Genomic DNA, 56,652 nt, shown 5'->3' on the forward strand with positions numbered 1-56,652 from the left:
GGGGCACGCGCTGATCGGGCGCGACCAGGAGCTGCGGCGGATCGGCGGCCTGCTCGACGACCTGCCCGCCGGGCGGCCGACCGTGCTGATGCTTCAGGGGCCGCCCGGCAGCGGCCGCACCCGGCTGCTCGACGAGACGGCGCGGCTCGCCCGCGCGCGCCGCATGACCGTCTTCGCCGAGCCGGAGTGGTCGGGCGCGGTCGGGTCGCGGCAGGTGCTGCGCTCCGCCGCCGACCATCCGGGGCCGCTGGTCTTCCTCGCCGACCACCCCCGGCGGATCGACCCGCGCGCGTGGACGGTGCTGGACCTGCTCGCCGGCAGCGCGCCCGTGCTGGCCGTGCTCACCGGCCCCGCGGACGGCGCGCTGCACCTGCCCTCCGCCGACGTCCATCGCGTACGGGTGGCGCCGCTGCCCGCGCAGGCCCAGGCGGAGCTCGTCCGGCGGACGCTCGGCGCCCGTCCCGACCCACTGCTGATGGACCTGTGCCGGGTCGCCGCCGGCCGCCCGGCCGCGCTGCGCGAGCTGCTCGCCGGGCTGGACGAGGACGGGTTGCTCACCGTGGAGGGCGGCTGGGCGTCGCTGCGCGCGTCGCGGCTGCCCCGCCGCACCGAGGCGGCCGTGCGCGGGCAGGTAGCCGCGGTGTCGGCTCCGGCGCGGCACCTGCTGCAGGCGGCCGCGACCGTCGGCGTGTCGTTCCCGTTGCTGCGCCTGGCGAACCTGCTGGGCGTCGGCCCGGTGACGATGCTGCCCGCGCTGGAGGAGGCGCTGGAGTCGGGGCTGCTCGGCGGCGACGGCGAGCTGCTCGCGTTCGGCCACGACCTGGTGCGCGCGGCCGTCGAGTCGACGCTGCCCCGCCCGGTCGCCGCGGCGCTGCGCGCGGAACCGGCGCGCCGGCAGCCCCGCCGTACGCCCGCGCCGGCCCCGCGCCGTCCCACCGGCGAGCCCGGCTGGGACGCGCTGAGCCCGCGCGAACGGGAGATCGCCGACCTGGTCGGGCAGGCGCTGACCAACCGGCAGATCGCCAGCCGCAGCGGGATCAGCACGCACACGGTCAACTACCACCTGCGGCAGATCTTCCAGAAGCTGGGGATCGGCTCGCGGGTGGAGCTGGTGGCGCTGTGGCACCGGCGAGCCCGGCGGTCGACGGAGTGACGGCACAGCGCCGGGCGGCCCAGTCGAGCGCGAGCCGATGGTCGTGCGGGGTGAAGTCGGCCGTCGCGTCGGCGACCAGGAAGGTCTGCAGGTCGTGGGCGTACGCGTCGGCGGCCGTGCACAGGCAGCCGACGGAGGCGAACACGCCGCAGACGATCAGCTGGTCGCGGCCCAGCGCGGCGAGGCGTTCGGCCAGGTCCGTCCGGAAGAAGGCGCTGTAGCGGTGCTTGACGACGATCTGGTCGAGCGGGCCGGGCGCCAGCTCGTCCACGATGTCCGCGGCGCCCGGGCCGGCGGCCGTCATGCCCGGCCCCCACAGGTCGTGCAGCAGGCCCCGCTCGGCACGCGTGACGGTCGGCGGCTGGACGCTGTAGAGCACCGGCATCCCCAGCGCCCGGATCCGCCGGATGTTGGCGATCAGCTCGGTCGTCGGAGAGCGGCCCGCGGGCAGCATGTCCACGAAGTAGCGCTGCATGTCGTGGACGAGCACGGCGGCCCGGCCGCGGTCGGGCCGCCACGACGCCACGGCCGGCGTCGGCGGCGACGGCATCGGATAGGGCTGGGTGCGCACGGGTCGCTCCTCTCAGACGTGCAGCGCGGCGCCGCCGTCGACGTAAAGGTCGTGCATGGTGATGTGCCGCGCCCGGTCGGAGGCCAGGAACGCGACCGCCTCGGCCACGTCGGCCGGGTCGGCGACGCGGCGCAGCGGGATGCCCACCCGGAACTGCGCGGGCGAGCCGAGCACGGGATCGCCGCCGAGGCCGCGCAGCATCGCGGTGTCGGTCGAGCCCGGCGACACCACGTTGCAGCGCACGCCGTGGCGGGCCAGCTCGAGCCCGAGGCAGCGGGTGAGGTGCGCGGCGGCGGCCTTCGAGGCGGCGTACGCGGCCAGGCCCGCCCGCGGCACCCCGGCCGCGTTGGAGCCGACCGTGACGATCGACCCGGCGCCGCGCCGGGCCATGCACGCGCCGACCGCCCGGCCGAGCCGGAACACGCCGGTCGCGTTGACGTCGAACACCTCCTGCCACTGCGCGTCGGTGGTCTCCAGGGCCGGCCCGGCGTGCAGCACGCCCGCCACGTTGACCAGCACCGCGATCGGCCCCACGGCGTGCTCGACGTGCCGGACCGCGCGGTCCACCGAGGCCGTGTCGCGCACGTCCAGCGCCAGGCCGGACGAGCGGTCACTGGCCACCACCCGCAGGCCGTCGCGCTCCAGCGCCCGCACCACGGCCGACCCGATCCCCCCGGCCGCGCCGGTCACCAGCGCGACGCGTCGCCCCGTCATGCCGCTGCCCGCCCGTAGAGCCAGTCGTGGCCGTCCGGGCCGGCCGCCGCGAGCCGATCGTCGCGGGCGCGCTGCGCGGGCCCGTCGGGCAGGTGCAGCTCGCGGATCCCGGCCGAGCCGGCCGCCGCCACCCGGTCGACGCGCGCGGCCCGCGCGGTCTGGTAGCCCTCGAGGCCCTCGGCGAGCGCCTCCGCGTCCTCCAGCGCCAGGCAGGCGCCCTGCGCCAGGAACGGCAGCACCGGGTGGGCGGCGTCGCCGAGCAGCACGATCCGCCCGCGCCGCCACGCGGGTCGCGGCCGGTCGAGCAGCGGGTGCCGCCCGAACCGCCCCACCGAGGTGAGCAGGTCGCGCACCGACCGGTGCCACCGCGGGAAGCCCGCGAGGACCTCGCCCGCCGGAACACCGCGCGCGGCGGGCGGCGCCGTCGGCTCCGGCACGACGGCGACCACGGCGGAGCCCGCGTCCCCGTCGAGCGGATAGCTGACCACGTGCCGTCCCGGCCCGAGCCGCACGACGACGCGGTCGCTGCGGGCCCGGACGGTGCCGCGGAAGGCGACGAAGCCGCTGGAGCGGGGCCGGTCGGCGAGCACGGCCCGGCGCACGACCGAGTGCAGGCCGTCGGCGCCGACCACCGCGTCGGCGGTGAGCCGGGTGCCGTCGCCGAGCAGCACGACGGCCTGGTCGCCGCGGTCGGTGACGCCGACGCACGGCGTGCCGAACCGCACCTCGGCGTGCCGCTGCGCCGCCTGCAGCAGCATCCGCGCGAGCGTTGCGCGGCGCAGCGCGTAGTAGGGGCTGCCGTGGCGGCGCACGGCCTCGGCGCCCAGCGGCACCGTCGCGATCGGACGGTCGTCGCGCCAGCGGCGCAGCTCGCGGGCGACCGGGCGGGCGGCCTCGCCCAGCGGGCCGGCGAGGCCCAGCCGGTGCAGCACGGCCGAGCCGTTGGGCGCGATCTGGATGCCGCCGCCTGCGGGCGACAGCACGGGGCTGCGCTCGACGACGAGACAGTGGACGCCGCGGCGGCCCAGGGCGGCGGCCGCGGCCAGCCCGCCGATGCCGGCGCCGACCACCACGATGTGCGCGCTCATCAGTAGTACTCCAAGGCCTTGTCCCAGTCCTCGTCCGCGCGGAACAGCCCGCGCGGCTTCACCACCTCGGGCTCGGCGGTCAGCAGCCGGTGCGGCACGAGGGTTCCGGCCGGCAGCGCCTCGACGACCGCCTCGATCCCGTACGCCTTCCCGAGCGCCTCCTCGAGGTCGCGCCCGGCGGCGGGGTCGTCCGCCTCGATCTGCACGAGCAGCCCGCTCCCGCTCCCGCGGGCGCGCCAGAACAGCACGCCGTACTCGGCGGGCAGCCCGAACACCAGGTCCTCCACGTCGCCCTGGGCGAGCTCGGCGTCCCCGGCGCGCACCGTCCACGCCGAGCGGCCCAGCACCCGTACGACCGGCAGCGCCCAGCCGCACGGGCAGTCCGGATAGGACACCTCCACCGCGTCCTCCAGGTCGTAGCGCAGCAGCGGCATCGCCTCCCGGTAGAGCGGCGTGACCACGAGCCGGCCGCGCCCCGCGGGGCTCAGCCGGCCGGTCGCCGGGTCGTGCACCTCGAAGACGGCCCGGTCGGCCCACAGGTGCAGCCGCCCGTGCGGGCACTCGCCTGCCAGGCTGCCGGTCTCGGTGGCGCCGTACTCCTCGACCACCGGCGCGTTCCAGACCTGCGCGATGCGCCGCTTCTTCGCCGGTCCCAGCGGGTCGCCGCCGACGAACAGCGCGCGCAGCGCCGGGAAGTCGCGGGCGGGTTCACGACCGGCGAGCCGGGCCGCGGCCGCCCACAGCAGCGTGTCGGTCGCCAGCGACCAGGTCAGCGTGACGCCGAGGTCGTGCAGCACCCGGACCACCTTCGCGTACGGCATGGCCAGCGACCGGTTGTCGGCGGGCACGACGGTCGCGCCGCGCGAGCGGGCGGCCGCGTGCGCCAGATGACCGGTGATCATCAAGGCGTACGGCGTGCGGACCAGGAACGTGTCGCCGGCCCGGATGCCGACGTGCTTGCGGGCGTACCGGTCGATCAGGTCCTGCCAGTCCGCGGGCGTGTAGTACGAGGAGGTGGGCGTGCCGCTGGTGCCGCTCGACTCGTGATAGGTGGCCAGCTCGGCGCGGTCGACGGCGAGCAGCCCGAACGGATAGGCGTCGCGCAGGTCCCGCTTGGTGGTCAGCGGGCAGCCGGCCAGGTCGTCCGGCACCCCGCGGCGGGCGTAGAACGGCGAGCGCCTCGCCGCCTCGAGCGTGCGGGGCAGCCGCTGTTCCTGCAGCCGCCGCAGCCCGGCGAAGTCGGTCCAGTCCCCCAGCCGGGGCAGGCTCGTCATGGTCGTGTCCCTTCCGCCGTTCGCAGCACCCGCCGCGCGTTGCCGCCCAGCACGGCGTCGCGGGCGGACGGGTCCAGGCCGAGCGACGCCACCTTGCACAACTCCACCTCCGGCTGCTGCAACGGGTACTCGGTGCCGAACAGCACTCGGCCGGGGCCGAGCCGGGCGACAGCGAGGCGCGCGGTGACGGTCAGGCAGCCGGAGAGCTCGGCGAGCACGGTGGGGCGGTCCGCGATCGCGGCCAGCCCCGCGAGGTCGAGCCCGGTGTGCCCGCAGTGCCCCCACACGAAGGTCACGCGCGGGAACCGGGCCGCCAGCGCGGCGAGATCGGCGGGCCGCGAGCCGGGCCGGGCGAGCGTGACCACGTACACCGGGTGCCCGGCGTCCCCGGCCGTGGCGACCAGCTCCGCCACCTCGGGCGCGTCGAGCCGTCCGCCGTGGACGGCCGGTGAGATCTCCAGGCCGCGGAAGTCGCCGGCGGTCTTCCGGTACGCCGCCCCGTCGCGCAGCGGGTCGGCGAAGAAGAACGGCAGGAGCCGGCCGCCCGAGCGCGCGCAGGCCCGCCGGACGCCCTCGTTGTCCGCGGCCACCTCGGCGCGCCCGCCCTCGTCGATCTGCCGCGCGAGCCGGTCGAGCGGCAGCAGCCCGCCCGCGCAGACCGCGGCCTGCCCGATGCCCGCCGCGTCCATCGCCGCCAGCAGCCGCGCCGGCTCGTCCGCGCCGGGGGTGAGCCGCGCGTGGAAGTCGAGGACCGTCATCGCTCGACGCACAGTTCGTCGATCGGGTAGCCCACGTGGCGTTCCCGGCCCGGCAGGTGGCCGAGGACCTCGTCGCCGCGGCGCAGCTCGGTCGTGTTGAGCACCGCGGCGCCCGGGCCCAGCACCCGTACGTGCCAGTCGTCCTGCACGATCAGGCTGACCGGCTCACCGTCCGGGGCGGTCGCGTCGATCGCGAGCAGCGGCCGGGTCTCGATCTTCACCCGGCCCACGGTGACCCGCCGCGTGCGCCCGTCCGCGCCGACCGCCAGCACGGTGTCGCCGGCGCCCAGCTCGCTGAGGTAACGGGTGTGCTCGGCGTCCGCCAGTGTGTACGACATGACCGCGCCCGCGTTGACCCGGAACGGGCGCGTCGGCATGTAGGGCAGCGGGTGCGTCTCGCTCACGCACAGCATCAGCGCCCTGGCCCACGAGCCCACCAGGATCCCCTCGTCCGGACCGAGCACCGAGCACGTGTCCACACAGGCCCGTTCCCCCGCGCCGACGTGCCGGATGCCCGTGACCGTGAGCGAAACCAGGTCGAGCCCGGGCGAGGACGCCCGCGTCAGCCCGGCGAGCCGGGTGGCGTCCCCGGGCGCGGGCGCGGTGAGCAGCACGCCGTCGGGTCCGTGCTCCAGCACGCTCAGCTGCACGAGCGCCTCGTCCACGCTCGCGGCCGCCGTGACGATGGTCCCGCCGCTGCGCGCCGCCGCGGCCAGCACGATCTCCATCGGGATGTTGGTGGCGTCGGCGAAGCTCAGCAACGTCACGCCGTCACGGCGCACCGCCGCGCACGCCCGCTCCAAACTCTCCCGGTCCACCACCTCGTGCCACTCACCGAACCGGACGCTGCGGCCCTCGCCCCCGTCCGCGGGCGGCGGCGGGCCCGCGGGGAGCAGCACCAGGTCGGCGGCGCCGAGGTCGCCGGCTGGCCGGTCGGCGGCGAGGGCCAGCACCCGCGTGACGGTCGGGGGCAGCCCCGCGAGGTCGGCCGGGTCGTCGGCGACGATCGCGTCGAAGCGCTGGTGCACGGCCTCCTCGCGCAGCGCCCGGCCGGCCTCCCCCGCGCCGCGGACGTCCAGCCAGCACAGCGTGCCGGTCACGACACACCCACCGGCGTGCGCGCCTCGTGCGCCAGCGCGGCCAGGCGACCGGCCACGGCGCCCGGGTCGTCGGCGGTGAACACGACCCGGCCCGCCGCGATCCCGGCCGCCCCGGCCCGCAGCGCCGACCCGAGGTGCGCGACCGCCGCCTCGCCGTCGCCCGCCGGGCCGCCCGCGGCGAGCACCGGCACGGGACACGCGGCCGTGATCCGGGCGACCGCGCCGGGATCGTCCGGCAGCGCGGTCTTGACCAGGTCGGCGCCCAGCTCGGCGGCCACGAGCAGCGCGTGCGCCACCAGGGCCGGATCGCGGCCGTCGGCGATCGCGGGACCCCGCACGTACATCATGGCCAGCAGCGGCACGCCCCAGCGGTCGCACAGCCCGGCGGTCGCGGCGAGGTGGGCGATCTGCCGGTCCTCGGTGCGCGAGCCGACGTTGACGTGCACGCTGACCGCCTCGGCGCCCAGCCGCAGCGCCTCGGCGACCGTCGCCACCGGGTACTTGTCGTCGGGGTCGGCGGCCAGCCCGGTGCCCGCGTTGAGGTGCAGGATCAGCGACATGTCGCGGAAGCGTTCCGGCCGCACCCGGCGCACCGCGCCCTTGTGCAGCACGACCGCGTCCACACCGGCGCCGGCGAGCCGGCCCAGCAGCCCGTCCAGCGTGCCGCGGTGGGCGAGCGGGCCGGCGCCGACCGCGTGGTCGAGCGGCACCACGAGCAGGCCGCCCGGGTGCCGCGAGAGCCGGCGCAGCCGCAGGCGCCGGCCGAAGGATCCGTTGCCGTGCACGATGGGTCACCTCGATTCGGCGGGGGTCGTTCCGTCCGTTCGCGACGCTAGCCACGGCGACGCGCGGCGGTCTCCTACTCGAACGGGTAGGCGGCGCGTTTCCGCAGCTCACCGACTCCTCCACCGATGTGGGTAGTTGCCGTTCCCGGCGCGGGCGCAGTGGGATCGGCCGATGACGTTCGACGATGTGCTCGCCTCGCCCGCGTTCGCGCTGCTGCACCGGCCGGACGCGGGCGACGGCCGGGTCGAGGTGCTCGCCGGCGAGGCGGAGACCGTGCCGGCGCTCGCCGGGCTGCCGCTGCCGGACGACGGGATCCTCGCCGTGGTGCCGTTCCGGCAGATCACCGGGAGCGGGCTGACCGCGGTCGACGACGGCACCCCGCTCGTGGCGATCCGGCCCCGGACCCGCTTCGCCGTGCCGCTCGCCGAGGCCCTGCGCGCACTTCCGCGTACGCCCGCAACCGGCGCCTCGAGCTTCGACGAGTCCGACGCCGCGTACGCCGACGCCGTGCGCACGGTTCTGCGGCGCAACATCGCGGGCGGCGACGGGCCGAACTTCGTGCTGCGCCGCACCTGCCGGGGCCGGCTCGCCGCCTGGTCGCCCCGCCACGCGCTGGCCGCGTACCGCCGGCTGCTGACGGCCGAGCGGGGCGCGTACTGGACGTTCCTCGTGCACTTCGACGGCCGCACGCTGCTGGGCGCCACCCCCGAGTGCCAGGTCCGGGTGCGCGGCGGCGTCGCCACGATGACGCCGATCAGCGGCACCTGGCGCTACCCGGCCGGCGGCCCGACCGCGGCGGGGCTGCGCCGGTTCCTCGCCGACCCCAAGGAGGCCGGCGAGCTGCTCATGGTGGTCGACGAGGAGCTCAAGACGATGGCCCGGGTCTGCCGGGGCGGCGGCCGCGTGCACGGCCCGCGGCTGCGGCTGATGTCCCGCCTCGCGCACACCGAGTACACCGTCGACGGACCCACCGACCTCGACGTCCGCGAGGTCCTGCGGCTCACGCTGCCGGCCCCGACCGTCACCGGCAGCCCGGTCGCGCGCGCCTGCCGGGTGATCGCCGGGCACGAGCGCACCGGCCGCGGCTACTACGGCGGCGCGCTGGCCCTCGCCGCCCCCGGCGACCTCGACTCGGCGCTGCTCATCCGCACCGCCGACATCGACGCGGAGGGCCGGTTCACGGTGGCCGCCGGCGCGACGCTGGTGCGCGGCTCCGACCCGGACGCCGAGGCCCGCGAGACCCGGGCGAAGGCCTCCGCGCTGCTCGGCGCCCTGCTCGGCGCTCCCCCGCCGCAACCACCCCGGCCCGTACGCCGGGTGCCCGTCCGCGCCGACCACGGGCTGTCCACCTTCTGGTGCGGCCCGCGGGCGCCCGCGCCGGAGCCGGCCGTGCGGCTGACGATCGTGGCGGCCGGGGACGACTTCACCGGCATGCTGGCGCACATGGCGGAGTCGCTCGGCGTCGCCGTACGGGTCGTGCCGTGGCACCGGGCCGGGGACCTCGACGGTGACGTGGTGCTGCTCGGCCCCGGCCCCGGCGACCCGCGCGACCGCACCGACCCCCGCGTCGGCGCGCTGCATCGGCTGGCCGGCGAGCTGCTCGCGCGGCGCCGGCCGCTGCTCGCGGTCTGCCTCGGCCACCAGGTGCTCGCCGCGCTCCTCGGCCTGCATGTCACCCGTCTGGGTGAACCCGCGCAGGGCGTACGCCGTCGGATCGTCCTGGATGGACGGTCCCGGCTGGTCGGCTTCTACAACTCGTTCGCCGCGCTGAGCTGCGAAGATCAACTGATGTCGCCGTACGTCCGGGGGCCGGTCCGGGTGACCCGCGACGCCCGCGACGGGGTCGTGCACGCGCTGGCCGCGCCGGGCATCCGATCCGTCCAGTTCCATGTCGAGTCGCTGCTCACCGAGGACGGGCCGGAGATCCTCGGCGGGATGCTCGCCGCCGTGACCTCACCATCCGATGATCGATTGGATTCGGGCGGCCCGGTACGGCAGGGTGCCTCTCGACACGTTCGATGCTGACCGGTCACCCGGTCGCCGGCCCCCACCCGCTCGGTGGGTCGGCGGGGTGCACAGCGGGTACTAACGTGGTCACCCTCCGGCGGGCTCGGAGGGCAGGGAGGTCGGATTGCTCGACGAGGGGCAGCGTCGATGACCGAGCGCATCGTCGGCCGCGACCGTGAGCTGGCGACGCTGCACCGGGCGCTGGACGACACGGCGGCCGGCGCCGGCGGCTGGCACGTCATCCTGGGGGCGCCCGGCATCGGCAAGTCCAAGCTGCTGCGGGCCGCCGGCGACTACGCGTTCGACCGCGACATCGCGGTGGCCGCGCGCGAGGCGTTCCGGCACGACCTGGCGGCGCCGCTGGTCACGCTCGCCGGTGCGCTGCAGGCCTGCAGCCCGCCCAGCGACGACTTCGCCTGGATGTCGGCCGCGGAGCACGAGACCGGCAACTACGCCCGGATCTACCGGCTGCGCGACTCGCTGGAGCAGTACGCCGCCCGCCGCCCGCTGCTCGTGGTGATCGACGACGCCCACTGGATGGACGAGCTCAGCGCGCTGGCGCTGCGCGAGCTGGTGCCGGCGCTCGCCTCCTCGCCGGTGCGCTGGCTGCTGGCCGGCCGCTCGCAGCAGACCGGCGCGCCCGGACGGCAGACGCTGGACTGGCTGGCCGAGCGGGGCACCGCGATCCGCCTCGACGTGTTCGACGACGACGCGTGCGAGCGGCTGTGCCGGGAGGTGGTCGGCGCCCGGGTCGACAACACCGTACTGGCGCTCGTGGCCGGCTGCGGCGGCAACCCGCTGCGGATCGAGCAGCTGCTCTCCGCGCTGCTGCGGACCGGCCAGATCGTGATCGCGGACGGGACCGCCACGGTGGTGGGCGACGACCTGCCGTCGAGCTTCGTGGCGACCGTACGGGAGATCATGGGGGTGCTGTCGCCGCCGGCCCAGTGGCTGCTGCGCGCGACGTCCGTGCTCGACCGGCCGTTCGACATCGAGACCGCGGCGCGCCTGGCGGGCGCCGAGCCGGCCGGGCTGTTCGACCTGATCGACGAGGTGCTCGACTCCGGGATCCTGGTCGACGACGCGGACGGCATGACGTTCCGGCACGACCTGGTGCACCAGGCCGTGCACAGCACGCTCGGCGCCGCGCGGGCGCAGCACCTGCACGCCCAGGCCGCCGCGCTGGCCCGCGAGCAGGGCCGGCCCACCGCCGAGGTCGCTGGGCACCTGCTGCGCAGCGGCCGCAGCGGCACCGGCGCCGCGGTCGGCATGCTGCGCGAGCGGGCCGCCGAGATGGCCACGAGCGCGCCCGGCGCCGCGGCCGACCTGATGCTGCAGGCGTTGCAGGCCCTGGGCGACGGCGACCCGGCGCGGCCCGAGGTGACCGCCGAGGTGGTGGGGCTGCTCGCGAAGGCCGGGCGCACGGCGCAGGCGCAGCAGCTGGGCGAGACCGCGCTGCGGGCCGGGCTGGCGCCGCACGTCAAGGCGTCGCTGCTGCTCGGGCTCGCGGAGGCGTCCAAGCACGCCGGGCAGAACCGCCGGGCCGCCGAGTACGCCGAGGACGGCCTGAGCCAGCCCGGCATCCCCGCGGCCGTACGCGCGCAGCTGCACGCGGTGCTCGCCCACGCCACCTTCTACCGCGACGACTACGCCGACGCCGACGCGGCGGGCGCGGAGGCCGACCGGATCGGCCGCGAGCACGACCCCGGCGCGGCCGTGTTCGGGCTGACCGCGCGCAGCCTGGTGGCGCAGGCCGAGGGCCGCCTCGACGACGCGCACGCGCACGCGGCCACCGCCACCGACCTGGCCGACAGCAGCGGTGGGGCGGCCCTGCACCGCCAGCCGCGCCTCTGGCTGGCGAACGCGCTGACCCTGCTCGACCGCTTCGACGAGGCCGACAAGGCGCTGCGCCGCGGGCGGCAGGAGGCCGACGCGCTGGGCGCCGCGTGGGCGCAGCCGCTGCTGCACTACTACACCGCCGCGCTGCTGAGCGCGCGCGGCGACCTCGAGGACGCGACGGCCGAGGCGGACGCCGGGGTCGCCCTGGCCGAGCAGCTCACCGCGTACCAGCTGACGGTTCCGCTGCTCGGCACGCTGATCAAGCTGGCCGTGCTGCGCGGCGAGCTCGACCAGGCGCGCGGCTTCCAGGCCCGGATGCGGGAGCGCCTCGACGCCGGGATCGGCGCGCCGCCCGAGGACGTCCGGTGGCCCGTCGCGACGCTGCTGGCCGCCGAGGGCGCCGTCGACCGGGCCGTCGCGCTGATCGCGGACGTCTACGACAACCTCGCCGCGCGCCCGGCCGTGATCGCCCAGGACGCCGGCGCCGGGCCGGCGCTGGTGCGGATCGCGCTCGCGGCCGGCGACCGCGGCCGCGCGACCGCGGCGCTCGACGTGACCTCGCGGCTCGCCGCGGCGAACCCCAAGTCGCACTCGCTGGCCGGCGCGGCGGCGCACGCCGCGGGGCTGATGCACCGCTCCACCCAGGACCTGCGCCGGGCGATCGAGGAGTTCCGGCGCACGCCGCGCCCCCTCGCGCTGGCCGCCGCGCTGCACGACGCCGCCCTGCTCGCCCGTGGCACCGACCGCAGCGCCGCGCGGGCCTGGTACGACGAGGCCGACGAGCTGCTCACCGCCGCCCGCGCGGCCGGCGCGCGGCGGCGGCTGGTGGCCGACCTCGGCAAGTGGCGCGGCGTGGCGCCCGCGCCGGCCGACCGGCCGCCGGAGTCGTGCCTGCCGCAGCTGTCCACCGCCGAACGCGAGGTCGCGCTGCTGATCGCCGGGGGGATGACGAACATCGCCGCCGCGCGCCGGCTGCACCTCTCGCCGCACACCGTGGACAGCCACCTGCGCAAGATCTTCCAGAAGCTCGACCTGCACAGCCGGGTGGAGCTGGCCACCGTGGTCGCCCGGGAGTGCCGGCAGTAATCCCGGACTTACGTGATGGCGGGCCGGGCCGGGCGACCTCAGCATGGCGGTAGGTGGACGCTTCCACCGCCAACGGGGACACCGGGAGCCGATCGTCATGTCCGCAACGCGTACGCCCGTGCTCGTCGTCGGGGCCGGCCCGGCCGGCTGTGTGCTCGCCCTGGAGCTGGCCCACCACGGGGTGCGCAGCACGGTCGTCGAACGCGCGCTGCGCCCGCCCGCGGATCCCGGGCTCACACTGGTCAGCGGCCGCGGCATGGAGCTGCTGCGCCGCCTGGGACTGGCCGAGCGGATCCGCTGCGAGGCCGTCGACCCGGACAGCCCGTCGGCGGTCGTGTGGAGCCAGGCGGTCGGCGAGCCCCCCGTGCTGATCACACCGGTGCCCTCGGCCAACGACCTGCGCCGCCGGTACGCGCGCCGGGCCGACGGCAGCGCGCCGGTGGAGCCGTACGCCCTGGTCGCCGGCACGGACCTGGCCGCGTGCCTGCGCGACGCGGTGCGCGCCCACCCGCTGGTCGACCTGCGCGAGGGCTGGACCTTCACCGACCTGCGCCTGGAGCCCGCGCGCACGTCGGCGACGGTGCTCGACGGCGCCACCCGTACCCGGCACGTCATCGAGGCCGAGCACCTGGCCGGCTGCGACGGGGCCCGGAGCACCGTACGCCGGTGTCTCGGGGTGCCGCTGGACGACGCCATGGCGCCCGCGCACCACTGCACCGTGTACTTCCGCAGCAGCAGCCTGCCGCACCCCTTCCCCGGGCCGTCGACGATCATCGCGGACGGCATGGCGCTGACCCGCCGCTCCGGCGACGACCTATGGATCGGGCACGTGCCGCTCGGCCCCGACGACGCGGCGGTCACCGACCCGCTCGCGCTGCTGCAGCGGTTCGGTGTGGACGCCTCCGAGGTGGTCGGCTTCGACCAGTGGCAGGAAGCGCTGGGCATCGCCCGCACCTACCGCCGGGGCACCGCCTATCTGGTCGGCGAGTCCGCGCACCGGTTCCACCCGCCCAGCGCCACCGTGGACACCTGCCTGGCCGACGCGGTCGACCTCGGCTGGAAGCTGGCCGCCGCGATCGGCCGGTGGGGCGGGCCGGGGCTGCTCGGCAGCTACGAGGACGAGCGCCGGCAGCAGGCCGTGCTGGAACGCGAGATGCTGTTCCGGTCGCTGGAGACCCGGCAGCGGTTCGGGCGGCTGGCCGCGGCCGGCGCCTCGCACGACTACCTGGCCGGGGTGCTGCGCGCCGAGCCACCGCAGCTGGACCCGGCCGGCACCTCGCCGGGCAGCGACCACGCCACGTCGGCGGTGGTGTGGCGCGACGGCACCGGGCCGGCCGCCACCACCCGCCCGGGCACCCGGCTGCCGGCCGTGCGCCTCGGCGGCGGCGAGCAGCTGTTCGACCTGCTCGGGCCGCAGCTCACCCTGATCGACCTGACCGCTGACGGCAGCGGCGCGCCGCTCGTGGACACCGCCGTCACACGCGGCATCCCGATGGCGTACCTGCGGATCGACGACCGGGTGCTGCGCGCGAGCTGGCGCAGCCGGCTGGTGCTCGTGCGCCCCGACCACTACGTCGCGTGGCGCGCGGCCGCTCCGCCGTCGCGGTGGGAGCTCGTGCTCGACGTCGTGACCGGCCACTCGCTGCAGGCCGAGGCGCAGGACCCCGTGAACGCGTGATGCGGCGGGCGCCGCCGCCCGGGGAGGCTCGGAGGGCGCAGGAACCTCCCCGCCTGTGCTGGGATCGCGACGAAACAGAGGACCGAGGGCGATGACGACGGCACCCGCGGCACCGCAGACCTTCGACCGCTTCGACCACACCGTGGTGGGCCGCTGGGTGGGCCGCCTCTCCGGCAGCACCTCCCCGCGCCGCAACCACTGGCGGACGAAATCCATCTACTACCGGGCCGCCACGCTGCTGCTCGAGGCCGAGCCGCGCCCCCCGCTCACCTGGAAGACCATCGTGGCGGCGGCCGAGGGCGGCTGCCGCAGCACGTTCTACGAGGTGGCCGGCGCCCACGCCCGCCACCGCATGGTCGACGACCTGATCAGCGACGGCGGCTGCGACTCGATCCAGATCGCGCTGCGCTACCTGCGCACCGACCCCGTCGAGCAGCTCATCGACGAGGCCAAGGTGTGGTCGTTCTGGACCGACCGCCAGCAGCTGCTGCCCACGCTGGCCACCGGCATGTCGCCCGAGGTGCTCGAGAGCGAGCTGACCGGCGCGCTGATCGCCTGGGCGGGCCGCCACCCCGCGCTCGCCGCCGCCGTCGACTGCACCCCGCCCGCCTGCGCCGTCGAGGACCTCACCGTGATCCACCGGGGACGGTTGTCCGGCACCCAGGCGGCCAACCGCCTCACCGACGTGCTCCGCGCGGCCCTGGACAGCTTCTGAGCCGCCGGTCGATCAGGTCAGGCCGTCGAATCGGGCGGGGTCGGACCAGCCCGGGTCGCTCGTGTCGACCGGGCAGCCGACGACGCGCAGGCGCTGCGCGAGCTGCTGACCGAAGACCGTACGGGCCTCCGCGGAGCCGTCCCGCAGGCACACGGCCTCGCGGCCGTCCAGGTCGGGCACCCGGCCGACGTCGCCGATCTCCACCAGGATCGTCCGGTCGGGCCTGAGCGCGAGCGCCCGGTCGGCGCGCAGCAGCACCTCGGTGCGGCCCTGCACGTCCGGCGGGGTGAGCACCACGACGGTGCCCGGGCCCGCCTCGAGCCCCGCGCCGACGACCTCGTCGCGCCGGGGCGAGGGCTTGCCGGTGCGGGCCACCGCGTCGGCCCAGCCGAGCGGGCGCAACCCGAGACCGCGCAGCAGCCCGAGAACGGCCTCACCGGCCCGGTTGCCGGGGCCGTGGATGACGAAGACCTCGCGGCCGGGCGCCGGGTGCGGCGCCGCGGCGGGCCGGGACGGGGTGGCGCCGCCGGTCCACAGCCAGGCCGCGCCCTGGAACGTCTTGACCTCGACGTCGGCCGGCGTGAACCGGTCGGCGGACAACCCGGGATAGCCCTCGCCGACCACGTCCTGATAGATGCGGTCGGAGACGATCGCGACCAGGTCGGCGTCCGGGTGGTCGCGGACCGCCTGCCGCACCGGGCCGCTGTCGAGCAGCCGCCCGATGCCGATGATGGTGGTGCCGGTGAACCCCAGCGACGCGGCGGTGAACGGGCCCAGCCCGGCAGACAGCCGCAGCCGGATGCGGTCGTGCGGGTGGGCGGCGTTGTCGGCCGCGAGCTGGGCGCGCCAGCCGTTGAGCAGCTGCGGCAGGGCCTGCGCGGCCGGCACGCGCGCCGGCAGCACGACCATGAGGCCGTCGCCGGCGGGCTGCCGGTCGGTCTCGGCCGGGTCCACGCCGAGCCCCGCGAGGACCCGGCCGGTCAGGGCGGCGACCCGGGACTGCACCTGCCGCTGCTGCGGCGTCGTGCGGGAGCTGTACGCGACCACGTCCACGCCGAAGCCGACGCGGTACTCGATGCGGGTGCCCGGCGGCGCCTCGGGCGCGGGGGCACGCTCGGGGCCGCCGATCACTGCGGACACCCGCTCGACCTGGTCGCGGGTCGCCTCGAGATAGGCGGTGTCGTCGCCGAGCTGGTCGGTGAGCCAGCCGGCGAGCTCGGCGTCGGCGGGCAGCGGCTCGGGCAGGGCCCTGGCCATGTTGGCGCGGGCGATCTCGACCGTACGGCGCATGCGGGTCAGCGCGGCCAGCGCGCCGGCCAGCTCGACGCGATCGGCGGCGATGTCCGCCGCGGCGCCGCTGCCGAGGTGCTCGACGGCCCGCTGCTGCAGCCGGGCGAGGTCGTGCCCGTCGCCGCGCACCCGTGCCTGGTAGCGCAGTTTCGCGGCGTGCAGCAGGTAGCGTCCGAGCGGCGGCAGCGCCGTGCCGCCGTCGCTCCAGGCGAACCGGCTCAGCTCCTCGTCCTCGCCCAGCCCCGCCAGCAGCACGATCCGGCGGGCGGCGTACGGCCCTGCCGCCGTGGTCTCCCACGCCGCGAAGCCGCCCACCTCGAAGCGCCGCTCCCACCAGCGGTCGGCGTCGTCCGCCCGGTCGGGCAGCTCGGCGCGCACCTCGGCCGCGCCGGCGTCGCCGGTCCTGCCGAGGTGGACGATCGCCGTGCCGAGCAGCCCCGCTCCCCCGCCCAGCGCCTCCCATCACCGCGTGAACTCCCGCCAGCCCGGCGCGACCGAAGCGCCGGGGCCCGGCAGGGCGTGCGGCGCCGCCATCGCCAGCGACACGTTGAGCACGTCGTGCTCGCGCCGGGCGATCGCCTGGAAGTCCGACCGTACGTCCTGCAGCGCCGCGACCGGGCCCTCGGCCGGGCCGTCGGGCAGCACCGTGGACAGTCCGGTCTCGCGGATCGGCTGCACCATGCCGAGCTGGTCCCGGCAGGCGGCCCACAGCCGCCGGACGCCGGCCAGCGCCGTGTCCGCGTCGGGCCCGTCGAGCGGCGCGAACAGGTGGACGACCAGCTCCGGCTCAACGAGGCTGCCGGCCACGCTCGTCCTCGGCCGTACGCGCGGTTGTCAGGGCGTGCACCAGCGCGTTGCGCCGGTCCAGCGTCCGCGGCGGGATTCCCGTCGTCGTGCGCGTGCCGATGCGCAGGATCCGCACCGGCCCGCTGACCTCCAGCTCGGCGACCGCCTCCCGCAGCTCGGCGGCGTCGCCGTCCGCCAGTGCCCGCTCGATCCGGTGCAGGGTCGCCTCGACGTGCTCCCACCGCTGCGCCGACATCTCCCACAGCACCAGGTCCTGCAACACGTCGACGGCGTCCCGGACGGTCTCGTCGTCCCAAGCCATGCCGGGACTCTAGCCACCACCTCCCGCGGCCGCTCTCCCCCGATCCTCCGACCCGTTCCGGCTGAACCGCCGTGCCGCTACCGCGGCCTGCACCTGCGCAACGCTGTCGTGCGCGGCCGCCTCGACCTGGCCGGCATGACGGTGGAGTTCCCGCTGCGCTCGCCGGCTCGGTGCGCTTCCGCAGCGCCACCGTGCGGGCGGACGGCGCGACCTTCGACCATCCCGGGGGCCCGGTCCTCTCCCTGCACCAGTGCACGATCGGCGGCTCGTGCGCCTCGTCGACGGCTTCTCCTGCACCGACCAGACCGCACCCGTCGGCGCGACGTCTGCGGCGAGGGCCGGGTCCGGTGCTTCGCCCGGCGCTGTATGCGGTCGAAACGATGGTGCCGCTCGTCCCGCTGGGGCAGCGGACCACCTGGTACGCCAACGCGCGAGCGCCCACGGCACGCTGGTCGACTGGTGGCTGGCCGTCGCCACGCCGGCGGGCTGGGTGCCGTCCACGGTGTTCGTGGTGTCGTTCGCCAGGCGGACCCGGCCTACGTGAAGTCCGAGGGGCGCAGGCGGGCGACCCGGCGGCGGTACTCGGCGGCCGAGCCGGGCCAGTTGGTGACGATCCGGCCGGCGGCGTTGCGGTACCAGCTGCGGCAGCCGGTCCAGACGCTGTGGGACAGGCGCTGCTGGATCTCGGTGTCGAAGGCGGCCGCGACCCGGCGGCGTACCTCCAGGGGACCCGACCCGGCTGCCAGCCGCCGGACGGCCTGGACCAGGTAGGCGGCCTGGCGCTCGTGGAAGTAGAGCACCGACGTGTTGCCGGTGTTGGTGTTGGGCCCGTACATCAGGAACATGTTGGGGAAGCCGGGCACCGTCATGCCGAGGTGGGCGTACGCGCCGGTCGCCCACTCCCGGGTGAGCGGGCGGCCGCCGGCGCCGGTGACGTCGATGCCGGCCAGGAAGTCGGTGGCGGCGAAACCGGTGGCGTAGACCAGCAGGTCGCAGTCGTGCGTCGCGCCGTCGGAGGTGCGTACGCCGGTCGGGGTCAGCTCGAGGACCTTCTCGGTGACCAGCGTGACGTCGGGGCGGGCGAGGGCGGGCAGCCAGTCGTTGGTGTAGAGCACCCGCTTGCAGCCCATCGGCTCGTCGGGCGTGACCCGGGCGCGCAGGGCCGGATCGCGCACCTGCAGGCGGCGCTGCGCGCGCGAGGCGGTCCGCACCAGGGGGCCGGCCACCCGGCCGCCGAGCAGGGCCCGGCCGGCGACGAGCGTGAGCAGCCAGACGCCGGCGCGCGGCAGCAGCATGAGGAAGGGCGCTTTCCCGTACGCGTGCCGGCGGCCCGCGCCGTAGCGGGTGTCGGGGCGGGGCAGCGTCCAGGGGGCGCTGCGCTGAAAGACGGTGACGTGCGCGGCCCGGCCGGCGATCGCGGGGACCAGCTGGATGGCGCTGGCGCCGGTGCCGATCACGCCGACGCGGGCGCCCTCGACGGGCAGGTCGTCGCTCCAGCGGGCGGTGTGGACGGCCGGACCGGCGAACGTGCCGGGGATGGGCGGCAGGACGGGGTTGCCGAGCTGGCCGACGGCGGGAACCAGCACGTCCGCCTCGAAGTCGCGGCCGTCGGCGGTGCGGACCGTCCAGTGGTCCCCGGTCCAGGTCGCCGACGTCACGGCCGCGCCGAGGACGACCCGCCGGGTCACGCCGAGCGCGTCGGCGGTCCGGCGCAGATAGGCCAGGATCTCCTCGCGGGCGGGGTAGCGGCGCGTCCAGCCGGGATTCGGGGCGAAGGAGTACGAGTACAGCGGCGCGGGGACGTCGCAGGCACAGCCGGGGTACGCGTTGTCGCGCCACACGCCGCCGATCGAGTCGGCCCGTTCGAGCAGCACCACGTCGTCGAAGCCCGCCTTCAGCAACGCGGCGGCCGCGGCGACCCCACCGAAGCCGGCGCCGACGATCAGGACGCGCGGCCTCACCGCGGGTCAACCACTGTGGACGAGCTCACGGCCGACCGCCTTTGCCTGGACGACACGACGTAGGCCCGAACGTAGCAGCCTGTTGACACAGTGCCAACAGGCTCAGCCCGCTTCGAGCAGCAGCCGCGCGCACGTCGCGGGGTCGTCCGAGAAGGGCAGATGACCGCAGCCGTCCAGCCGTACGTGCCGGGCCGTGGGCAGCAGCCGCCGGGCGCGCGCGGCCTGGCGGTACGGCAGCACGAGGTCGCGCGTGCCCCACGCGATCGTCACCGGCACGCCGCCCGCGCCCGCGAACCGCCAGTCCGCCACCGCCCTCCAGGCGCTCGCGAACCCGGGCGCGGCCACCAGCGCCTGCGCGTCGGCGATGCAGTCGTCCGGGTCGAGCCGGCCCGGGCGCGCGTAGAAGATCCCGCACACCGCCGCCCGTCCACCCGCCGTCCGCAGCAGCCTGGGCAGCAACGGACCCATCGCCGCTCCCCCGGCCCGGGCCGCGCCGACGACGCCCTGGCACCATCGCGCCCCGGCCCGGCCGAAGAAGCCGATGGGCGCGAACGCCGTCACCGACCGCGCGACCCCGCGCCGCCCGAGCTCCAGCGCCACCGCGCCGCCGAGCGAGCTGCCGCCCACCGCCGGCCGGGTCACGCCGAGCGTCGCGAGGAACGCGGCGAGGCGGTCCGCCAGGTGCGCGACGTCGCCCGGCCCGCCATCGGGCGGCGTGGCGCCGAACCCGGGCAGGTCGACCGCGATCACCTCGAACCGGCGGGTGAGGGCCGGCAGGATCGGCCTCCACACCTGCCGGCGGCTGCCGAGCCCGTGCACGAGAACGAGCGGGCTCCCGCTGCCCTCCCGGTGGTGGTTCACGACGACGCCTCCTTGTTGACACATCGCCAACAGCGGTGTCACCGTACGCCATGGCGTACGACTACGACGTCCTCGTCGTCGGGTCCGGCTTCGGCGGCAGCGTCAGCGCGCTGCGGCTGACCGAGAAGGGCTATCGGGTCGGCGTGCTCGAGGCGGGGCGCCGCTTCGCCGACGACCAGTTCCCCCGCACGTCCTGGCGGCTGCGCAGCTATCTCTACGCGCCCGCGCTGCGCTGCTTCGGCATCCTGCGGCTGACCCTGCTGGACAACGTGATGGTCATGTCGGGCGCGGGCGTCGGCGGGGGCTCGCTCGGCTACGCCAACACGCTCTACGAGCCGCCCGCCGGCTTCTACGCCGATCCGCGCTGGGCCGGGATCACCGACTGGAACGCCGAGCTCGCGGCCGCCTACGACCAGGCCAGGCGCATGCTCGGCGTCACGGAGAACCCGCTGGAGACGCCGGCCGACCGGGCGCTGCGCGACGTGGCTGCGCAGCTCGGGGTCGCCGGGACGTTCCGGCGTACGCCCGTGGGTGTCCATTTCGGTCCCACCGGCGGCACGGATCCTTACTTCGGTGGCGCCGGGCCTGCCCGGCAGCCGTGCACCTTCTGCGGCTCGTGCCTGACGGGCTGCCGGGTCGGGGCCAAGAACACGCTCGTCAAGAACTACCTGCACCTGGCGGAGCGCGCGGGCGCAGCCGTCCTGCCGATGACGACCGTGGATGCCGTACGCCCCCTGCCCGGCGGCGGTCACGCCGTGCGCACCCACCGCACCGGCGGGGTCCGCCGTCGCACGCTCACCGCCGAGCACGTCGTCCTCGCCGCCGGCGCGCTCGGCACCCAGCGCCTGCTGCACCGGATGCCCGGCGTGTCGCCGCGGCTCGGCGAGCTGAGCCGCACCAACTCCGAGTCCATCCTGGGCGCCCGCACCCGCCGCCGCGACGCCGACTACAGCCGCGGCGTCGCCATCACCTCGTCGGTCCACCTCGACTCCGACACGCAGATCGAGCCGGTCCGCTACGGCCGGGGCAGCAACCTGCTCGCGCTGCTGTCCACCGTGCTGGTCGACGACGCCGGCGGCCGCTCGCGCCTGCTGGCGGGTCTGCGCCGGCTGATCCGCGACCCCCGCAACCTGCGCCTGCACGCCTCGCCGCGCCGCTGGTCGGAGCAGACTGTCGTGCTGCTGGCCATGCAGTCGCTCGACAACTCCGTCACCGTCTACCGCCGTCGCGGACGGCTGCGCACCCGCCAGGGAGCCGGCGCCCCGAACCCCGAATGGGTGCCCGCCGCCCACGACGCGGCCCGCCGCCTGGCGCACGAGATCGACGGCGTCCCGCTCGGCGCGCTCACCGAGCTGACCGGCCGCCCCGTGACCGGCCACTTCTCCGGCGGCTGCGCCATCGGCACGACTCCCGCCGACGGCGTGATCGACCCGTACCACCGCCTGTTCGGCCATCCGGGGCTGCACGTCGTGGACGGCTCCGCGGTCGCCGCGAACCTGGGCGTCAACCCGTCGCTGACCATCACTGCGATGGCCGAGCGGGCGCTGTCGTTCTGGCCCAACGCCGGTGATCCCGACCCGCGACCGCCGCTGGGAGCGCCGTACCGCCGCCTGTCCGCTGTCGCCCCACGCCACCCGGTCGTGCCGGTCGGCGCGCCCGGCGAACTGCGCCTGTAGGCGGGTTCCGGCCGGACCGGGCACGATGTCTCCATGGTCGACACCGCCGCCCTCCTGGCCGCCTACGACGCGCAGATGCGCATGCCGCCCGGAGCCGTCCCGTCCGGGGTGACGTACGAGCACGACGGCCCGATCCTGCGGGTCGTCGGCGCGCACATGGGCCGGATCCGGGCGCCCCGCGACGTCGGCGTCACCGGCGCCGAGCTCGACCGTCTGATCGCGCGTCAGCGGGACTACTTCGCGGCCCGCGGCGAGGGCGTCGAGTGGAAGGTGCGGGGCCACGACCTGCCCGTGGACCTTCCCGACCGGTTGCGCGCGGCCGGCTTCGAGCCGCAGGACCCGTCGGCGGTGCTGCTGGGGCTCGCCGCCGAGGTGGCAGCCGAGCCGGTCGTGCCCGACGGCATCGTGCTGCGGCAGGTCACCGAGCCCGGCGACCTGCGCCGGATCGCCGACCAGCAGACCGAGGTGTGGGGCTTCGACTGCTCCTGGGTCGCGGACGACCTGGCCGGCCGGGTGTCGGCCGATCCCGGCCACATCACCGTGCTGGTCGCCGAGGCGGGCGAGCGGGTGGCCTGCTCCGCCTGGGCGGTGTACCACCCGGGCTCCGAGTTCGTGGCGCTGCTCGGCGGCACGACCGTGCCCGGCTGGCGCGGACGCGGCCTCTATCGCGCCATGGTCGCCGCCCGGGCCCGCGAGGCCGCCGCCCGCGGCTTCCGGCTGCTGCACGTCGACGCGTCCCCGGCCAGCGCGCCCATCCTGCGCCGGCTCGGCTTCCACCAGATCACCACCTCGACGCATTACCAGTGGCTGCCCCGGTGAGCTGGTCCCTGCTCGCCCAGGCGGCGGGCATGTTCGCGGTGACCAACATCGACGACCTGGTCGTGCTCGCGGTGTTCTTCGGCCGGGCGGGCGCCGACCGGGCCCGCGCCTGGCGGATCGTCGCCGGCCAGTACCTGGGCTTTCTGGGGATCCTCGCCGCGTCGGTGCTGGGCGCCCTGGGAGCCGGCCTGCTGCCCGATCCGGTGATTCCGTATCTGGGTCTGCTGCCGCTGGCGCTGGGTGTCAAGGCCGCGCTCGCCGCGTGGCGGCACCGCGACGACGACGATCCCGGCGACGCGAGGGCCGCTCCGGGCGCGTTGCAGGTGGCCACCGTGACGTTCGCCAACGGTGGCGACAACATCGGCGTCTACGTGCCCGTGCTGGCCGTCGCCGGGGCCGGCGCGATGAGCGTCTACGTCACCGTGTTCCTGATCGGCGTGGCGGTGTGGTGCGCGGCGGGCTGGTTGCTGGCCACCCGGGCGCCGGTCGCGGAGGCGCTGTCGCGGTGGGGACACGTCGTCCTGCCGGTCGTGCTGATCGGGCTCGGCGTGGCGATCCTCGTCGAGGGTGGCGCCTTCGGGCTCTGACCCGGCCGGGACGGGCTCAGGCGCGGCCGCTCCGGTCGGCCGGGGTGGCGCGCGGACCGAACTCGGGGTCGAGGCCCAGCCGCGACAGCGTGACCCGGACGGCCTCGTGCGCCGGGCCGACGGTCAGGGCGCAGCCGGCGGCGGCCGCGGAGGCGTGCAGCTCGTAGAGGGTGCGCACGCCGGCGACGTCGATGAAGTGCAGGCTGCTCAGGTCGAGCGTCAGCGTGGCCGGGTGCCGGCTGGTGACCGTGTCGGCGACCCACGCGCGCAGCCAGTTGCTGTTGCCCGCGTCCAGCTCCCCGGTCACGGTGACGCCCACGGCGGCCGGCCCCTCCTCGGTGGTGTGCAGGTGCAGCAGCGACGGGCAGGTGTGATCGACGGTCATGCCCGCAATGGTCGTCGCGTGGCAAGTAATCCGAATCGGTCACCTGACCGATATCCGCGCGGCGACCCAGGCCGCGATCTGGGTACGGGCCGAAAAGTCCAGTTTGGTCAGGATGTGCTCGAGGTGGGTGTTGGCGGTGCGCCGGCTGATGACCAGGCGGTCGGCGATCTGCTGGTTGGTCAGCCCGCCCGCCACCAGCTCGGCCACCTCACGCTCGCGCCTGGTCAGCGGCGCCCACTCGGGGGCGGTGCCGGGCTGCGCCGGACGTACGGGCCGCTCGTCCAGGGCGTACGCCACCCCGGCGTCGAACTCGAACCCGGCGCCCTCGGCCAGGGCCGCCTCGAACCGCCGGTCGCCGAGCGCGTCGCGGGCCTGCTTCTCGGCGAGCACACGGCTCGCGCTCAGATCCGGCGAGCCCATCTGCGGCAGCCCCACCGCCTCCCACAGCCGGTGCGCGACGCCGATCAGCCTGGCGGCCCGCTCCGCGTCCCCGATCGCCGCGGTGGCCGCCGCCAGCGCGTCCATCGCCATGGCGCTGCCCCCGTGGTCGCTGAGCTGCCGCTTGATGCGCAGCGCGGCACGGGCGTGCACGATCGCGGCGCCGGGCTCGCCGCGGGCCAGTTCGGCCACCGAGCGGACATATTCGCCGTACGAGCGTGCCCACCGCTCGCCGCGCTGCTCGCACAGCCGCAGGTTCTCCACGTTGACCGCCACGGCGCGGTCGGTCTCGCCGAGGAAGGCGAGCGTGACGCACTGGGCGGCCAGCGCCATGAACAGGCCGATGCCCGAGTCGCCCCCGTCGGCGTGCAGACGCACGGCCTGTTCGACCGAGGCCAGCGCCCGGCTGGCGTCGCCGCTCAGCGTGGCGGCGATCCCGCTGATGTACGCCAGCCAGCCGGCCGCGGCGACGCTTCCCTGCTGCTGGGCGTGGGGCCGGCATTCGTCCACGTACGCGGCCACGGCCTCCATGTCGCCCTGGAGCACGCAGATCCACGCGCACGTCCCCAGCGCCCGGGTCAGCACCGGGCCCGGCTCGGGGCCGAGCGCGAAGACCCGTTCGAAGTAGTGCCGGCCCTCGCGCGGGTGCCCGCACGCGAACCAGAAGAACCGCAGCGCCGTGACCAGCTCGAGGGCGCCCTGCCGCTCGCGCGGGTCGGCGAGGCTGAAGTCGATCGCCGTACGCAGGTTGGGGTGCTCGAGGGTCAGGCGCTCGCACCACGCGGCCTGGTCCGGGCCGCACCACTGCGCGTCGAACCGCAGCGCCAGCCGCAGGTAGTAGTCGCGGTGCCGGCGCCGCACCTCCGGCTCCTCCCCCGCGGCGCGCAGCATCTCCAGCCCGTACTCCCGGATGGTGTCGAGCATCCGGTAGCGCACCCGGGTCCCCGCGCCCTCGCGCAGCAGGATGGACTTGTCGACGAGCCCGGCCACCAGCCCGAGCGACTCGCCGCACACCTCCTGCACCGCCTCGAGGTCGAAGCCGTCGGCGAAGACGGACGCCCGCGCCCACACCATGCGCTCGCCCGCGGTGCACAGCTCGTAGCTGCCGTCGATCGCCTTGCGCAGCGACGAGTGCCGCCCGCCGCCGGCCCGGCTGAGCAGGCCCGCCTCGTCGGTGTACCACTGGTCGACCAGCTCGGCGATCCGCTCGACCGGCAGGGCCCGGGTGCGCACGGCCGCCAGCTCGATGCCCAGCGGGATCCCGTCGAGACGGCGGCACAGCCGGGCCACGGCGTCCTGGTTGGCGGGCGTGAGCGTGAAGCCGGGCGCGGCCGCGGCGGCCCGCTCGGCGAACAGCATCACCGCGCCGTCCACCTCGCGGTCCGCGGGCGACGCGGCCGGGTCCGGCACGGGCAGCGGCGGCAGCAGGAACACGTGCTCACCGTCCACACCGAGCGGCTGGCGGCTCGTGGTGAGCACCTGCAGGCCCGGAGCGGCCCGCAGCAGCGTCTCCACCAGCGCCGAACACTCGTGGACCAGGTGCTCGCAGGTGTCGAGCAGCAGCAGGAGCCGCCGGGACCGCAGGTACGTGGCCACGCAGAGCGGCTGCGGGCGGGCCGTCTGGTCGTGGACGCCCAGCGCCTGACCGACGGCCTCGGCGATCAGCCCCGGCTCCGAGATCGCCGAGAGGTCCACGAGCCACACCCCGTCGGGGAAGGCGCGCTGCACCTCGGCCGCCACGCGGATCGCCGTCCGGGTCTTGCCCACGCCGCCGATCCCGGTGATCGTGACCAGCCGCGAGGAGGCCAGCAGCCGTTTGAGCTCGGCGCGCTCGCGGGTGCGGTCCACGAAGCTCGACAGCTCGGCCGGCAGGTTGCCCCGGCGCCGGCGCGTCTCGGGTTGCTCCGTGTTGTGTTTCACCGGCTCGAACGTAATCGCCCGCCGCCCCGCACGCCCGCGCCGTCAGCAGATCGGGTGATGCCCGGCGCTTGTTCGTGCCCGGTGCGCACGCGCCGAAAATGTCAGGGGGTCGCTGTAGGTTCTCGGCGTGTTCGAAACGCTGGATGACGTGTCCTGGCCGGATCTCACTCATGCCTACGGCTCGGCCGCGGACGTGCCCGCCCACCTGCGGGCGCTGCTGTCGGCCGACGCCGAGGCGCGCACCAAAGCCCTCTCCCGTCTGGACGGCAGCATCGTCCACCAGGGAACGCGTTACGATTCGAGCGCGCCCGCGGCGACGTTCCTGCTCGAGGCGATGGCCGAGCCGGCGACGCCCGGGCGGGCCGAGCTGCTGACGTTGCTCGTCGCGCTGGCGATCGGCTCCGACGACGCCTACCTGCCCGACGGCGACCCCCGCCGCCTGCAGGCCGATGTCGAGCTGCGCGCCTATGCCGCGGTGGCGGCGGGTGTGCCGCTGTTCATCGAGCTGCTCGGCTCCCCGGTCAAAAAGACGGCCGCGTACGCGCTGGGGTGGTTCCCCGCGCAGGCCGAGCTCAGCGTTCCCGCGCTCGAGCCGCTGCTGGCCGACGCCGACCCGGCGGTGGCGGCGACCGCCGCGCTGTCGCTGGGCCTGCTCGGAGCGGCCGACGCCCGCCCGCTGGTCCGGGCCTTCGACGACGCCCGCCCGCTGGCCCGGGCCTTCGATGACGCCCGGCCGTTGGTGCGGGGCGCGGCGGCTGTCGCCCTCGCCCGGCAGCACGGCCGCGGCGTGCCCCGGCCCGTGGTCGACGAGCTGCTGCGCTGGTCCGGCCACGGCGAGCCCGCCGACGTGCCCCACCTGGGCGGCGACCTGCCCGGGCTGGCCGCCCTGTCCCTGCGCCTCGTGATGCCTGACGAGTCCGCCGAGGCCTTCGACCTGCTCCTCCGGCGCCTGGCCTCGGTGACCGGCCCGCAGGCCCTGCCGGTGACCCGAGAGCTCCTGCGCCGCGCTTTCCCCACCGGCCCGGTGCCCTCCGACGCGTTCACCGACCGCCAGCACCACGTCGTCCGAGCCTTGGCCGCCGCCGTCCCGACGTGGCACCTGGCCGGCCCCTCCTTCGGCGATTTCGTCTGGCTGGCCGGCAGCTACGGCCTCCCCTGGGACGCCGACGACCTCCACACCCTCGCCCGCACCACCCATCCCGGCGGCACCCCATCGCCGACCTCCGGCTCGGACTCCCCTCCTCCCGCGCCGCCCCTCCCGCGCACGACCCCCTCAGACACCACTCCGGCGACGGCCCCTCCGCACGCAACCTCCTCGGGCGCCGCAACGAACACCACTCCGACCGCGGTCCCTCCGCACGCCAGCCCCCCGGGCAGGACAACGAACACCACTCCCACCGCGGTCCCTCCGCACGCCAGCCCCTCGGGCAGGACAACGAACACCACTCCCACCGCGGTCCCTCCAACCGCGGTCCCTCCGCACGCCAGTCCTTCGGGCAGGGCAACGAACACCACTCCGACCGCGGTCCCTCCAACCGCGGTCCCTCCGACCGCCAGTCCCTCGGGCAGGGCAACGAACACCACTCCCACCGCGGTCCCTCCGCAGGCCGGCCCCTCGGGCACGGCGCCGGGGACCGCTCCGGCAACAGCCCTTCCGGGCGCGATCCCCTCGGGTCCTGCGCCGGATGCGACTCCGCCTGCGACGGCCCTTCCCAGCGGGACTCCCTCAGTCGCGGCAGCGCACTCCGCTCCGCCGGCCACCTCCCCTCCGAGCGCAACCTCCTGGGGCCCCGCGCCGAATCCGACTCCGCCCGCGACACCCCTCCCCAGCAGGAGCCCGTCCGGCACGGCAGCGGACTCCGCTCCGCCGGCCACCTCCCCTCCGAGCGCAAGCCCCTCGGGCCCCGCGCCGAATCCGACTCCGCCTGCGACAGCCCTCCCCAGCGGGAGCCCGTCCGGCACGGCAGCGGACTGCACTCCGCCGGCCGCTTCCCCTCCGAGCGCAACCCCCTCGGGCCCCGCGCCGGATCCGACTCCGCCGGCGACACCCCTCCCCAGCAGGAGCCCGTCCGGCACGGCAGCGGACTCCGCTCCGCCGGCCACCTCCCCTCCGAGCGCAAGCCCCTCGGGCCCCGCGCCGGATCCGACTCCGCCGGGGGTGGCTAAGCCGGGAGCGTGAAGATGCCGTAACCGAAACCGGCCAGCCGCAGCTCGGTCGGCGTGACGTCGACGCCCTCGGCGAGCATCTGCGTCGGCGGGGCTTGAACGGGCAGCGTGGCGGGCTCGCGGCGCGGGTTCACCACGACCAGGTGGGAGTCGCCGCGGACGTACGCCAGGGGGTAGCCCTCCGACACGACGCGGGTCGGCGCGCGGGTGCCGAGCGCCGGGGTGGCGCGGCGCAGGGCGATCAGCCTGCGGACGAAATTGAGCGTCGACGAAGGGTCGTTCTCCTGCGCGGCGACGGTCGGGCGTTCGGGGTCGGGGTCGATGGGCAGGTAGAGCTTCGCCGCGTCGGCGGTGGAGAAGCCGGCGTTGGGCCCGTCGTCCCACTGCATCGGCGTGCGGCAGCCCGCGCGGTTGTAGCCGGGGTTGCAGATCGAGCCCTCGACGTCCGGCAGCCCGGGCAGGTACCGCATGCCGATCTCGTCGCCGTAGTACAGGCACGGCACGCTGCCCCAGGTGAAGAGGAACACCAGGGCCGCGCCGAGCTGCTCGGCCGTGCGCGGGCCGCAGCAGAGCCGGTCGAAGTCGTGGTCGGCGGTGGCCAGGATGATCGGCCGGTCGGGGTGGCCGTCGCGCGCGCCGGCCCAGGCGTCCAGGAACGGCTTCGTGCTGCCCCTGCCCTCGGCGTCGAAGAACGGTTCGCGCGGCGCCTGGAACGGCAGCCGGCCCGCGTAATGGTTGTTGAACAGGCTCGCGTGCGCGTCGTGGATGACCAGGAAGAAGTCGGCGTCGAAGGCGAGCGGCCCACCCGTGCGCGGCTCCGCGCCCTCCGGGATGAGAACCGCGTCCGGGTACGCCTGCTCGAGCCATTCGCGCAGCTCCCGCCACAGGGCGACCGTCTCGGCGTACCCCTGGGTGAGCTCCTCGTCCTTGACCAGCGAGAACGCCATGTCGACGCGGAAGCCGGCCACGCCCAGGTCGAGCCAGTGGGCGATGATGTCCCGGAGCGCCTGCCGGTTGCGCCGCGGCCCGGGCGCGTCGATCGCGTCCCGCCACGGCTCGTTCTGCGGGCGCGCCACCCACCCGAAGTTGAGCGCGGGCTGCTCGTCGTAGAAGTTCTTGAGGTAATAGCCCTTGCGCGGCCCCGGCGAGCGCACCCAGGCGGGCGTGCCGGGCATGTCCCGCGTCCACGACCGTTGCGGCAGCTGCTCGCACCAGATGTAGCGGTCGCCCCCGGGGTCGGGCCCGTCGGCCGCCAGCTCCCGCTGGAACCACGGGTGCTCGATCGACGTGTGCCCCGCCACCAGGTCGAGCAGCACCCGGATGCCCCGCTCGCGGGCCTTCGCGACCAGCTCGGCCATGTCCTCGTTGGTGCCGTACCGCGGCGCGATCGTGAGGTAGTCGGACACGTCGTAGCCGGCGTCCACGAACGGCGACGCGAAGCACGGGTTGAACCAGATGACGTCGATCCCCAGCGACGCGATGTGGTCGAGCCGCTCGATGACCCCGCGCAGGTCGCCGACGCCGTCACCGTCGGAGTCGGCGAACGACTGGGGATAGATCTCGTACATCACCGCGTCGGCCAGCCACTCGCGCCCCATGGTCGACATGCTATCGGCGGCCGCGCGGCCCTTTCGGGCCTTCATCCGGCCGCCACGGCCACACCCGCCCGTCGGCAGGCGCGGCCGCATCCGGCCGGCGAGGTGTGTCAGCGGCCGGCGAGCAGGCCCTCGAGCACCGAGCGGACGGTCGTCGTCGGGCGGCCGATCAGCTTCTCCAGCGCGGGGCCGGTCACGGCGAACTCGCCGCGGCGGGAGGCCCGGAACATGCCCAGCGTGAAGTCGGCGGCCGGGGCCGGCATGCCGGCGGCGACGGCGGCGGACTTCCACTCGTCGTCGCCGACCACGACCCGGGTGATCGTGCGGCCCGTGAGGTCGCTGACGACGGCGGCCACGGCCTCGAAGTCGAGCGTCTCGGCGGCGGTCAGCGGCGGGGTCACGCCGTCGAGCACGCCGTCGTCGGCCAGCGCCACGGCGGCGGCCTCGGCCAGGTCGTCGTGGGCGGTCCACGAGACCGGGCCGTCCGCGGGCAGCGCGAACCGGCCCGTCTCGAGCGCCGCGCCCAGGTAGTAGCCGATCGTGCCGGCGTAGAAGCCGTTGCGCAGGGCGGTGAACGGCACGCCCGACTCGGCGAGGTACTCCTCGGTGACGGCGTGCGTGAGCTGCGGCGCGAACAGCGAGTCTCGGGACGACGCCTGGTGGCTGGTGTAGAGGATGCGCTGGACGCCGGCCGCGCGGGCGGCGTCGATGGCTGCCTTGTTGGCGTCGACGGCCGCGGCCCCGCGGATGGACGCGGAGATCACGAGCACGCGGTCGGCCCCGTCGAAGGCGTCGGCCAGCGTGCCGGGCTCGGTGAAGTCGCCGCGGCGCACCCGAACCCCGCGGGCTGCCAGGGACGAGGCCTTGGCGACGTCGCGGACGCTGACGCCGACGGTCTCGGCGGGCACCCGGTCGAGTAGGCGGTCGACGATGCGGGATCCGAGCTGGCCGGTGGCACCGGTGACAACGATCATGGCGGGACTCCTTGTTTCCGTTGGTATGCCACTCACGTTATCACCGCTAATCCACTTGCTAACAAGTGACTGTTATCATCGCTACATGCTTCCGACGCGCGACGACGCTCGCTCCAGGATCGTTGAGGCCGCCACGCTGCTCCTGCGCGAGCAGGGCGCGCGGGCGGTGACCACCCGAGCGGTGTCGCAGGCCGCGGGCGTGCAAGCCCCGACGATCTACCGGCTGTTCGGCGACAAGGACGGGCTCATCGACGCGGTCGCCGAGCACGTCATGGCGACGTACGTGGCCGCCAAGACCGAGCAGGCGGCGGCCGAGCGCGACGACCCGGTCGCCGACCTGCGCGCCGCCTGGCACGCGCACGTCGACTTCGGGCTGGCCAACCCCGGCCTGTACGCGCTGCTCACCAACCCCGAACGCGAACACTCCCCCGCCACCGCGACGGGCATCGAGGTGCTGCGGGCACGCGTACGCCGGGTGGCCGCCGCGGGCGCGCTCCGCGTCGACGAGGACCGGGCCGTGTCGATGATCCACGCCGCGGGCACGGGGACCGTACTGGCGCTGCTCGGCATGCCCGCGGACGCCCGGGACAGTGGCCTGGCCGACGCGATGTTCGACGCCGTGGCCGCCGGCATCCTCACCACCGCCCCGGCTCGGAACGACCCCGGGCCCGTCGCCGCCGCGGTCACGTTCGGCACCGTGCTCGCCGACTTGCCCGCGCTCACCGACGCCGAGCGCGCGCTCCTGGCCGAGTGGCTCACCCGCTCGCTCACCCACCTGCGAGCCGGGTCGGCGCCGGCTACCGCACCAGATAGCGCAGGTGCGTGACCGCGTCGCCCGGGACGATCTCCACCGGACCCTCCAGCCGCACCGGGCCACCGGCCAGCCCGTCGAAGAACGGCGTGCCGGCGCCCAGCAGCACCGGCACCAGATCCACGTGGATCTCGTCGAGCAGACCGGCGTCGAGGCACTGCCGCGCCATCTGACCACCGTTCACGCCCACGTCCAGGTCGCCCGCGATCTCTTTGGCCCGGGCCACCGCCGCCTCGATCCCCTCGGTCACGAACACGAAGTTCTCGTCAGCCAGGGGCCGGTCCTCCGGCGGGCGGTGCGTGAGCACGACCGTGGTCACGTCCATCGGGTGCCGGCCGCCCCACGCGTTCGTGAAGTCGTAAAGGTGCCGGCCGACCAGCAGCGCGCCCGTCCGCTCGAACAGCCGCTTGAGATGCCCGGCGCTGACCGCCGACGTGCGCATCGTCAGCCCCGGCATGGCCGTGGGCACCTCCACGTCGCCGTTGTTGTACCACTGGAACAGCAGGTCGAAGCCGCTCTCCCCGGGCCCGGCGATGTACCCGTCGATCGACATCGAAGCGCCCGTCGTGACCTTACCCATGGCCGATCTCCTCTCGTGTCCCGCTCTTTCCTCTCAGGGTCGGAGCAGCCGTCGCCGTCTCGACATCCTGACGGATTTTCTTCTCCGGCGGGCCGCCCTGTGGACGCCCCGAGGACCGACCATGCGCCTGTGGACGATCCGAGAACCGGCCGCACGCCCTGTCGACGAACCGCGCATCCTGTGGACGATTTTCAAGACCGCCGCACGCCCCGTGGACGAGCCAACGACGTCGGCGCGCCCGCTGGCCGACCCCGCGCCCTGTGGACGAGCCAAGGACGAGCCGCGCGTCCCGTGGACGAAAAGAGAACCGACAGTGCGCCCTGTGGACGACGTGAAGACCGACCCCGCGCCCTGTGGACGACCCGAGCCGACAGCGGCCGCGGCGGCGTAGGGTCGCTCCCCTGCCCTTGGGTGGGCGGGGGAGGCGGTGGCCAACCGGATGATCGACATTTTGGGGCGGGCCGTCTTTGGTGCGTCGTTGCAGGTAGTCGCGGGTGCGGAGGTTTCAGCGCAGGCGAGAGCACGACGGTGTGGAGGACGGCGTTGGCTTGCCGGTCTCCGCCGCAGTCGAGGCGGTGCCGGCGCATTCTGTCGGAGGAACTTGCCGGTCGCCGCCGCGGTTGCGGCGGTGCCGGCGGGTTCCGCCGGAGGAAGCGGGGAGTGGGGCGATGCCGCAGAGCAGGGCAACGCTGTTCCGGCCGCGCCGTTGTGGCTGCCGCATGGCGTCGATCGTGTCCGACTTGCCGTGCAGGGGGCCGGGTTCTGCGGCTGAGGCCGGCCGATGTGGATGACGTCGAGGTGTTCGGCGAGCAGGTGGCGGGCAAGTCCAGCGCCGTAGGCGGTTCCTTTGATTCCCCGCGTAGCGCGGGGCCGGAGCCAGTGGCGTCGGCAGGAAGATCCTGTGCCAGGACCCTGCCGACCGGGTCGATCACCTCTGCGTTGTGGGTCTCGACGCCACAGGTGACCTGCAACGGCCCGGTGTGATGCAAGCCATCGTCGTCCTGTCGTTGCGCGCTGTCCGGGCAGGCGGCACGCGCCAGCCGGCAACGGTGACAAGACGGAGAGGGGGGGCCTCTGGCCCGGCTCCTCTGAAGTCACAACAGAATCAGGTGAGGGAGCGGCGTGTTCGAGGGTTTCGTGGACGAGCGGATCGACGTCGGTGAGGTGGCGCTGCGGGTGCGGCACGGCGGGGACGGGCCGCCGGTCCTGCTCGTGCACGGCCACCCGCGTACGGGATCGACGTGGCACCGGGTCGCGCCGCGGCTGGTCGAGGCGGGGTTCACGGTGGTGTGCCCGGACATGCGCGGCTACGGCCGGTCAGGCAAGGCGGCGATCCGGCCCGACCACTCCCAGCAGTCCAAGCGGGCGGTCGCGGGAGACCTCGTACGCCTGATGCGGCATCTCGGCCACGCCGAGTTCGCGGCGGCGGGGCACGACCGGGGCTGCTACGTGGCGATGCGGCTGGCCCTGGACCACCCCGCGGCCGTACGCAGGGTGGTTCTGATGGACGGGGTGCCGATCAGCGAGGCCCTGGCCCGGTGCGACGCGCGCTTCGCCGAGGCGTGGTGGCACTGGTTCTTCTACGCCCAGCCCGGCAAGCCGGAACGGGCCATCCTCGCCGACCCGGACGCCTGGTACACGGGCAGCCCGGAGCGGATGGGCGCCGCGAACCACGACGAGTTCCGGGCGGCCACGCGCGACCCGGAGACGGTCCGGGCGATGCTGGAGGACTACCGCGCGGGGCTGGGTGTCGACCGGCAGCACGAGCTCGACGACCGGGCGCACGGGCGCACGATCGCCTGTCCGGCGCTGTTCCTGTGGTCCACGGGGGACGACATGGAGGAGCTGTACGGCGACCCGCTCGCGATCTGGCGCGAGTGGGCCGCCGACATCCGCGGCGTGCCGATCGAGTCGGGCCACCACATGGCCGAGGAGAACCCGGCGGCGGTGGCCGAGGCGATCAGCGACTTGCTCCGGCGCGGCGCTTGGTCCACACGTCGAACGCCACCGCGGCCAGCAGCACCGCGCCCTTGACGAGCATGACCTGCTCGCTGGGGGCACCGATCAGGCTCATGCCGTTGTTGATGACGCCCATGATCAGGCCGCCGGTGATGGCGCCGACGACCTTGCCGACGCCGCCCTGCACGGCCGCGCCGCCGATGAAGGCTGCGGCGATCGCGTCGAGCTCGAACTGGTCGCCGCCGGTCGGGTTGGCCTGGTTGAGCCGGCCCGCGAAGATGATGCCGGCCAGCGCGGACAGCACGCCCATGTTCACGAAGATCCAGAACACGACCGACTTGACCTTGACGCCGGAGAGCGTCGCGGCCTGCAGGTTGCCGCCGACCGCGTAGATCTGACGGCCGAACACCGCCCGGTTGGTCAGCAGCGAGTAGCCGAGCACGAGCGCGGCCAGCAGCACCAGCACCCACGGCAGGTTGCGGAACCGGGCGAGCTGGATGATCACGAACATGATCACGACCGCCGCCACCGCGATCTTCGCGACGAACAGCGGGAACGGCTCGACGACCTGCCCGTACTTGATCCGGGCGGCCCGCGAGCGCCACTGCGTGACGACGATGCCGGCCACCGCCGCGATGCCGATCAGCAGGCTGAACAGGTCGGCCCCGCCGAGCGCGCCGAGCCCGACGTTGCCCAGGTAGCCGTCGGTGAAGCCGTTGCTCAGCGTGCGCACCTCGTCGGGGAACGGCCCGATGCCGCGGTTGCCGAGGATGTTGTAAGTGACCGCGCGGAACAGCAGCATGCCGGCGAGCGTGACGATGAACGCCGGGATGCCGAAGTACGCCACCCAGTAGCCCTGCCACGCGCCGATCGCCGCCCCCACGAGCAGTGTGATCAGCACCGCGAGGGGCCAGGGCACGTCATGGTTGACCATGAGCACGGCCGACACCGCGCCGGTCGCCGCGACGATCGAGCCCACCGACAGGTCGATGTGCCCGGCGATGATCACCAGGATCATGCCGATCGCGAGGATCAGGATGTACGAGTTCTGGACGATGATGTTGCTGATGTTCTGCGGGGCGAGCATGTCGCCGCCGGTCAGGATCGTGAACAGCAGCACGATCGCGGCGAACGCGATGTAGATGCCGCTCTGCCGCAGGTTGATCGAGCGGCGCCGGCCGGTCCCGCGGTCGTCGGGAACGGCGGGGCCGCTGTCGCCGAGGGCGAGGTCGGCGTTGGTCGGGGCGACGCTCACCGGCGTACCTCCTGTCCGGCGGTCATGAGGGTCATGAGCCCTTCCTGGGTGGCCTCGGCGCGCAGCACCTCACCGGTGATCCGCCCGGCCGAGAGGGTGTAGATGCGGTCGCAGAGCCCGAGCAGCTCGGGCAGCTCGCTGGAGATCAGCAGGATCGCCTTGCCCTCCTCGGCGAGCCGGTTGACGATCGTGTAGATCTCGTACTTGGCGCCGACGTCGATGCCGCGGGTGGGCTCGTCGAGGATCAGCACGTCCGGGTCCGTGAAGATCCACTTGGACAGGACTACCTTCTGCTGGTTGCCGCCGGACAGCTTGCCCGTGACGCTCGAGACGCCGGGCGCCTTGATGTTCAGACTGCGGCGGTACGACTCGGCGACCCGGTACTCCTCGTTGTCGTCGACCCAGCCCCGCCGGGCGAGCTTGCCCAGCGCCGCGGCGGAGACGTTGCGCTTGATGTCCTCGATGAGGTTCAGCCCGTACCGCTTGCGGTCCTCGGTGGCGTACGCGATGCCGTGCTCGATGGCCTCCCGCACCGACCGCAACCGGATCTCCTTGCCGTCCTTGAAGATCCGCCCGCTGATCCCGGTGCCGTACGCGCGCCCAAAGATGCTCATCGCCAGCTCGGTGCGCCCGGCGCCCATCAGCCCGGCCAGCCCGACGATCTCGCCGCGTCGCAGCGTGAGGCTCGCGTCCGCGACCAGCAGCCGGCCGTGCTGGGTGGGGCTGTGCACGGTCCAGTTCTCGACCCGGAACACCTCCTCGCCGATCTTGGGCTCGCGCGGCGGGAACCGGTGGTCGAGGTCGCGGCCCACCATGCCGCTGATGATCCGGTCCTCGGTGAGCCCGTCGGCCTCGAGCGTGGTGATCGTCCGGCCGTCGCGCAGGATCGTCACCCGGTCGGCGATGTCGAGCACCTCGTTGAGCTTGTGCGAGATGATCACGCAGGTGATGCCCTCGTCGCGCAGCCCGCGCAGCAGGTCGAGCAGGTGCGCCGAGTCCTCGTCGTTGAGCGCCGCGGTGGGCTCGTCGAGGATCAGCAGCTTGACCTGCTTGGACAGCGCCTTGGCGATCTCGACGAGCTGCTGCTTGCCGACGCCGAGGTCGAGCACCGGGGTGACCGGGTTCTCGCGCAGGCCGACCCGGCGCATCAGCTCGGCGGCTGCCGCGTTCGTCCGGTTCCAGTCGATCAGCCCGCGTCTCGCCTGCTCGTTGCCGAGGAAGATGTTCTCGGCGATCGACAGGTTCGGTGCGAGCGCGAGCTCCTGGTGGATGATGACGATGCCGCGGTGCTCGCTGTCGCGGATGCCGGCGAACCGGCACTCCTCGCCCTCGAACGTGATCTCACCCTGGTAGCTGCCGTGCGGGTAGACGCCGGAGAGCACCTTCATGAGCGTGCTCTTGCCGGCGCCGTTCTCCCCGCAGATCGCGTGGATCTCGCCGCGGAGCACCTCCAGGTTGACGTCGTCGAGCGCGCGGACGCCCGGGAACGTCTTGGAGATGCCCCGCATGCGGAGGATGACGTCGTCCATTACTTCAGCTGGGCCTCGGTGTAGTAGCCGGTGTCGACGAGCTCCTTCTTGTAGTTCGTCTTGTCGACGATCACCGACTCGAGCAGCATCGAGGGCACGACCTTCACGCCGTTGTCGTAGTCCTTGGTGTTGTTGGTCTCGGGCGTCTGACCCTTGAGCACGGCGTCGGCCATCGCGACGGTCGTCTTGGCGAGCTCGCGCGTGTCCTTGTAGATCGTGGAGTACTGCTCGTTACGGATGATCGACTTGACCGAGGCCTGCTCCGCGTCCTGCCCGGTGACGATCGGGTAGGGCTGCGCGGCGGTGCCGTAGCCGTTGCTCTTGAGCGCCGACAGGATGCCGATCGAGAGCCCGTCGTACGGCGAGAGGACCCCGTCGACCTTGGCGCCGCCGCGGTAGGTGGAGGTCAGCAGGTTCTCCATGCGGTCCTGCGCGGTCTTGGCCTGCCAGCGCAGGATCGCGACCGTCTTGAAGTCGGTCTGCTTGCTCTTCACGACCAGCGTGCCGTCGTCGATCTTCGGCTTGAGCACGCTCATGGCGCCGTTGAAGAAGAACGTGGCGTTGTTGTCGTCCGGCGAGCCCGCGAACAGCTCGATGTTGAAGGGGCCCTTGGCGTCGCCCGCGGAGCCGTCCGGCTTGAGCACCTTGAGCCCGGTGAGCAGCGAGGTCGCCTGCTGCACGCCGACCTTGAAGTTGTCGAAGGTGGCGTAGTAGTCCACGTTGGGGCTGTTGCGGATCAGCCGGTCGTACGCGATGACCGGGATGTTGTTGGCCTTGGCGTTCTCGAGCTGGGTGGTGATCGCGGTGCCGTCGATCGACGCGATGATCAGCAGCTTGGCGCCCTTGGTGATCTGGTTGTCGAGCTGCTGCGTCTGCGTCGGGATCTTGTCCTCGGCGTACTGGAGGTCGACCTTGTAGCCGAGCGCCTCGAGCTGCTTCTTGAGGTTATCGCCGTCGCTGATCCAGCGCTCGGACGAGCGGGTCGGCATCGTGACGCCGATCAGCGCGCCCGCGTTGTCGGCGCCGGCGCCGGCCTGTTTGTCGACGGTCTTCTCGCTGGAACCACAGGCGGCCAGGGAGGCGGCGAGCACGGCGGCAGAGACCACCGCACCCATCCTGGACAGTCTCATGCGCGGAACTCCTTGGGTCCGTCGGAGCGGGGTGCGACGAGTGTGAACGGTCACACGAACGGGTGTCAACCGTTCCCCGCAACGTTGCCGACATTTGGCGGCAATGTTGTTATCGATAACAGCGAGATCTCGTCCGCTCCCACGAGCATCGATGGGCCAGGCGCGCCGGTCAGGGGGCCAACGGGGCGGTGGAGCCGTCGGCGAGGGCCTGGGTGATCTTCTCGGCGCCGGTGCGGACGAGCGCGCCGTACTGGTCGTCGGGCAGGGCGTCCAGGTCGGTGAGGGCGGCCGCCAGGTGGTGGCGGGCCTCGGCGACGTTGCCGCAGCGGCGGTGCGCGTCGGCCACGCTGAGGTGCAGCGACGGCAGGAAGCTGCGCACCTGCCACGAACTGTCGTACTGCCGGGCTCGCTCGTCGGTCAGGTGGCCGGCGGCGGCGAGCGCGCGCTCGTCCCATGCCAGCTCGTCGGCCACCGACTCCTGCAGGTCGGCCAGGAAGTGCGCGACCGTGCACCGGTGCAGGGCGTCGTCGCCCACCGACTCCCACATCGCTTCCAGCGCGCGCCGCGCCCCCGCCCGGTCGCCGGCCCGGCCCCGCTCCACGGCAGCACTGATCTCGGCGATGACAGCGTCGTTTCCCGGCATCTCGCGGCCCTCCTCGGCAGACAGCCGCTGAAGATTGAGCCCTCGACCGGCTCGAGAGTCAAGGGCTGCCAGACTGATCGCCATGGGGGACACGGATTGGACCGAACCGCCGGACCTGCACGACGCGGCGATGTTCGGCGCGCCGCCGGAGGCCGTACGGCAGCTCATCGGGGAAGCGGCGGACGTCGACGAGCTGTACTGGGGGCGGACCGCGCTGTTCGAGGCGGTCATGAACCGGGAGTGGGAGGTCGCGCGGGAACTGGCCGCGGCGGGCGCCGACCCGTGGCGGGCGCAGATCGCGGGCTGGTCGCCCGGGCGCCTCGCCCTCGCCGCCTCCGAGCCCGAGCTGTTCGGGCCCGCGCGAGCACCCGGGCTCACCGAGGACGAGCGGGCAGCCGTCGCCCGCGCCGCACGCGTGACCGAGGTGCTGCGCGACGCCTACCTGGAGGGCATGAGCGTCGCCTGCGTCGCGGGCATCGACGCGGCCGAGGCGGTCCGGCGGCTCGGCGCCACCCCGACCGAGGTCGGCGACTTCGACCGATGGCGCGAGAGTCTGTGGGACGGCGACGGCGAGGGCGACGAGATCGTCGGCGTCACCGACGTGCCGGGTGGCTGTGTCGTGACGCAGTGGGACAAGTACGTCGCGTCGACCCCGGGCGTGCTCGCCCTGCTCACCCCGGGGACCTTCGCCTACGGCATGTACGCGAACCCGAAGAGCGGCAACCAGGGCGACATCGCCCGCGACGGTGTCGTCGTCGCCTGGGACCTGCACCCCGGCGGCGGCCAGGTAGCGCCGGACGCCCCGGCCGACGAGGTGCTGCGCGCCTTCCTCCACAAGCACCAGCCGCTCGCCTACTGCGCCGACTTCGCCGGGCTCGAGCCTGGTGACGCGCGCGCCTTCACCGGGCCGCCCGACCGTCTTGTGCTGCTGCCCGCCATCGAGTTCTGGCCGCACCCCGCGGACTGACAGGGACGCCGGAGGTGAGGCAGACTCGCGGGCATGTCCGTGATGGCCCGCAACGTCGACGACCTTGCCACGTACGCGCAGAGCAACCGCGTCAAGTATCTGTTCTTCTGGGGACACCGGCCCGAACGGGACGGCAGCGCCGGGGCGGGCTGCCTGAGCCAGTGGTGGCCGTGCCGGTTCACCGTGGACGGCCGGGAGTTCCCCTCCGCCGAGCACTACATGATGTGGCGCAAGGCCGAGCTGTTCGGCGACGACGCGATGGCCGCGCGGATCCTCGCGGCGCCGCACCCGCAGGTCGCCAAGACGCTGGGCGGGCGGGTGAGCGGGTTCCGGCAGGACGTGTGGGACGAGCACCGCTACGGCATCGTCGTGGCCGGCAACCTGGCGAAGTTCGGGCAGGACGACGAGCTGCGCGAGTACCTGCTGACCACCGGCGACCGCGTGCTGGTCGAGGCCAGCCCGCTCGACCGCATCTGGGGCATCGGGCTGGGCCGCGACGACCCGGCCGCGGGCGACCCGCGCCGGTGGCGGGGCACGAACCTGCTCGGGTTCGCGCTGATGGACGTCCGCGAGGGCCTGCGGCGGGGCTGAGCGGCGTCAGTCGTCGCCGGGGTAGCCGGCGGTGACGACCAGCCCGGGGATGTCGCCGGCGCCGTGGAAGTCGAGCAGCCGCAGAAGCACGGGTGAGCATCCGACCACGTGCAGCGGGCCGAGGCGGGCGGCCGCGGTGAGCAGGATGCGCGCCGCGGCGGTGTCGGCGAACCGCAGCGCGGTCACGTCGAGCGTCACGACCGCGTTGCCGTCGCGTACGGCGTACGCCTCCTCGGTCATCGCCTCGAGCGCGCGCCGGTTGGACATGTCCGCCTCGCCCGAGAGCCACAGCCCGTACGGCTGCTCGGTCCGGCGGATCCGCAGCGAGGTGTCCGGGTCGAAGGGCAGCAGCGGACCGGCCGCCCCGGGGTGCGCGAGCGCGAGGCGCCGCAGCAGCAGCGGGTCGAAGAGCCTGCGGTCGTACGCGCAGACGCCCATCACGAAGCCGTCGGTGAAGATCGCGTTGACGCGGGCCTCGTACCCCTCGAGGGTCTCCGCGCCGGGAACGCGCCGCCGCGCCCAGCTCATGTCGCCGACCACGCGCAGGCCGCGGTAGCCCTCGGCGCGGGCGCGCGCCTTCTCGACGTGCCAGTGCGCGAGCGTGCCCTCGGCGTCGAACACGCCGCCGGCCAGATAGCTGCCCTCGGCCGTCCCGGCGCGCAGCTGACCCGAGTCGAGCGCGTCGCGCACCTCGCTCCCCCGGCGCGCCAGCCGGTCGAGCACCGCGCCGGGGTCGTCGCCGCAGTAGATCAGCTTGTGCCGTTCGCGCAGCCCGTCGTGCAGGACACCGGCGATCTCGGTGAGCCGCAGCGCGTCGTCGTCCACGGTCCAGCACACGTGGTCGCCCAGCTCCAGGCGATCGAGAAGCGCCTGCCCCGCCACGGTCATCCCCCCTCGTGCGGTCCGCCTCCGCAGAGTGCGGTTCACCGTACGCTTCGAACCGCTTCCGATGCGTTACCTCGTACGGGTGAGGCCACCGACCGCCCTTTCACATGAGCGCTTCGTGTCGGCGACGCCTGCGCTTAACCGGGCGGTCTCCGGGCGTCCCTATCGTCCGGCCCAGCCCCTACCGCGCGAGCCCGAGCAGGAGTCCATGGACGTCAGCGTCGTCATCCCGACGTGCAACCGCCCCGAGCTGGCCACCCGCGCGGTGCGCAGTGCCCTGGCGCAGACGCACCGCGACCTCGAGGTGATCGTCGTGGTCGACGGCCCGGACGACGCGACCGTCGCCGCGCTCGCGCAGGTCGGCGACGACCGGCTGCGGGTGGTCGTGCTGCCCGAGCGCGGCAAGGCGCCCAACGCGCGCAACCAGGGCGTGCGGCACGCCGAGGGCCGGTGGGTCGCGCTGCTCGACGACGACGACGAGTGGCTGCCCGGCAAGATCGAGGCGCAGCTGGCGCTCGCCACGACCGCGACCAAGGCGTCGCCCATCGTCGCGACGCGCATGGTCAGCCGCACGCCCCGCTCCGACACGGTCATGCCGCGGCGGCTGCCCGAGCCGGGCGAGCCGCTCAGCGAGTACCTGACCGTGCGCCGCGGCCTGTTCTACGGCGACGGGTTCATCCAGACCTCCACGATCATGGCGCCGGCCGAGCTGCTGCGCCGCGTGCCGTTCACCGTCGGGCTGCGCCGCCAGCAGGAGCTCGACTGGACGCTGCGGGCGCTGCAGCACGACGACGTGGAGCTGCTGTACGCCCCGGAGCCGCTCGTGCTGTGGCACCAGGACGAGAACCGCGAGCGGATCAGCCTGCAGAACCCGTGGGCGGAACAGCTCGCGTGGCTGCGCTCCAGCCGTCACCTGTTCACGCCCCGCGCGTACGCCGCCGTGACGATGAGCGTGATCAGCTCGATGGCCGCACCCACCCGCAGCCTCACGGTCGCGCGCGAGCTGCTGTCCGAGGCGCGCGCCCACGGCCGTCCGGGCGCGCTCGACTACGTCACGTTCGCGCAGATCTGGGCGCTGCCGCCGGACGTCCGCCACCGCGTACGGGACCTGGTCGTCGGCCGTCGCCCCGCCCCGCAGGCCGCCGATGCCTGAGCGCCGGGTGGTGGTCTGGCGCAGCGCGATGATCTCGGCGTCGGAGACGTTCATCCGCAACCAGGCCGACGCGCTGACCCGCTGGCGGCCCGTCTATGTGGGCGCCACCAGAACCGAGTCCGTGCTGGCGCGCGACACCGACCTGATCGCCTTCGCGGACCCGCGCTCGTTCATGCGGCTGCGCCTCACGGGTGAGTCGCCGCACCTGCGCCGCCTGATCCAGGGCGTACGCCCCCGGCTCGTGCACGCGCACTTCGGCGGCGACGGCTGGCTCGTCAGCGGCGCAGCCGCCGGCCTCCCGCTCGTGGTCACGCTGCACGGGCACGACGTGACCCGCCAGCCCGCCACCCCCGGGCTCAAGGGCGTGCGCTACCGCCGCAACCTGCGCACCGTCTTCGGGCGCGCGCGGCTGCTCATCGCCGTCTCCGAGGAGATCCGCCGGCACGCGATCCGCTGGGGCGCCGACCCGGACCGGATCCGCGTGCACCACACCGGCGTCCCCATCCCCGCCCTGCCGGCCGTCCCGAAACAGTGGGACGTCGCGTTCGTGGGCCGTTTCGTCGAGAAGAAGGGCGCCGACGACCTGATCGCCGCGCTCGCCGCCGTGCCGGCCCGGTCGGTGTTCGTCGGCGACGGGCCGCTGTTCGCCAGGATGCAGGCGTACGCCCGCGAGCTGCGCATCGACGCGACGTTCCTCGGCGCCCGTCCCGCCGACGAGGTCTACCGCGTGCTCGCCGGGTCCCGGCTGCTCGCGGCCCCCTCCCGGACGGCCGCCGACGGCGACAGCGAAGGCCTGCCCACAACGGTCGTCGAGGCGATGGCGTTGGGCCTGCCGGTGGTGTCCACCAGGCACAGCGGCATCCCCGAGGCGGTCGCGGACGGGGTGACCGGGCTGCTCGGCGCCGAGGGCGACCGCGAGGCGCTCGCCGCCCACCTGCGCAAACTGCTCGACGACCCCGGCCTGCAGGCCTCGATGGGCGCCGCCGGCCGGGCGCGGGCCGAGGCGGAGTTCGACGTCACCCGGCAGAGCCGCCGGCTCGAGGACCTCTACGACGAGCTCACGGGACAGCGCGAATAGACCCGTCGATGTACGGTCCCCCGCGTGGATCTTCAGCAACGCCCGGCGAAGGTGTGGAACGGCAAGACCAACGGCTTCTCGATCGCCGCGCTGACGCTGTCGCTGTTCGGCTGCGTGGGCCTGATCAGCATCGTGTTCGGCGTCATCGGGCTGACCCAGAGCCGCCGCAACGGTGACCGGCGCGGCAAGATCTTCGCCATCGTCGCGCTGAGCATCTGCGGACTGTGGATCACGGCGATCGCCGCGTTCGTCACCGTGGGCATCTTCCGCGACGCCGCCGACGGACCCGACCGCGACGCCGCCGGCGTGCTGCGCGGCGAACGGTCGATCGCCCTGCGCGACCTGCGGGCCGGCGACTGCGTCAAGGACCTCGAGGACCAGACCGGCGCCTCGATCGACGTACTGCCCTGCTCGAGCGCGCACACCAGCGAGGTCTACGCCGTCTGGAAGCCGCCGTCACCGGACGGCACCGAGGAGGCGGCCGAGGCCGGGTGCGAGCAGCGCTTCCCGGCGTACGCCGGCCGGAAGCTCCCCGACGACGCGGACTACTTCCTGTTCACCGCCCGCATGTCGGAGCTCGGCTCCTCCAGCGACCCGAGCGTGTTGTGCTTCGCCCACCAGCGCACCGGCACCGTGACGGGCTCCCTCAAGGACTGATGCCCGTGCCCGTCAGCCCCAGGCGCCGCCAGCCAGCAATGGGCACGGCCAGCTAGCCGCCGGCCGCGGCCCACCCACTAAAGGCGCGGCCACTCAGCCGCCGGACGCGACCCACCCCCAACGGCGCGGCCACTCAGCCGCCGGACGCGGCCCATCCCCAACGGCGACCCCTCAGCCGCCGGACGCGGCCCACCCCAAAGGGGCGGCCACTCAGCCGCGGGCACGGTCACTCAGCCACCGGCCGCCAGCCAGTCACCGGCGTCTCCAATAAGTCACGAGCGCGAGCAATCCGCCTGCGGCGCGGTCGGCCGGCCGCGGGCGCCGTTAGTCAGCCACGGGCGCGGCGGACGACGGCGCGCACCGCGCGCTTGCCGGCCCGGAGGCCGCCCACCAGGCGGGTGGCGGCCTTGCCCGGAACGGTGGCGGAGAGCAGCGCGTTCATCTGCCGGACCCGCTTCAGCTCGGCCTCGCGGTGCAGCAGCATCTTCTCGTACCACTCGTGCTTGGCCCGGGCCTCGGCCAGCTCGCGGGTGAGCCGCTCCCGCGCGGCGAGCAGGTCCCCGACGGCGTGGGCGACGGGACGGCTCGCGGGCGGGACCTCGGACGGCTCGACCTCGCGGCCGGTCATGCCGGCCAGCACGGCGGTCAGCTCGGCCTCGTCGGCGGGGATCGGCCAGAGGTGGGCGTAGCCGCCGGCGATCGCCGCCGCGGCGAACGCGCGGAGAGCCTCGAGCGGATCCCCGGCCGGCGCCAAGGATACGAGCCTGCCCCCGGTGGCCGGTTCGGCGGGAGAGGCGGCGGGGGCCGTGGCCGTCGTCGGCTCGCCGAACGAGGCGGCGCGGGCTGCGGCCGTCGCCGGCTCGTCGGAAGAAGCGGCGGGGACCGCGGCCGTCGTCGGCTCGGCGAGGGAGACGACGATCTGGGCTGCGGGAACTCCGGCGGCGGGTCCCGACTGCCAGGCGGTGAGCATTTGGCGCATGGCGGGCAGGTCACGCCGTTGCGCGGCGGCCAGGAGATGATCCTCCAGTGTGCGGCCGCGCGGCAGGTCGGCTGCGGGCAGCCGGACCTCGCGGATGCCGATCACGGCGTCGGGCAGCCCGTCGGCTGCCGGAGCGGCCCGCAGCGCGTCGGTCGCCGCGGCGGCGGGAGAGCTGTCCAGATCGGTGGCAGCAACAGCATCAGAGACGGGGGCCGGCGCGGCATCCGAAACGGCAACCGGAGGGCTGACCGATCCGGCGGTCCGGCGCCGCACTGACCCGGCGACCGCACGGCTGACCGACGCGGCGGCCGGAAAGTCGTCCAACCCGGGGGCCGCTACAGGATCCGACCCGGCGGGCGGTGCGGGAAGTCGTTCGGCCAGCACGAACCAGGCGGGGGCCAGCTCCGCGGCGAGGTTGTTGCGCAGGGCGGCGGTGGCCAGCCGAACAGGGTCGGTCAGGGCGTCGGCCGCGGGCTGGACGGCGGTGGTCAGCGTGGCGGACACGAAGCCGGTGAGGCCGGGATCGGCGAGGATGGCGGGGCCGAGCAGCACGCTGGGCGACGACAGTGACGGGTACGCGGCGTAGTCGCGCACGATCCGCAGCCCGGCGGCGGTGAGGTGGGTGAGCAACCGGGCGTGGCCGGCGGGGCGGTGCGGGTCGCGGTCGTCGGGGACCACCCAGTCGCTGTCGGCGGGGGGCGCGGGGAGAGCTGCCAGACGGTCGACGCCGAAGAGGTTGGGCACGCCGAGCAGCAGGCGGCCGCCGGGCCTCAGCTGGGCCAGCAGCAGGGCGAGCGTCTCGTCCCACGAGTGCGGCGCGGCCTCGGCGGACAGCAGGCGGTCGAGGCCGTCGAGGGCGACCACGGTGTCGTACGAGCCCGGCGCGGCGAGCTTCTCGAGGCTGCCGCAGAGGACCTCGTGGCCCGGATAGGCGTCGGCGTCGGTGGCGCCGCGGACGAGGACGGTCACGGAGGGCAGGCCGGTGAGCAGTTCCGGGGCGTGCGGGCCGGCCACGAGCGTACGCCCGGAAACGACGGAGAGCAGCGTGCGCAGGGTGGCGCCGCCGGCGGGGGCGGGACCGTGCGTGCCGTCGAGGTCGGACCAGAGCAGCATCTCGCCGCCGATCGGCGTCGTCATCGGGTGATCACTCCGGTCAGCTCGACGTCGGCCCGGGAACGCGGGGCCGGCCACCCGAACAGGCGGCGCAGCTCGGCGGGCGGCAGCAGCCGGTCGGCGCCCAGCTCGGCGACGGCGATCTCGCGCGCGACCGCGGGGTCGATCTCGGCGCCGTGCATCGCGGGCCACTCCCGCACGATGCGCGCCTGCCCGCCGTACGCGGACCTCTCCCCCTCGAGCTGCATCGGGTCGCCGTACACGGCGGGCGCGCACCCGGCGAGCGTGCCGTACATGATGGCGCTGCACAGACGGTTGGACGCCACGCGGGAATGTCTGCGCTGCTCAGCGAGTTGACGGTACAGGAACCCGGGGTCGAGGTCCTTCCACCAGCCACCGCGGTAGCCGTGGCAGATCACCCGGAAACCGGCCCGCTCGTAGCGCGCCCGCACCCGCTTGTCGCGGAACTCCTGCCAGTACAGGCACACGGTCACCGGCCCGGTCTCGGTCTCTCGGATCTCGCGGATCAGCCCGTCGTGGTCGCCGACGATGTGCTGACCCTCCCAGCCGTGGAACGGGTACCAGATCGTGCCCTCGCGCTTCGCGGCGCCGGGCGCGTCCGGCAGGGGGGACAGGGTCAGCAGGTACGCCCACGGGGAGCCCACCACGTACACCTCGCGGCGGCCCAGCGACCACGCCCGGCGGCGCACCCGCTCGCTCCACACGAACTTCGCGATGCCGGGCACGTACTCGTGATCGGGGGCCATGCCGTCGCCGATGTTCCAGCCGTGCTGCAGGTAGCCGTGGATCCGCGGCGGCTCGGCGTCGTCGAGGCCGCAGTAGCGCGCCAGGACGTGCGAGTGCCCGTAGTAGTGGTTGGCGTGGTGCACGCCGCATTCCACACCGCGCAGGAGGCCGTACGGGAAACACCCGGTGTCCGAAGCGTGCCGGTGCTATGACTTCCGGCGGGGCAGTGCTACCTTGACCCCAGTCGCCTCCGGATGCGGCACCAGTCGTGGTAGCCCCCGGGAGCCTCTCCGGCCGAGTTGTTCCGGCCGTTTCCTTCCACCGCCGCCCGTCGGCGTTTTCTCTCCGCCCGCGCACCGCGGGCTTTCGAGGAGTACCCCCATGACAGTTCCTGCTACCCGCAATCCCGTCGAGGTGCGAGTCGACTCGCTGCTCGACATCGTCGACGACCGCGCCTGGCTGCGCGCCGACGGCTACCTGCCCGGCCCGCGCGACATCCCGGTCGCCCTGAGCGAGGTGCGCCGGCTCGGCCTGCGCCGCGGCGACCGGGTCACCGGCACCGCCACCACCAACGGCCGCCGGCCCGCGACCCTGCGGCTCGACCGGCCGACGGGCCGCCGGCGCGACTTCTACGACCTCACCGCACTGCATCCGCGGGAACGGCTGCGGCTCGAGACCGACCCGCGGCTGCTCACCACCCGCGTCATCGACCTGGCCATGCCGATCGGCAAGGGTCAACGGGCGCTGATCGTGGCGCCGCCCAAGGCCGGCAAGACCACGATCCTCAAGCAGATCGCGACCGCGATCGCGCACAACAACCCCGAGTGCCATCTGATGGTGGTGCTCGTCGACGAACGGCCCGAGGAGGTGACGGACTTCTCCCGTACGGTCGGGGGCGAGGTCGTCGCCGCCACGTTCGACCGGCCGCCGCACGAGCACGTCGCGCTCGCCGAGCTGGCGATCGAGCGGGCCAAGCGGCTCGTCGAGCAGGGACGCGACGTCGTCGTGCTGCTCGACTCGATCACCCGGCTGGCTCGCGCGTACAACCTTGCCGCGCCCGGCCGGGGGCGTACGCTCTCCGGCGGTCTCGACTCCACTGCCCTGCACCCGCCCAAGCGGTTCCTGGGCGCGGCCCGCGCCATCGAGGGCGGCGGCTCGCTGACCATCATCGCCACCGCGCTGGTCGAGAACGGCTCGGCGATGGACACGCTGATCTTCGAGGAGTTCAAGAGCACCGGCAACGCCGAGCTCAAGCTGGACCGGGCGCTGGCCGAGGCGCGCGTCTTCCCGGCGATCGACCTGTCGTCGACCGGCACCCGCCACGACGAGACCCTGCTCTCCCCCGCCGAGCTGGCCATCATCACGCAGGTGCGGCGGGCGCTGCGCAGCCCGGAGGACCTGCGCCGCCTGCTCGAGCAGCTGCGCGGCACCCCGTCGAACACCGACTTCCTGCGCCGGGTGGCACACTCGCTGGCCGCCTGACCGCGCGCGCAACCATGGCGCCGCTCAGCGCGCCGCCTCGCCGTCCAGAATCTCGCCCTCGATCGCGCCCGCCGCGGTGCGAGTCGGGGTCCGGGGATCGACAGCGTCGTCGGCAGGAGTGGCCCGGCCACCCCGTCGCCCGGCCCGGCCGGCACGCACGCGGCGCGGGCCGAACAGGTCGGCGGCGGAGATGTCGTCCTGCTCCTCGACCGACCGCTCCACGGCCCGCCGGATCAGCATGCGGCTGGGCGGCAGCAGCAGGATCAGCCCCAGTGCCGCGCTGAAGAATCCGGGCAGCGCCACGAGCACCGCACCGAACAGGCGCACCGCCGAATCGCTCGCACTGCGGCCCACCGGAGCGCTCCCGCCGACTGCCGCCTGCAGGAGGCGGCGGCCGCGGACGACTTCGTGACGCAGCAGGAGAAGCCCTGCCGCGCTGATCGCGGTCAGGAGCAGAGCGGCCGCCGGTCCGCCGATCGCGCGGACGACCTCCACGAACGTCGCGATCTCGATGACGGCGAGCACCACGAGCGCAGCCACCGAGGACAGCGCCGCGGTCGCCGGGTCTCTGCCGCGCATGTCCGCCTCCCGTGTCCGACTCCCGGATCACAATGGAGTGTCGCCGACGGCGTCAACGTGCGTGCCACGGCTGCGCGTCGTGCACGACGGTGCCGTCGGACAGCGTCAGGTCGTAGGTCGGATCCGCGATCCCCGGCCCGATGACGCGGCCGGGCCACCAGGCGACCGACGGAAATCATTTGCGACGGCATAAGGGAACGATTGTTCTTGACTGATCGTTCCTCAATTCGCTAGCGTTCACGGCATGGGCAGGCCGAGGGCGTTCGACGAGGACGAGGTGGTGCGCGCGGCCGTGACGTTGTTCGCCGGCCGGGCGTACGACAGCGTCTCGGTCGACGACCTGGTCCACCATCTCGGCGTGCACCGCAACAGCCTCTACAAGGTCTTCGGCAGCAAACGGGGCCTCTACCTGGCCGCGCTGCGCCACCACCTCGAGCACCAGCTCGCGCCGCTGATCGCCCGGGGCGCCGTCGAGCCCGGCCCCGGCATCGACCTGCTGCTGCTGGCGATGGCCGAGCGCGCCCCCGCGGACGCCGAGGTGGCCGCGCTCGTCGACCATGCCCTGCACGACCTCGACGACGCCCTCGGCGGCCCGTCCGCCACCGCCACCCTGCTCGGCCTGCGCCTGCGGGCCCGCGCGACACCCTGAGGAGCTGCCATGGCAGACGTACGCATCGACGGCGACACGCTGGTCGTCGAGATCAGCGGTCTCGACCGGCTGTGGGCGCTCAAGAGCAGCCTGAGCATCCCGCTGTCCAACGTCCGCGGCGCCACCGTCGACCCGGGCATCGTGAACGAGAGGAAGGGCCTGCGCGCCCCCGGCACGCATGTTCCGGGTGTCATCACGGCCGGCACCTTCCACCTCGACGGCGAGCGCGTGTTCTGGGACGTCAAGGACCCGGCCCGCGCGGTCGTGATCGAGCTGCGCGACGAGCGGTACGCCCGCCTGGTCGTCCAGGTGGACGACCCCCGGGCCACGGTCGAGCTGGTCGAGAAGTCGCTCGGCTCCGGGCGCTGACCGGCCGTGAAGCGCCGACGGGCCCTCGCGCTGGCGCTGGTCTGCGCGGCGGCCGGCTGCACCCGCGCCACCGCGACGCCCGACCCCGCCGAGCTGCCCGGCCTCTATCCCGATGTCGCCGCGTCGCTGTTCGAGGCCGGCACGCAGCACCCGGTCGGCACCGGCGACACGGCCACCGCCGAGGTGCTGCCGGCCGGGCGGCTCCCACTGCCGAGCGGACGCCTCACCGCGGTCGACCCGAGCTGGCTGCCGCCGCGGTCGTGGTCGCCGCCGATCGGCCTGTTCACCACGCGCGTGCCGCCCGGGACGTACGCGGTGGAGCTCGCGCTGCTGCGCTGGACGGACGTGCGCGTCGCCGCCGCCCGCGTGACGATCCGCGACGAGCCACCGGTGCGCTGGGATCTCGCGGTGCGCGACGGCCAGGACCCGGCCACCCTGCAGCCGGGCGAAGTCTTCGACACCGGCGTGGACATCGGCGTCATCGCGCTGTTCGACGCGACCGCCCTCGACGCCGTCGGCCGCCTGATCGACAGCGACGACGACGCGCTCACCGTCAGAAGCCCCGACGCCCCGATCCGCCGCCCCGACGTGGGCGCCGTCGCCTTCGCCACCGGCTGGGGCGACGGCGGGTACCCCACCTGGATCGGGCGCACCGCCACCGGCGCGGTGTCCTGTTTCCTGGTCGACCTGCTCGTCGCCGGGCCGGGCCCGAGCGCGACCCCGTGGCGGGCAACTGTCGGATAGCCGCACACCCGGTGGCATGTAGCTGATCGGACAATGGCGCGGCGGCCGGAGGGCGGGACAATGACGAACGGGACGGGTGCCTTTCCCCGCCAGGAGGCATCCGCCCCTTCAGACCACACCATGCGAGACAGACGCGGCGGGCCGGAACCCGAGGGTTCCGGCCCGCCGTGTGACTGCTCGCCCCCTACGGGGTCGGGTAATCGGTGATGTAGACCGGGGTGCCCACCTTCGTGGTGTCGGCGGCCGGGCCCACCCCGTTGACGACGTGGTTGATCACGCCGGCGCTGAGGTTGACGGTCATGATGTGGTGCAGCTTCACGCCCGGGCGGTTCGGGACCTCGAAGCCGTTCTCGGTCTCGATCGACGGGTTATTCTGGTTGAAGACGTAGACGCCGGCGCCGTACAGCTGGTGGTTCCGGACCTTGTCCCCGACCTTGTAGCCCGCGTAGCCCTTGACGGTGCCGTTCATCCAGTCGGCCTGCGTCGGCGGGTCGTACGGGAGCTCGTTCTGGTAGAGCACCGTGGTGCCCTTGTCGCCGTTCCAGACGGTGTTGTACCGCTGGAAGTGCTCGACGAACAGGCCCGTCGCGGTCACGTTGTCGCCGTTGATCACGGCGCCGTAGCGGCCGGTGTTGGTGCGCCACCGCTGGGTGTCGCCGTTCTTGCCCTCGGTGAAGCCCTCGACGCCGTGGTCGGCGCGCCACACCCAGGTGTGGTCGATGAGCACGTTGTCGCTGTTCACCTCGAGCGCGGTGTCGACCTTGCCGATGTGCGGGCCGCCCACCCGGAAGTAGACGTCCGACAGCGTGGTCGGGTTGGCCGGCGAGCTGATGCCCAGGCCGTTCTTGTTGCCGACCTGCAGCAGGTTCTTCGACTCCTTGGTGCCGGCGTCGATGGTGACGCCCGCGATGACGACACCGGGGACGTCGGCGACCTTGAGCGGCGTGACCCCGTTGACCGCGGTCAGCGTGGCGTGGCCGATGCCGAGCACGACCTGGTTGGGACGCAGCACGTGCAGGCTCTGGTCGATGTCGTAGACACCGGGGGTCAGCAGCAGGTTCTTGCCGAGCAGCAGCTGGGCGTTGATCAGCCACTCCGGGTCGGACGGCTTCGCGACGTAGAAGTCGCTCAGCGGGATCGTCCGGCCGGAGGTCTGGTCCTGCGCCCACGAGACACCGCTGGTGTTGCGGTGCGCGTTCGGCACGCGGACGGCGTACTTGCCCTTCGCGTCGACGAACAGGTACGGCTTCTCCCGGCTCAGCGGGGTCTGCGCGAGCGTGGTGTACGGCGGGTTGGGGAACGCCGAGTCGTCCGGGGCGCCCTCGACGCCCGAGAAGACCTGGTTCCACACGCCGTTGGACCACTGGCCGACCTTGCTGTTGCGGGTCAGCCACTGCTGCTGCGAGCCGTTGGTGACCACGCCGAACTCCGAGTCGGCGATGAAGCCACCGCTGGCGTACTGCGGTCCGGCGGTGCAGTAGTCCATCAGCGTGAAGCCGCCGTCGACCTTGAGCCGGCGCAGCGACACGGCCTGCGAGACGGCCCAGAAGTTGGCGCCGGCCCGGCACCCCTCCTGGCCCGCGCCGTTGACCTTGATGGACAGGTTGGACAGCGTGCGCCAGAAGTTCACCAGCGCGAGGCAGTTGCTGGTGCCGCCGCCCTCGAGGCAGCGGTTGTAGACCTCGACCTTGCCGTTGATCACGACGTCGGTCGGGGAGGCGCCGAGGCCGGAGACCTCGGTGTAGTAGCCCACCTTGATCTGCAGCGGCTGGGCGTCGGTGCCGTAGGTGCCCGGCTTGAACAGGAAGGCGTAGCGGTCGGTGCCCATCTCGTTGTCGACCTGCTTGGCGTGCGCCGCGTCCAGCTTGGCCTGGATCTCGGCGACCGGCATGCTCGGGTCGAAGACGGTCACGTTCTTGCCGAAGGAGGGGGCCGCGGTGGCCGTGGTGACGGGTGCTGCGGCGGCGGGGACGCTGGTGAGCGCACCGACGGTGACGGCGGTGAGCCCCACGGCGAGGATCCGTCGCAGGTGCCGGCGACCGGACGGCCGCCCGGCGGTTGTCGTCATGCGGAAAGGTTCCTTCCGTTAACGGGGGAGCAACAAGCTGGATCACAGCAAGCAATAGACACATCGACATGTCAAGAAGCTGCGGCCGCACCGAGAGCGGCAATCGCACAGGCTTCGGACATCTCGCCGCGGTTCCGGTACGGACGTTGCCCGAACAGCCCCCGACCTTGGATTTTCGGGCCCCGGTACCGGTACCGGGGATCAGCCGGTACCGGTACCGGACACGCTCCCACGCCGCTCCCGCAGGAAGTCACGCTCCGTGTCGGTCGGTGCGAGCGCGAGCGCACGGTCGAACGCGTCGGCGGCCGCCTCGGTGGCGCCCAGGCGCAGCAGCATCTCGGCCCGCGCGGCCGGCACGTGATGGTTGCGGGGCAGCAGATCCGCCAGCCCGTCGAGCAGCTCGAGCGCCGCGGCCGGCCCCTCGCACTCGGCGACGGCGACCGCGCGGTTGAGCCGCACGACCGGCGAACCGGTCAGGGCCTCGAGCCGCTCGTAGAGCCGGGCGATCGCGGGCCAGTCGGTGTCCGCGGCGCGCGCCGCGACCGCGTGCCGGGCCGCGATCAGCGCCTGCAGCCGGTAGGGGCCGGCCGGGGCGGGCGCGGCGAGCAGGGTGAGCGCCTCGGCGATCTCGGGTGCGTTCCACAGCGTACGGTCCTGGTCCGCCAGCAGCACGAGCCGGCCCGCACGCCGCCGGGCCCGCCGCCGCGCGTGCTGCAGCAGCATGAGCGCGAGCAGCGCCGCCGCCTCGGGATCGGCCGGCAGCAGCGCCCGCACCAGCCGCCCGAGCCGCACCGCCTCGCCGGCGACCTCGTCGCGGAACGACCGGTAGCCCTCGGTGAACAGCAGGTAGAGCACGGCCAGGACGGCCTCGGCGCGGGCCGGCAGGTCGGCGGGCGCGGGGACGCGCAGCGGGATGCCCGCCGCGCGGATCTTCTGCTTGGCGCGCGTGACGCGGGCGGCCATGGTCGCGTCGGGCACGAGGAACAGCCGCGCGATCTCCGGGACCGAGAGCCCGGCGACGAAGCGCAGCGTCAGGGCGACCTGCGCCTCGCGGCCCAGTGCCGGGTGGCAGCACGCGAAGAGCAGCTCGAGGGAGTCGTCGTGTCCCGCGCCGTCCCGTGAGCCGGAGGCGGCGAGGCGGGCGAGCGGCAGCGGCGGCGCCGGCACGGGCTCGCTGGTGATCAGCAGCGGCAGGTAGCGGGTCAGGGTCTGCTCGCGGCGGCGCCGGTCGGCGGCCCGGCGGCGGGCGACCGCCAGCAGCCAGGCCGCCGGGCGCCGCGGGACCCCCTCGGCGGGCCACTGCGCGGTGGCCGCGGCGAGGGCGTCCTGCAGCGCCTCCTCGGCGAGGTCGAAGCTGCGCAGCTCGGCGACCAGCGTGGCCAGCAGCGGGCCACGGTGCTCGCGGAAGGCGGCCTCGACGCCGGTCACGGGTGCTCGACGACCGGCCGGACCTCGATGACGTCCTCGAGGCCCGCGAGCTCGCGGGCGAACTCCAGCGCCTCGTCCAGGTCGCGGGCCTCGACCAGGTAGAAACCGCCGAGCTGCTCGGCCGTCTCCGCGTACGGCCCGTCGGTCATCAGCGGCTCGCCGCCGTTGAGCCGTACGGTCGTGGCAGTGTCCGACAGCGCCAGCTCCTCGCCACCCCGGTCCGCTCCGCGCGAGCGCAGCAGCTCGGAGAAGCGCCCGTGCGCCTCGTACACCCGTTCCCGGGTCGCCTCGTCGGCCTCGGCCCAGTCCTTCTCGGCCCCGTACATCAGCAGTGCGTACTTCATGCCGGCCTCCCTGTTCCATCGTGGGTGTCAAACGCTCGTCGCGCGACGTTCGGCGACATCGACAACGCCGCGAGGATGATTTCCGCCGATCATCGACCCGTTTAGCCTGGCGCCATGCGTTTCCGGCTGCTGGGTCCCCTGGAGGTGCGCACCGCCGACGGCACGCCGGTCGAGCCGGGCGGGGCGAAACCGCGGGCGCTGCTCACCCTGCTGCTCAGCGAGGCCGGCCGGGTGGTCAGCGTCGACCGCGTGGTGGCGACCCTGTGGGGCGACGCGCCGCCGCCCGGGGCGACGGGAACCGTGCAGGCGTACGTCTCCCAGCTACGCCGCCTGCTCGGCCGGGAGCTCATCGTCACCCGCTCCCCCGGCTACCTCGCCGCCGTCGACCCCGCCGACCTCGACCTGGCCCGCCTGCCCGCCCTGCTCGACGAGGCGAGCCGGCCCGGCGACCCGCACGCGGTGGCCGGGCTGCTCACCGAGGCGGTCGAGCTGTGGCGCGGCGAGCCCCTCGCCGACCTGCCCGACGACCCGCTGGTGGTGGCCGAACGGGCCCGGCTGGCCGAGCTGCACGTGCTGGCCCGGCAACGGCGGGCGGTCGCGTGGGCCGGCCTCGGGCGTACGGCGGAGGCGGTCGCCGAGCTGGAACGGCTCGTGGCCGGGCACCCGCTGCGCGAGGGTCTGTGGGCGGCGCTGATCGAGGCGCTGTACGCGGCCGGCCGGCAGGGCGACGCGCTCGAGGCGTACCGCCGCTGCGCGCGCACGCTCGCCGACGAGCTCGGCATCGACCCCTCGCCCGAGCTGCGCGCCCTGGAACAGGCGGTCCTGCGCCAGGATCCGGCGCTCAGCGGGCGCGCCGCCGCCGCCGTCGAGCCCGCGGCCGCCGACCGCCTCCTGGTCGGCCGGCAGGCGGAGCAGGCCCGGCTGCGCGCCGCCCTCGCCGAGGTGACCCGCGGCAGCGGGGCGGTGCTGGTGCTCGAGGGCGAGGCCGGCATCGGCAAGACCCGGCTGGCCGAGGCGGCGGCGTCGCTGGCGGGCGCGCAGGGCTGGCGGCCGGTGTGGAGCCGGTGCGCGGACGACGCGGGCGTGCCCGCGCTCTGGCCGTGGTCGCAGATCCTCGAGCGGCTCGGCGGGGGCCCGCTGCGCGCGGACGCGGACGGCGACCCGACGTTCGCCCTCTTCGCGGAGCTGCGCCGGCGCCTCGCCGCGGCGGCCACGGCCACCCCGCTGCTCGTGGTGCTCGACGACGTGCAGGCGGCCGACGCCACGTCGCTGGCCCTGCTCACCCTGCTGGCCCGCCACCTCGAGGGCCTGCGGCTGCTGGTGGTGCTCACCGTGCGCACCATCGGCGAGGAGCTGCCCGCCGAGGTGGTCGACTGCCTGGCCGCCCTCGCGCGCGAGCCCCGCGCCCAGCGGTTGCAGCTCACCGGTCTGACGGCGAACGACGTACGGGAACTGATCGCCCCCCGCTCGGCCGGCGCCGACGTCGACGAGCTCGCCCGGGTCGTGCACGAGCGCACCGACGGCAACCCGTTCTTCGCCGGCGAGCTGGTCGAGCTGATGGCGGCCGAGGGCCGGGTGGACACGCTGCCGCCGTCCGTGCGCGACGTGCTCGACCGGCGCCTGTCGCGGCTGCCGAGCGACACGGTCGACCTGCTGCGCCTGGTCGCCGTGATCGGCCGCGACGCCGAACTGCCGCTGCTCGAGGCGGCCGCCGGGCTGGACGCCGAACAGGTGATCACCCGTCTGGAACCGGCCGTGGCCGGGCGGGTGCTGCGCTTCGACGAGACCGCGTGGCGCTGGCGGTTCAGCCACGCGCTGGTGCGCGAGACGCTGCTGGCCGGGCTGAGCCGGATCGCGGCGGCCCGCCTGCACGCGCGGGTGGCGGGCGAGCTCGGCGAGGTGGACCGCCTCGCCTACCACTACTTCCACGCCGTGCCGGTCACCGGCGCCGCGCCCGCCCGCCGGTACGCGATCGAGGCCGCGGCCGCCGCCCGCGAGCAGCACGCGCACGCCGAGGCGGCCATGCAGACCCGGCGGGCGCTGGCGCTGCTCGGGCCGGACGCCGACCAGCGGCACCGGCTGCTCGTCGAGCTCGGCGACGACCTGCTGCGCGCCGGTCGGCTCACCGAGGCGCAGGAGGTGGTCGCGGAGGCGATCGCGGTGGCGCGCCGGCTCGGCGACCACGACCGGCTCGCCGCGGCCGCGAGCGTGTGGGGCGGGGTGACGCTGTGGAACTGGCGGGCGTACGGCGTCGTCGACGAGGGCCTGGTGGCGCTGCTCGAGGAGCTGGCGACCCGCGCGGGCGACCAGGATCCGGCGCTGCGGGCCCGGCTGCTGGGCACGCTCGGCGTCGAGCTGGCGTA

46 protein-coding genes and 3 pseudogenes (2 of these 49 cut by a window edge) are annotated in these 56,652 nt (G+C 74.5%); 21 read left to right on the top strand and 28 right to left on the bottom strand.

The genetic code is table 11. The annotated features are described in order from the left end of the window. A protein-coding gene (locus ACSNN8_RS39145) for a helix-turn-helix transcriptional regulator (RefSeq protein WP_436655738.1) crosses the window boundary here: on the top strand, nucleotides 1-1,153 show its 3' portion. It extends 17 nt beyond the left edge of the window; 1,153 of the gene's 1,170 nt are visible here — the last part of the coding sequence; the start codon falls outside the window, past its left edge; it ends in the stop codon at nucleotides 1,151-1,153. Here ACSNN8_RS39145 and ACSNN8_RS39150 read toward each other — a convergent pair. The 7 genes from ACSNN8_RS39150 to ACSNN8_RS39180 are packed head-to-tail and all read right to left on the bottom strand — an operon-like array spanning nucleotide 1,053 to nucleotide 7,443. Beyond that, on the bottom strand, nucleotides 1,053-1,724 hold the full coding sequence (locus ACSNN8_RS39150; protein ID WP_436655740.1) for an isochorismatase family protein: 672 nt from the start codon (nucleotides 1,722-1,724) through the stop codon (nucleotides 1,053-1,055). The two genes, ACSNN8_RS39145 and ACSNN8_RS39150, sit on opposite strands and share 101 nt — an antisense overlap. Before the next feature lie 12 nt (nucleotides 1,725-1,736). After that, complete coding sequence (locus ACSNN8_RS39155) at nucleotides 1,737-2,438, bottom strand: SDR family oxidoreductase (RefSeq protein WP_436655742.1); 702 nt, start codon at nucleotides 2,436-2,438, stop codon at nucleotides 1,737-1,739. Next, entirely contained in the window at nucleotides 2,435-3,526 is a 1,092-nt protein-coding gene (locus tag ACSNN8_RS39160) for an FAD-dependent monooxygenase (protein WP_436655744.1), read from the bottom strand. Before ACSNN8_RS39160 ends, ACSNN8_RS39155 begins: the two co-directional genes overlap by 4 nt. After that, nucleotides 3,526-4,800 carry an AMP-binding protein gene (locus ACSNN8_RS39165; RefSeq protein ID WP_436655746.1) on the bottom strand — a complete coding sequence of 425 codons (1,275 nt, stop codon included), beginning with the start codon at nucleotides 4,798-4,800 and terminating at the stop codon, nucleotides 3,526-3,528. The genes ACSNN8_RS39160 and ACSNN8_RS39165 overlap by 1 nt, the downstream gene beginning before the upstream one ends. Beyond that, nucleotides 4,797-5,558: an amidohydrolase family protein gene (locus tag ACSNN8_RS39170; protein WP_436655748.1), complete on the bottom strand. Its 762-nt coding sequence runs from the start codon at nucleotides 5,556-5,558 to the stop codon at nucleotides 4,797-4,799. The genes ACSNN8_RS39165 and ACSNN8_RS39170 overlap by 4 nt, the downstream gene beginning before the upstream one ends. Further along, nucleotides 5,555-6,658: a 3-dehydroquinate synthase II family protein gene (locus ACSNN8_RS39175; protein WP_436655750.1), complete on the bottom strand. Its 1,104-nt coding sequence runs from the start codon at nucleotides 6,656-6,658 to the stop codon at nucleotides 5,555-5,557. The genes ACSNN8_RS39170 and ACSNN8_RS39175 overlap by 4 nt, the downstream gene beginning before the upstream one ends. Further along, nucleotides 6,655-7,443 (bottom strand): 2-amino-3,7-dideoxy-D-threo-hept-6-ulosonate synthase, encoded by a 789-nt coding sequence (locus tag ACSNN8_RS39180; protein ID WP_436655752.1) that lies wholly within the window; start codon nucleotides 7,441-7,443, stop codon nucleotides 6,655-6,657. The genes ACSNN8_RS39175 and ACSNN8_RS39180 overlap by 4 nt, the downstream gene beginning before the upstream one ends. Before the next feature lie 172 nt (nucleotides 7,444-7,615). Between ACSNN8_RS39180 and ACSNN8_RS39185 the strand changes: the two genes are divergently transcribed. The 4 genes from ACSNN8_RS39185 (at nucleotide 7,616) to ACSNN8_RS39200 (ending at nucleotide 14,769) form a co-directional block, all read left to right on the top strand. After that, on the top strand, nucleotides 7,616-9,469 hold the full coding sequence (locus ACSNN8_RS39185) for a chorismate-binding protein (RefSeq protein WP_436655754.1): 1,854 nt from the start codon (nucleotides 7,616-7,618) through the stop codon (nucleotides 9,467-9,469). 129 nt (nucleotides 9,470-9,598) lie between these two features. Beyond that, entirely contained in the window at nucleotides 9,599-12,376 is a 2,778-nt protein-coding gene (locus ACSNN8_RS39190; RefSeq protein ID WP_436655756.1) for a helix-turn-helix transcriptional regulator, read from the top strand. A 97-nt stretch (nucleotides 12,377-12,473) separates the two neighbouring features. Further along, entirely contained in the window at nucleotides 12,474-14,054 is a 1,581-nt protein-coding gene (locus ACSNN8_RS39195; RefSeq protein ID WP_436655758.1) for an FAD-dependent monooxygenase, read from the top strand. A 91-nt stretch (nucleotides 14,055-14,145) separates the two neighbouring features. Beyond that, a complete protein-coding gene (locus tag ACSNN8_RS39200) occupies nucleotides 14,146-14,769 on the top strand; it encodes a hypothetical protein (RefSeq protein WP_436655760.1) in 624 nt (207 codons plus the stop codon). A gap of 12 nt (nucleotides 14,770-14,781) precedes the next feature. On the opposite strand, the pseudogene ACSNN8_RS39205 reads toward ACSNN8_RS39200, so the two are convergent. The 4 genes and pseudogenes from ACSNN8_RS39205 to ACSNN8_RS39220 all read right to left on the bottom strand — a co-directional run bounded on the left by ACSNN8_RS39205 (nucleotide 14,782) and on the right by ACSNN8_RS39220 (nucleotide 19,989). Then, nucleotides 14,782-16,866 (bottom strand): annotated as a pseudogene (locus ACSNN8_RS39205) (CATRA conflict system CASPASE/TPR repeat-associated protein). Next, entirely contained in the window at nucleotides 16,847-17,167 is a 321-nt protein-coding gene (locus tag ACSNN8_RS39210) for a CATRA system-associated protein (protein ID WP_436655762.1), read from the bottom strand. Before ACSNN8_RS39210 ends, ACSNN8_RS39205 begins: the two are co-directional and overlap by 20 nt. A gap of 536 nt (nucleotides 17,168-17,703) precedes the next feature. Beyond that, a complete protein-coding gene (locus tag ACSNN8_RS39215) occupies nucleotides 17,704-19,128 on the bottom strand; it encodes a flavin-containing monooxygenase (protein ID WP_436655764.1) in 1,425 nt (474 codons plus the stop codon). 102 nt (nucleotides 19,129-19,230) lie between these two features. Next, nucleotides 19,231-19,989 carry an alpha/beta fold hydrolase gene (locus tag ACSNN8_RS39220; RefSeq protein WP_436655766.1) on the bottom strand — a complete coding sequence of 253 codons (759 nt, stop codon included), beginning with the start codon at nucleotides 19,987-19,989 and terminating at the stop codon, nucleotides 19,231-19,233. A gap of 50 nt (nucleotides 19,990-20,039) precedes the next feature. Here ACSNN8_RS39220 and ACSNN8_RS39225 point away from each other — a divergent pair, with 50 nt between their 5' ends. Genes ACSNN8_RS39225 through ACSNN8_RS39235 form a run of 3 tightly spaced genes read left to right on the top strand, consistent with a single transcriptional unit; the run spans nucleotide 20,040 to nucleotide 23,071 of the window. Then, on the top strand, nucleotides 20,040-21,665 hold the full coding sequence (locus ACSNN8_RS39225; RefSeq protein ID WP_436656731.1) for a GMC oxidoreductase: 1,626 nt from the start codon (nucleotides 20,040-20,042) through the stop codon (nucleotides 21,663-21,665). 33 nt (nucleotides 21,666-21,698) lie between these two features. Further along, complete coding sequence (locus ACSNN8_RS39230) at nucleotides 21,699-22,484, top strand: GNAT family N-acetyltransferase (RefSeq protein WP_436655768.1); 786 nt, start codon at nucleotides 21,699-21,701, stop codon at nucleotides 22,482-22,484. After that, nucleotides 22,481-23,071 carry a cadmium resistance transporter gene (locus ACSNN8_RS39235; protein WP_436655770.1) on the top strand — a complete coding sequence of 197 codons (591 nt, stop codon included), beginning with the start codon at nucleotides 22,481-22,483 and terminating at the stop codon, nucleotides 23,069-23,071. Before ACSNN8_RS39230 ends, ACSNN8_RS39235 begins: the two co-directional genes overlap by 4 nt. Before the next feature lie 16 nt (nucleotides 23,072-23,087). On the opposite strand, the gene ACSNN8_RS39240 is transcribed toward ACSNN8_RS39235, so the two are convergent. After that, nucleotides 23,088-23,456: an STAS domain-containing protein gene (locus ACSNN8_RS39240; protein WP_436655772.1), complete on the bottom strand. Its 369-nt coding sequence runs from the start codon at nucleotides 23,454-23,456 to the stop codon at nucleotides 23,088-23,090. A gap of 39 nt (nucleotides 23,457-23,495) precedes the next feature. Continuing rightward, nucleotides 23,496-25,814: an ATP-binding protein gene (locus ACSNN8_RS39245; RefSeq protein ID WP_436655774.1), complete on the bottom strand. Its 2,319-nt coding sequence runs from the start codon at nucleotides 25,812-25,814 to the stop codon at nucleotides 23,496-23,498. 127 nt (nucleotides 25,815-25,941) lie between these two features. Here ACSNN8_RS39245 and ACSNN8_RS39250 point away from each other — a divergent pair, with 127 nt between their 5' ends. Continuing rightward, complete coding sequence (locus tag ACSNN8_RS39250; protein ID WP_436655776.1) at nucleotides 25,942-27,993, top strand: hypothetical protein; 2,052 nt, start codon at nucleotides 25,942-25,944, stop codon at nucleotides 27,991-27,993. Here ACSNN8_RS39250 and ACSNN8_RS39255 read toward each other — a convergent pair. Together ACSNN8_RS39255 and ACSNN8_RS39260 are read right to left on the bottom strand one after the other, a co-directional pair. Beyond that, nucleotides 27,977-29,578, bottom strand: a complete 1,602-nt coding sequence (locus ACSNN8_RS39255; RefSeq protein WP_436655778.1) for an alpha-amylase family glycosyl hydrolase — start codon at nucleotides 29,576-29,578, stop codon at nucleotides 27,977-27,979. The genes ACSNN8_RS39250 and ACSNN8_RS39255 overlap by 17 nt on opposite strands. Nucleotides 29,579-29,685: 107 nt before the next feature. Beyond that, a complete protein-coding gene (locus tag ACSNN8_RS39260; RefSeq protein ID WP_436655780.1) occupies nucleotides 29,686-30,549 on the bottom strand; it encodes an NmrA family NAD(P)-binding protein in 864 nt (287 codons plus the stop codon). A gap of 85 nt (nucleotides 30,550-30,634) precedes the next feature. Between ACSNN8_RS39260 and ACSNN8_RS39265 the strand changes: the two genes are divergently transcribed. Next, entirely contained in the window at nucleotides 30,635-31,375 is a 741-nt protein-coding gene (locus ACSNN8_RS39265) for a TetR/AcrR family transcriptional regulator (protein ID WP_436655782.1), read from the top strand. Here the strand turns inward: ACSNN8_RS39265 and ACSNN8_RS39270 are convergent. Both ACSNN8_RS39270 and ACSNN8_RS39275 read right to left on the bottom strand, forming a co-directional pair. Continuing rightward, nucleotides 31,347-31,940 carry a dihydrofolate reductase family protein gene (locus tag ACSNN8_RS39270; protein ID WP_436655784.1) on the bottom strand — a complete coding sequence of 198 codons (594 nt, stop codon included), beginning with the start codon at nucleotides 31,938-31,940 and terminating at the stop codon, nucleotides 31,347-31,349. The genes ACSNN8_RS39265 and ACSNN8_RS39270 overlap by 29 nt on opposite strands. A 601-nt stretch (nucleotides 31,941-32,541) precedes the next feature. After that, nucleotides 32,542-32,625: pseudogene (locus tag ACSNN8_RS39275) on the bottom strand (transposase); the annotation flags it as partial. 437 nt (nucleotides 32,626-33,062) lie between these two features. Here ACSNN8_RS39275 and ACSNN8_RS39280 point away from each other — a divergent pair. Beyond that, nucleotides 33,063-33,974 (top strand): alpha/beta fold hydrolase, encoded by a 912-nt coding sequence (locus ACSNN8_RS39280; RefSeq protein ID WP_436655786.1) that lies wholly within the window; start codon nucleotides 33,063-33,065, stop codon nucleotides 33,972-33,974. On the opposite strand, the gene mmsB is transcribed toward ACSNN8_RS39280, so the two are convergent. From mmsB to ACSNN8_RS39300, 4 genes are all read right to left on the bottom strand, one after another. Then, a complete protein-coding gene (mmsB, locus tag ACSNN8_RS39285; protein ID WP_436655788.1) occupies nucleotides 33,901-35,154 on the bottom strand; it encodes a multiple monosaccharide ABC transporter permease in 1,254 nt (417 codons plus the stop codon). The two genes, ACSNN8_RS39280 and mmsB, sit on opposite strands and share 74 nt — an antisense overlap. Continuing rightward, nucleotides 35,151-36,683, bottom strand: coding sequence for a multiple monosaccharide ABC transporter ATP-binding protein (gene mmsA / locus ACSNN8_RS39290; RefSeq protein ID WP_436655790.1), 1,533 nt, complete (start codon nucleotides 36,681-36,683; stop codon nucleotides 35,151-35,153). The genes mmsB and mmsA overlap by 4 nt, the downstream gene beginning before the upstream one ends. Next, nucleotides 36,683-37,813, bottom strand: a complete 1,131-nt coding sequence (gene chvE / locus ACSNN8_RS39295; RefSeq protein ID WP_436655792.1) for a multiple monosaccharide ABC transporter substrate-binding protein — start codon at nucleotides 37,811-37,813, stop codon at nucleotides 36,683-36,685. The genes mmsA and chvE overlap by 1 nt, the downstream gene beginning before the upstream one ends. 169 nt (nucleotides 37,814-37,982) lie before the next feature. Next, nucleotides 37,983-38,456: a hypothetical protein gene (locus ACSNN8_RS39300; protein WP_436655794.1), complete on the bottom strand. Its 474-nt coding sequence runs from the start codon at nucleotides 38,454-38,456 to the stop codon at nucleotides 37,983-37,985. Nucleotides 38,457-38,538: 82 nt separating this feature from the next. Between ACSNN8_RS39300 and ACSNN8_RS39305 the strand changes: the two genes are divergently transcribed. Together ACSNN8_RS39305 and ACSNN8_RS39310 are read left to right on the top strand one after the other, a co-directional pair. Then, a complete protein-coding gene (locus ACSNN8_RS39305) occupies nucleotides 38,539-39,423 on the top strand; it encodes an ankyrin repeat domain-containing protein (RefSeq protein WP_436655796.1) in 885 nt (294 codons plus the stop codon). Nucleotides 39,424-39,456: 33 nt separating this feature from the next. Beyond that, nucleotides 39,457-40,014: an NADAR family protein gene (locus tag ACSNN8_RS39310; protein WP_436655798.1), complete on the top strand. Its 558-nt coding sequence runs from the start codon at nucleotides 39,457-39,459 to the stop codon at nucleotides 40,012-40,014. A gap of 6 nt (nucleotides 40,015-40,020) precedes the next feature. Here the strand turns inward: ACSNN8_RS39310 and ACSNN8_RS39315 are convergent, their stop codons facing one another. Next, the gene (locus tag ACSNN8_RS39315; protein WP_436655800.1) at nucleotides 40,021-40,902 is read right to left on the bottom strand and encodes an MEDS domain-containing protein; all 882 of its coding nucleotides are present in this window, start codon (nucleotides 40,900-40,902) and stop codon (nucleotides 40,021-40,023) included. A 205-nt stretch (nucleotides 40,903-41,107) separates the two neighbouring features. On the opposite strand from ACSNN8_RS39315, the gene ACSNN8_RS39320 reads away from it, so the two are divergent. The 3 genes from ACSNN8_RS39320 to ACSNN8_RS39330 are packed head-to-tail and all read left to right on the top strand — an operon-like array spanning nucleotide 41,108 to nucleotide 43,787. After that, nucleotides 41,108-42,052 (top strand): glycosyltransferase family 2 protein, encoded by a 945-nt coding sequence (locus tag ACSNN8_RS39320; protein WP_436655802.1) that lies wholly within the window; start codon nucleotides 41,108-41,110, stop codon nucleotides 42,050-42,052. Continuing rightward, a complete protein-coding gene (locus tag ACSNN8_RS39325; protein ID WP_436655804.1) occupies nucleotides 42,045-43,130 on the top strand; it encodes a glycosyltransferase in 1,086 nt (361 codons plus the stop codon). The genes ACSNN8_RS39320 and ACSNN8_RS39325 overlap by 8 nt, the downstream gene beginning before the upstream one ends. 24 nt (nucleotides 43,131-43,154) lie before the next feature. Continuing rightward, nucleotides 43,155-43,787 (top strand): DUF4190 domain-containing protein, encoded by a 633-nt coding sequence (locus ACSNN8_RS39330; protein WP_436655806.1) that lies wholly within the window; start codon nucleotides 43,155-43,157, stop codon nucleotides 43,785-43,787. Between the two features lie 328 nt (nucleotides 43,788-44,115). On the opposite strand, the gene ACSNN8_RS39335 is transcribed toward ACSNN8_RS39330, so the two are convergent. Both ACSNN8_RS39335 and ACSNN8_RS39340 read right to left on the bottom strand, forming a co-directional pair. Next, a complete protein-coding gene (locus ACSNN8_RS39335; RefSeq protein ID WP_436655808.1) occupies nucleotides 44,116-45,903 on the bottom strand; it encodes a hypothetical protein in 1,788 nt (595 codons plus the stop codon). Then, on the bottom strand, nucleotides 45,900-46,769 hold the full coding sequence (locus ACSNN8_RS39340; RefSeq protein WP_436655810.1) for a hypothetical protein: 870 nt from the start codon (nucleotides 46,767-46,769) through the stop codon (nucleotides 45,900-45,902). The genes ACSNN8_RS39335 and ACSNN8_RS39340 overlap by 4 nt, the downstream gene beginning before the upstream one ends. A 253-nt stretch (nucleotides 46,770-47,022) precedes the next feature. Here ACSNN8_RS39340 and rho point away from each other — a divergent pair. Beyond that, nucleotides 47,023-48,108: pseudogene (gene rho / locus ACSNN8_RS39345) on the top strand (transcription termination factor Rho); the annotation flags it as partial. Nucleotides 48,109-48,132: 24 nt separating this feature from the next. On the opposite strand, the gene ACSNN8_RS39350 reads toward rho, so the two are convergent. Beyond that, on the bottom strand, nucleotides 48,133-48,687 hold the full coding sequence (locus tag ACSNN8_RS39350; RefSeq protein WP_436655812.1) for an FxsA family protein: 555 nt from the start codon (nucleotides 48,685-48,687) through the stop codon (nucleotides 48,133-48,135). 244 nt (nucleotides 48,688-48,931) lie between these two features. Between ACSNN8_RS39350 and ACSNN8_RS39355 the strand changes: the two genes are divergently transcribed. From ACSNN8_RS39355 to ACSNN8_RS39365, 3 genes are read left to right on the top strand one after another with little or no spacing between them, the layout of a single operon-like run. Further along, on the top strand, nucleotides 48,932-49,336 hold the full coding sequence (locus ACSNN8_RS39355) for a TetR/AcrR family transcriptional regulator (RefSeq protein WP_436655814.1): 405 nt from the start codon (nucleotides 48,932-48,934) through the stop codon (nucleotides 49,334-49,336). 9 nt (nucleotides 49,337-49,345) lie between these two features. Then, complete coding sequence (locus ACSNN8_RS39360; RefSeq protein WP_436655816.1) at nucleotides 49,346-49,705, top strand: hypothetical protein; 360 nt, start codon at nucleotides 49,346-49,348, stop codon at nucleotides 49,703-49,705. A 6-nt stretch (nucleotides 49,706-49,711) separates the two neighbouring features. Then, a complete protein-coding gene (locus tag ACSNN8_RS39365; RefSeq protein WP_436655818.1) occupies nucleotides 49,712-50,449 on the top strand; it encodes a DUF4241 domain-containing protein in 738 nt (245 codons plus the stop codon). A gap of 184 nt (nucleotides 50,450-50,633) precedes the next feature. On the opposite strand, the gene ACSNN8_RS39370 is transcribed toward ACSNN8_RS39365, so the two are convergent. The 3 genes from ACSNN8_RS39370 to ACSNN8_RS39380 form a co-directional block, all read right to left on the bottom strand. After that, nucleotides 50,634-52,517 (bottom strand): adenylyl cyclase, encoded by a 1,884-nt coding sequence (locus tag ACSNN8_RS39370; RefSeq protein WP_436655820.1) that lies wholly within the window; start codon nucleotides 52,515-52,517, stop codon nucleotides 50,634-50,636. 201 nt (nucleotides 52,518-52,718) lie between these two features. Beyond that, nucleotides 52,719-53,945 (bottom strand): RNA polymerase sigma factor, encoded by a 1,227-nt coding sequence (locus ACSNN8_RS39375; protein WP_436655822.1) that lies wholly within the window; start codon nucleotides 53,943-53,945, stop codon nucleotides 52,719-52,721. Further along, nucleotides 53,942-54,289 (bottom strand): YciI family protein, encoded by a 348-nt coding sequence (locus tag ACSNN8_RS39380; protein WP_436655824.1) that lies wholly within the window; start codon nucleotides 54,287-54,289, stop codon nucleotides 53,942-53,944. Before ACSNN8_RS39380 ends, ACSNN8_RS39375 begins: the two co-directional genes overlap by 4 nt. A 114-nt stretch (nucleotides 54,290-54,403) precedes the next feature. Here ACSNN8_RS39380 and ACSNN8_RS39385 point away from each other — a divergent pair, with 114 nt between their 5' ends. After that, nucleotides 54,404-56,652: the 5' portion of a BTAD domain-containing putative transcriptional regulator gene (locus ACSNN8_RS39385; protein ID WP_436655825.1), read on the top strand. It continues 934 nt past the right edge of the window; only the first 2,249 of its 3,183 coding nucleotides appear in the window; its start codon is at nucleotides 54,404-54,406; its stop codon lies beyond the right edge, outside the window.

The organism is Actinoplanes sp. URMC 104 (assembly GCF_051386375.1).
Lineage (GTDB): Bacteria > Actinomycetota > Actinomycetes > Mycobacteriales > Micromonosporaceae > Actinoplanes.

Coding starts and splice junctions, on each gene's coding strand:
- ACSNN8_RS39155 (WP_436655742.1), bottom strand. CDS start 2,438: ATGACGGGGCGACGCGTCGCGCTGGTGACCGGCGCGGCCGGGGGGATC.
- ACSNN8_RS39160 (WP_436655744.1), bottom strand. CDS start 3,526: ATGAGCGCGCACATCGTGGTGGTCGGCGCCGGCATCGGCGGGCTGGCC.
- ACSNN8_RS39165 (WP_436655746.1), bottom strand. CDS start 4,800: ATGACGAGCCTGCCCCGGCTGGGGGACTGGACCGACTTCGCCGGGCTG.
- ACSNN8_RS39170 (WP_436655748.1), bottom strand. CDS start 5,558: ATGACGGTCCTCGACTTCCACGCGCGGCTCACCCCCGGCGCGGACGAG.
- ACSNN8_RS39185 (WP_436655754.1), top strand. CDS start 7,616: ATGACGTTCGACGATGTGCTCGCCTCGCCCGCGTTCGCGCTGCTGCAC.
- ACSNN8_RS39190 (WP_436655756.1), top strand. CDS start 9,599: ATGACCGAGCGCATCGTCGGCCGCGACCGTGAGCTGGCGACGCTGCAC.
- ACSNN8_RS39195 (WP_436655758.1), top strand. CDS start 12,474: ATGTCCGCAACGCGTACGCCCGTGCTCGTCGTCGGGGCCGGCCCGGCC.
- ACSNN8_RS39200 (WP_436655760.1), top strand. CDS start 14,146: ATGACGACGGCACCCGCGGCACCGCAGACCTTCGACCGCTTCGACCAC.
- ACSNN8_RS39210 (WP_436655762.1), bottom strand. CDS start 17,167: ATGGCTTGGGACGACGAGACCGTCCGGGACGCCGTCGACGTGTTGCAG.
- ACSNN8_RS39225 (WP_436656731.1), top strand. CDS start 20,040: ATGGCGTACGACTACGACGTCCTCGTCGTCGGGTCCGGCTTCGGCGGC.
- ACSNN8_RS39230 (WP_436655768.1), top strand. CDS start 21,699: ATGGTCGACACCGCCGCCCTCCTGGCCGCCTACGACGCGCAGATGCGC.
- ACSNN8_RS39240 (WP_436655772.1), bottom strand. CDS start 23,456: ATGACCGTCGATCACACCTGCCCGTCGCTGCTGCACCTGCACACCACC.
- ACSNN8_RS39255 (WP_436655778.1), bottom strand. CDS start 29,578: ATGGGGCGCGAGTGGCTGGCCGACGCGGTGATGTACGAGATCTATCCC.
- ACSNN8_RS39260 (WP_436655780.1), bottom strand. CDS start 30,549: ATGATCGTTGTCACCGGTGCCACCGGCCAGCTCGGATCCCGCATCGTC.
- ACSNN8_RS39265 (WP_436655782.1), top strand. CDS start 30,635: ATGCTTCCGACGCGCGACGACGCTCGCTCCAGGATCGTTGAGGCCGCC.
- ACSNN8_RS39270 (WP_436655784.1), bottom strand. CDS start 31,940: ATGGGTAAGGTCACGACGGGCGCTTCGATGTCGATCGACGGGTACATC.
- mmsA (WP_436655790.1), bottom strand. CDS start 36,683: ATGGACGACGTCATCCTCCGCATGCGGGGCATCTCCAAGACGTTCCCG.
- chvE (WP_436655792.1), bottom strand. CDS start 37,813: ATGAGACTGTCCAGGATGGGTGCGGTGGTCTCTGCCGCCGTGCTCGCC.
- ACSNN8_RS39300 (WP_436655794.1), bottom strand. CDS start 38,456: ATGCCGGGAAACGACGCTGTCATCGCCGAGATCAGTGCTGCCGTGGAG.
- ACSNN8_RS39305 (WP_436655796.1), top strand. CDS start 38,539: ATGGGGGACACGGATTGGACCGAACCGCCGGACCTGCACGACGCGGCG.
- ACSNN8_RS39310 (WP_436655798.1), top strand. CDS start 39,457: ATGTCCGTGATGGCCCGCAACGTCGACGACCTTGCCACGTACGCGCAG.
- ACSNN8_RS39315 (WP_436655800.1), bottom strand. CDS start 40,902: ATGACCGTGGCGGGGCAGGCGCTTCTCGATCGCCTGGAGCTGGGCGAC.
- ACSNN8_RS39320 (WP_436655802.1), top strand. CDS start 41,108: ATGGACGTCAGCGTCGTCATCCCGACGTGCAACCGCCCCGAGCTGGCC.
- ACSNN8_RS39325 (WP_436655804.1), top strand. CDS start 42,045: ATGCCTGAGCGCCGGGTGGTGGTCTGGCGCAGCGCGATGATCTCGGCG.
- ACSNN8_RS39335 (WP_436655808.1), bottom strand. CDS start 45,903: ATGACGACGCCGATCGGCGGCGAGATGCTGCTCTGGTCCGACCTCGAC.
- ACSNN8_RS39350 (WP_436655812.1), bottom strand. CDS start 48,687: ATGCGCGGCAGAGACCCGGCGACCGCGGCGCTGTCCTCGGTGGCTGCG.
- ACSNN8_RS39355 (WP_436655814.1), top strand. CDS start 48,932: ATGGGCAGGCCGAGGGCGTTCGACGAGGACGAGGTGGTGCGCGCGGCC.
- ACSNN8_RS39360 (WP_436655816.1), top strand. CDS start 49,346: ATGGCAGACGTACGCATCGACGGCGACACGCTGGTCGTCGAGATCAGC.
- ACSNN8_RS39370 (WP_436655820.1), bottom strand. CDS start 52,517: ATGACGACAACCGCCGGGCGGCCGTCCGGTCGCCGGCACCTGCGACGG.
- ACSNN8_RS39380 (WP_436655824.1), bottom strand. CDS start 54,289: ATGAAGTACGCACTGCTGATGTACGGGGCCGAGAAGGACTGGGCCGAG.